This is a genomic window from Deltaproteobacteria bacterium HGW-Deltaproteobacteria-18 (genome assembly GCA_002841885.1).
In the GTDB taxonomy this organism is placed as follows: Bacteria; Desulfobacterota; Desulfovibrionia; order Desulfovibrionales; family Desulfomicrobiaceae; genus Desulfomicrobium.
On the sequence record PHBE01000012.1, the window covers coordinates 56,376 to 114,046 of the forward strand.

Below are 57,671 nucleotides of genomic sequence, written 5' to 3' on the forward strand. Positions count from 1 at the left end.
TGATGGACAGTGCGCCAAGGTCCATGCTGCCCAGGTTCATCTGCGACGCAAGCTGGATATGGCGGACGGCTTCGGGCTCGAACCCGAAGAGCTTCGCGGCGGCGGCATCGGCCGCGACCGGATCCGCGGATACGACGAGCGCCTGCATCTGCACGACATCTGCGGCGGACACGCCGCGCGGCCCGTTCTGTTTCATGACGTTGTAGGCGTCCACCACGGTGAGGGTAGGCCTGCGGTACGAAACGAAGTCCGCGATGCACTGGTGCAGGTCGTTGCGGTGCCAGTACCCGCGATCCCAAACCACGCCCATGAGGTTCTTCATGCCGACCGTGAGCATCGTCGAACTGTGATGCTTGAGCACCGGGACGTTGATGAGCACGTCCGATTCAAGCAGCAGCCCGTGCACCTTGACCTCGGTGAGCCGTTTTCCGCCCGGCACCGCAACCCGCTCGTAATAGCCCTCGCTGTTTCCGGGGACCATCTTTCCGCCGGCGTCCCGGACCGCCCTCTCGATGCCGCTCGACCTGTAACTCTGCGCCCACGGGTCACAGGTGTGGTCGAAAACGGACACCTCCCGGGCCCCGGCCTGCAGGCAGTGCTCCACAATGCGCCTGACGAGCGCCGGATTGGTGTTGGCACCGCGTTCCGGGGTCACGTCCCAACCGATGTTCGGCTTGACCACGACCCTGCTGCCCTTGGGAACGAAGGCCTGCATGCCGCCAAGGGAGGCCATGGCCTGGTCGAACATCGCCCCCGGTTCCCCGCCGCGCACGGCCACGAGGTCGTATGCCGGGGCGGTCGAGGCATCGGCGGCCAGCAACTGCGAGTAGCCACCCAAGGCCACCGTGGACCCGACGACAATGCCTCCCCCGATCACGTTTTTAAGAAAACGACGACGATCCATAATCCTCCCTGTCCGCTTCATGACAAAAAACTCCACCTGCAGACATCGGATACGACAAAAACCAGCACCTTGCCAAACGCTTCGGCCACGTATCGGGAGCACATGCCGCACTCACGCGGCCAGATGAATGACAGTCCGTTTCACGGACGAACCTGCCCGCCACCGGATAATGCAGCCCTGTCGCGGCCGCGAGTTGTACCGTACAGAGAACAAACTAAAGCAGCCGTCGAAGATGTCCACGTCACGAAAAAGCACATCTCTCTGCGCCAGCTGGATTCACGCTTCCGACCCGGCATTTTGCTTGTGCCCGCCACTCCTCCCGGGTTATTGGATGCAGCGATTCAAACTCAAGGAGAGACCATGAATATTGACTGCATGAACTGCAAGGCCCGCATTGATTCCTTCGAACTTCTCATGACCCGCAGCGCAGACCTCGCAGACATCCGCCTGGCCACGGACAAGTGGACCCTGAAGGAGATGGTCGCGCATCTGATCGACTCCGCGTCCAACAACCACCAGCGATTTGTCCGCCTGCAGCTCGAACCGGTGCTCGCTTTCCCGAAATATGACGCCGAAGAATGGAAAAACGCGACCAAAATCACATCATTCGACTATGCGATCCTGGTCACCCTCTGGAAGACTTACAACGCCCTGCTCATGCACCTGATCGAAAACATGAACCCGGCAACTCTGAGCCACGTCTGGAGACGCGAAGACAAGGACATCTCCCTGGAGGCGCTGATCCACGACTATTTCGGGCACATGGATCTGCACCGGAAAATGTTCGAGGAACGGGTGGAAGAGATCAGACGATTAGGGAAATGAAGTCGGGACGAATATTCACGTGTTGAAGCTGGCCGCTGAAGATGGAAAACGGCGACGGAGCAACGTAGTCAAAGTCAAACGCTCTATGCATCTGCTGCAATCCGTTTTCCACACGTCACGGCAGCACGACAAGAAAGAGCTGCAGCATGGCCAGCCCTGTGGCGATGGTCAGCAGCATGTTCCTCGTCTTCCAGGCCACGAGCATGGCGCACAGCCAGGCCAAGAGCTTCGGGTGCAACACGTTTGCGGCCCCGATAGCCGGTCCGATGACCTGCGGCGCGATAATGGCGGACAGGGCTGCGGCCGGGATGAAAGGCAGAATGGCACGCAGCAGGGCCGGGACCTGCCTCTTGCCGAAGATCAGGGAGAAGGCGTGACGCAGCAGAAAAGTTGCCGCTCCCGCAGCCAATACAAGAATCCATATGTTTTCAGGCATCGAGCACCTTTCCCGTGGTGACGCGCTGGTACGCGAAACCGGCCGCGATGCCGGCCAAGGCCCCCGCGAAGAAGCCGAGGTTGTGCGGCCAACCGCTTCCGAGCACAGCCACCACCGCGGCGGTCAGGGCCGCCGCACGGAACTGCGGCCTGTCCAGCAGCGGCACCACCAGCACCGAGAAAGTCAGGGGCAGGGCGAAGCCGAGTTCAAACCGGGCCGGGATGGTCTCGCCCAGCACCGCGCCCAGGCACGCCCCCAGCTGGTACACGCCCCACATGGTCGCGGCGGCCCCGAAGTAGAAGTACACGCTCGTGCCGCCCTCTCGCGTGCGCTGGTCCACCATGGTGAGACCATAGGCTTGGTCCGAGAGTATGTACGAACCGAACAGACGGCGAAAGAGGCTCAGACCCTGCAGGTGAGGCGCCATACCCGCGCTGTAGAGCAGAAACCGGAGATTGATGACGACGCCAGCGGTCAGGACCAGCAGCATGCCGCTGCCGTCGCCCAGCATGTCGTACATGACGAGCTGCGCGGCGGCCGCATAGATGATGAACGACGCGGCCACAGCCTGGAGCGTGCTCATGCCGCAGGCGACGGCGGCCACGCCGGTGACCATGGCGATGGGGATGACGCCCAGCAGCACGGGCAGGATGGCCCTGGCACCTCGCAGAAACTCCTTCCGGCCGTCCTGCCCTTCGGGACGCGTCCCGCCGTTTCTGAAATCCGTCAAAATTTTCTCCTTCAGTACATTCCCTGCCTCACCGACACGACTACAACGCACAAGTCGTTCTTGGTGGATTTGTCAACGGAAATAGCGAGCAGCGGACTACATCGGATAAGACTTGAGCGGCATCCCTGACAGCCCTGTTTCCGGACGATCGCTCCTTCAAATCAATGCATCCATGTTTGACCGCATTCGTGACTTGGGCCTATAGGACCAATACGGTTTGCGGCGGGTCGTGACCTGCCGGTCCGGGTACACGACGAACAGGGAGGCCACATGATATCCTTGAAAGTGAACGACACGGTCCATGAAATTGACGTGGACCCGGATACGCCCCTGCTGTGGGTGCTGCGCGACAGCCTGGGGCTGACCAGCGTCAAATACGGCTGCGGCGAGGGTGCCTGCGGCATCTGCACCGTGCTGGTGGACGGACACGCCGAGCGGTCCTGCGTCATGCCCGTGGAGAGTGTCCAGGGGAGCGAGATCCTGACCATCGAAGGCCTGCCCGCCGAGCACCCCGTGAAAGTGGCCTGGACCGAGGCGCAGGTGCCCCAGTGCGGTTACTGCCAGACAGGCATGATGCTCAGGGCCGTGGATGTGCTGACGGGCAATCCCGAACTCTCGGAACTGGAGATGGCCGAGGCCATGGACGACATGGCCTGCCGGTGCGGGTCGCACCCGCGCATCATCCCCGCCATGCGCCGGGCCGCGCAGAAGATGAAATAGGAGGACGCCATGAGTGAAGACATGTCCAGACGATATTTCATCCGGAGCGGACTTCTTGTCCTGGCGGCCGCCATCACGCCTGGGGCCATCGTGCTTCTGAACGTTTCTCCAGGGACCGCCGGGCCCTTGCCGTCCTTTCGCCCCCACGCCTTCGTAGAAATCGACGCCGACGGCTCCGTGACCGTCTGGGTCGGACAGACGGATCTGGGTCAGGGCACGCACACCGGCATCGCCATGATCGCCGCAGACGAACTCGACGCCGACTGGGAACGCGTGCGCACCAGGATGGCCCTGGCCGCCGAGCCCTTCAAAGATCCCGAATGGGGCATTCAGGCCACGGGCGGCAGCACCAGCATCCGTCATCGCTGGGACATGCTCCGCAAGGCCGGGGCCGCGGCGCGACTGATGCTCCTGCGGGCCGCAGCCGAACAATGGGGGCTGGACCCGGCCACATGCACGACCAGGGCAGGCAAGGTTTTTCATCCCGACGGCCGCAGCGTCGGGTACGGTGACGTGGCCGCAAAGGCGGCCAAACTTCAGGTCCCTTTGGACCCTCTGCTCAAAAATCCGGACGACTACGTCTTCATCGGTACTCTCAAGCGGCGACTGGACATGGAGGACAAGGTCCAGGGCCGCACCGCCTTCGGCATCGACACGCGGCTGCCGGGCATGTGCGTGGCAGTACTGGCGCATCCTCCCCGCTTCGGTGCCAAGCCGCTGGCCTTTGACGCCGACGGCGCCAGGAAGATACGGGGCGTGCTGGACATCGTCCCTCTGGACAATGCCGTGGCGGTCTGCGCCGAAACGACCTGGGCGGCCATGCAGGGGCGCGATGCCCTGAAGGTGACCTGGAGCGAGGGCGACCGTCCGGACCTGAACGACGAGGCCATCACCGCAGAGCTGCAGGCCAAGCTCGACGGTTCCGCCGCCGTGGCCGAAAACACGGGCGACGCGGCCAAAACCCTCTCCGAAGCCGCCACGATTGTCGAATCGGTCTACTCCGTACCTTACGTGGCCCATGCCCAGCTCGAACCGACCAACTGCACGGCCCACGTGGAAAAGGACCGCTGCCGCGTCTGGGCCCCAACCCAGGGGCAGACCTCGGCCCAGTCCGAGGCTGCCAGAATCTGCGGTCTGCCGCCCGAAAAGGTCGAGGTCATGACCACGCCCTGCGGCGGCGGCTTCGGGCGTCGCGGCGAAACCGAGGTCGTCACCGAGGCGGTCAGCCTGTCCAGGGCCATGAACCGCCCGGTCAAGGTCGTCTGGACGCGCGACGACGAGTTCGCCCACGACTTCTTCAGGCCAGCCAGCATCTGCAGGATCAGCGGCGGGCTGGACGAAGGCGGCAACCTTGTGGCCTGGTCGCACCGGCTGGTCGCGGCGTCCATCATGTCCCGCCTGTGGCCCACGGCCGTCCGGAACGGCGTCGATCCGACCTCCGTCGAAGGCGTTCAGGGCATGCCCTACGCCATCCCCAACCGTCGCATCGAATACGCCATCCCCGACCTGCCCATACCCGTGGGCTGGCTGCGCTCCGTGGGGCATTCCTACAACTGCTTCACCGTGGAGTCCTTCATGGACGAACTCGCCCACGTGGCGGGCAAGGATCCCGTGGCGTTCCGTCTGGGTCTCATGGACAAGGGCTCCCGCCCTCACCGCACCCTGTCCCTGCTGGCCGACAAGGCCGAATGGGGCGGCCCCGTGCCCGAAGGCCGGGCCCGGGGCGTGGCCCTGACCGAGTGTTTCGGCTCGTCCGTGGCCCAGATGGCCGAGGTCTCCGTGGACCGCAAGACCGGTGCCATCACCGTGCACAGAGTCGTCTGCGCCGTGGACTGCGGGACGGCCGTGTACCCCGACGCCATAACCGCCCAGATGGAGGGCGCTGTGGTCATGGGCCTGAGCATCGCCCTGAACGAACGCGTCCGCTTCAAGGACGGCGGCGTGGCCACCCTGGGCTATGGCCGCTACCGCCTGCTCGGCACGCGGGAGGCCCCGGTCGTGGAGGTGCACATCGCGGAGAGCCGCCACCCCGTCGGCGGCATCGGCGAACCGGGCCTGCCCCCTGTGGCACCGGCCGTGGCCAACGCGGTCTTCGTCGCCACGGGCGTCAGGCTCAAGGAAATGCCCTTCAGCCGCGAGGCGCTGAAATCGGACTTGGCGTAGGCTTTGCCTTTGCCCGGGACAGGCTCATCCCCCCGGCCGAAATGTAAGTGTTTGTAAAATCCGACAGAATGCCTGCATCGGATATCATGACCTTTTCCGCACCAATCGTCGTATTGCAGACATCGTCCTTCGATGCCTGCAATACGACGGGATCATTCTTTATAAGACGTGTCTTAATATCCTGAAACAGAACCCCATACTGGAACTTTCCGAGCAAACCGGAAGCGACAGAGTCCTCCGTTCAACCAGAAAATGGAGTTTATCTCTGCTGCTCGATACGTATTCTCACGTATTCTTCGCTCTCTTCAACTCATCACTGCTCCCAATTCAACGCCACGCGGCATTCGTCTAAATTCGAATGCTTCTATGTTTTCAAGCTCAAATTGAATAAAATTTGATGGCACGGCCCATTTTTGCATCAGCCCGAAGACATTGCAGAACATTCGTTGCATCGGTCTATCAAAAAACAGCCGTCGACAGGAGCGTGCATGCGTGATTTCGAGAAATCCAGGGCCCAGTTTCTCGCCGAACTGCACGGAACGCGGCAGAAGCTGGCGGAACATGAGACCGGCACGACGAGCCTTGAAGAGACCGAACGAAAGTATCGCGCCTTGCTGAACTCCTTCCGCGTAGGAGTGGCCGTCTTTGACCGCGACGGGAGCATCATCGAGTCAAGCGGGTTCGCGAGCACCTTGCTGGGAATGCCCGGCTCGGAGCTGCCCCCCCGCAACAGTGATGGGGAGCAAAGGGTGATCATTCGTCCCGACGGCTCACCCATGCCGCCCGCAGAGCATGCCTGCATGCGGGCCCTGCAAGAGAACCGCCTGATCGAGAACGTCGAAATGGGCGTCACGATACCGACCGGCGGGGTTACCTGGGTCAACACCTCTGCCCTTCCGCTGCGCCTGGGAGATGCCGACCTTGTCGTCGTCACGTTCTGCGACATCACCGAACGCATGCAGGCGGAGCGCATGCTGCGGGAGAGCGAGATAAAGTTCCGCACGCTGTTCAATTCCCTTCCCATGGCCACCATCATCAGTTCCCTTGAAGACGGAAAACTTCTGGAAGTGAACGATGTGTTCGCGCGGAGCATGGGCTATTCCAGGGAGGAAGCCCTGCAGAAAACCACGGTCGATCTGGGAATATGGACCAGCCCGGAGCACAGGGCGCGTTACGCAGCTCTATTGAAGCAGTACGATGCCGTACGGAATTTCGAGACGGTGCTTCGCAGGCGGGACGGAAGCCTCGCCACGGTTCTGATCAGCGGCGAACTGGTCGAGATCGCCGATACGAAGCGGATCATCACGGCCGGTCTGGACATTACGGAGCGTAAACGCCTGGAGGAGGACCTCACCGCCACCACCGCCCGTCTCCAGGACATGAACGTGGCGCTGCGCGTAGTCTTTGAACAGCGCGAGCAGGACCGCCTGGAAATGGAACGCCGCGTGCTCGACAACATGCGCATGCTCGTGACGCCGTATCTGGTTGCCGTACGCGGCGAGAACCTTTCGTCACAGGCTGCGCACAATCTGGACTTCGCCGTCAAGGCTCTTGAAGACATCACTTCCGGTTTCGCCCGCATCCTCAATGATGAATACAGGACGCTCACCGGAAACGAAATCCGGGTCGCGGACATGATCCGCTCCGGCATGACCAGCAAGGAGATCGCCGCCGCGCTCGGTTTGTCCGTGACCACGGCGAACTTCTATCGTGCGTCGATCCGGAAAAAGCTGGGTCTTGTGGGCAAGAAGGTTACTCTTGGCGCATATCTGATGACCCTGATGGATGAAAAGACAAAAATGCGATGACAGTATTTCCCCATGATGCAACCTTTATTCAATTCGTATTGCCCTCACCTTCGTTCTCAGTATTTTCTTGTTCATGAAAAGTCCCGACCGGGAGTTTCCGCCAAGCGGACCTGCGTCAGTATTCCTTATCAAGGGGGCGAACATGAACAAGTCAACCAGAACACAAACACAGACAACACTTGAGCCGCCCGTCCGGCATGACGTCCAAAATCCCCGGAACAGAAACGCCCGGTCGACCCGGATAGGGATCGAAGAGGCGGACCGCATCACAAAGCACAATCTCCTGACCCCCTTAAGTTCCGTCATCAGCCTGTCGCAACTGTTGCTCCTTGACTCGGACCTGACCCAGAGACAGCTGGAAACAGTCAGGCTGATAACGGTTTCGGCTCAGAGGATGCAGGACATGATCCTCCTTTCCCAGCGCCTGTTCCTGATGGAGGAAGGACGCTACGAACTCAGTCCTGTCGCCGTCGATCTGGCCCGGATTCTGTGGGACATCTGGACCGAAATGGAAAGCCTGCTGAGTCGGCGAAACGTGTGCCTGGAGCTGGAACGGGAAGGTTGGCCGCTGATATGGGACGACCCGTTCATGGTCCAAGGAGAGACACTTCTGTGTTATTCGGTACTGGCCAATCTGATTCGGAACGCCATCGAGGCTTCGCCCTGCGGAGACGGGGTGACCGTATCCCTTGAACGGTTCAGCGGGTGCTATGTCATCATCAGCAACTCAGGCGAAGTGCCGGTCGAATTGCGGGACGTATTTTTCGAGAAGTACGCCACATCCGGCAAGAAGGGGGGCCTGGGGCTTGGGACCTATTCGGCCCGGCTGATGGCCAGGGCCATGGGCGGCGACGTCGAACTGGACTGCTCGAGACCCGGCAGCACCACTGTCCGCGTCTGCTTGCCCTGCAATGGGTCAGCCCTTTGAAGCATGCCCAAACGGCCTTGAGCCGACAAACCAAAGGAGGATAATATGCCCATCACCAAGAGTTACCACAAATCCAAACCGGTCTGCAGGGTTGATTTCACGTTCGATGGCGAAGAGGCGCAGTCGGCCTCAAGCGTCTCCCTGGCAGGCGACTTCAACGATTGGAACGTCACTGCCACCCCCATGACGAAAAACGAGAACGGCTTCGAATGCAGCATGGATCTGTCCGCCGGGCGGCAATACAGGTTCCGCTACGTCGTCGATGGGCAGGATTGGCACAATGATGTCCAAGCAGACAGTTACGAATACAGCGGGATCGGTGACAGCATGAATTCGGTGATCTCGGTCTGAAATATATGACGGTGCGATGCGATGCCGGAAAAGGGGCCTTGCAGCGTGGTGGCTGCAAGGCCCCTTTCTTCTTTCATCCAGGCCTGACGTGCCTGAATATGAGAGCTCAATCGAAAATAGAGAGTTGGCTCTCAAAACAGTTTACTCTCCGCCTTTCCAGCGCAGCTCGTAGAGGTCGGTCCTCCGGCTTGCGACGTTGCGCACACTGCCCTGAGTGCGCAGTTCCTTGAGCAGATCGAGATCGAGGTCTGTGATGAGCGTGGTCTCGATGCCCGGAGTCACCTCCGAGGCGATGGCGTCATGGGGGAAGGGGAAGTCCGACGGGGTGAATATGGCGGACTGAGAGTACTGAATGCCCATGGTTTCAACCTTGGGGATGTTGCCCACGCTGCCGGAGATGGCCACGAAGCATTCGTTCTCGATGGCCCGGGCCTGTGCGCAGCGGCGAACGCGCAGATACCCGTTCTTGGTGTCGGTCCAGAACGGGACCAGCAGCATCTTCATTCCCTTCATGGTCTGCAGCCTGGCCAGTTCCGGAAATTCCACGTCATAGCAGATGAGGATGCCGATCTTGCCCACGTCGGTTTCAAAGACCTTGAGGCTCTGCCCGCCCGTAAAACCCCAGTGCGCATCCTCTTCCGGGGTTATGTGCAGTTTGGCCTGGCTGTCCCAGGTGCCGTCGCGCCTGCACAGGAAGCTGACGTTGTGCAGGGTGCCGTCCTCCTGGACCTGAGGCACGCTGCCGGTGACGATGTTGACGTTGTAACTCAGAGCCATCTCGGTCATGGCCTGGCGCATGGGCTCGGTGTATTCCGAGAGCTGACGCATGGCATCGATGGGATGCATGCCTTCGTACATGCGGATGAGCGGCGCGTTGAGCAGTTCGGGAAAGAGGATGATGTCCGCCTTGTAGGCGCTGACCGTATCCACGAAAAATTCCACCTGCTGCATGAAGTCGTCAAATGACTCGAAGCGACGCATTTCCCACTGGACCACGCCGAGACGGGCGATGGACTTGGTGCGCCCCACCAGTCGCGTCTTTTTTTGATAATAGATGTTGATCCATTCCAGGAGCACCGCATTGCCCCGGGATTCGTGATCGCCCGGCCAGTAGTCGTCGAGGAGGTTGCGGACATGGAAATCGTTGGACATCTGGAAGGTGAGCACCGGGTCGTACAGTTCGCGGCTCTTGACCTTGAGGATGTACTCCTGGGGGGTCATCTCCTTTGAAACCTTGTGATATCCGGGAATGCGCCCGCCCAGCAGGATACCCTTGAGATTGAGATTCTCGGCGATCTCCTTGCGTGCGTCATAGAGGCGCCGTCCCAGCCGCATGCCCCGGTATTCCGGGTCCACGAAGACCTCGATGCCGTAGAGATAGTCCCCCTCCGGGTCGTGGGATTTGAAGGTGCCTTTGCCGACGATCTGGTCATAGGTGTGCTGGTCGCCGAAGAGGCTGAAGTCGATGATGACGGACAGGGCGACAGCCACGATTTCCCCATTGTCCTCGATGCAAACTTGTCCTTCTGGAAAAATGGTAGTCAGCAGGGCAATCTGCTTGTGCGTCCACGGAGTATCGAGACTTTTGTAGACCCGCTTGTGGAGTTCTCGCAAAGCTTCATAGTCATCTATGGAAAGATGCCTTGTCTGTAATTTATGTTCAATTTCTTTTGTCATGCATTTAGTCCTTGTGCATTATTTGGATATTGAAAATATATAAATTTTTCTATAAGATTATTATCAATATCATATAAGAAAAGAAAAAAATTGCAAGTTTAATATATGCTGCGATTGCGGAGTTTGCCAACATCCCAGGAGATGTATTGGAAAATCAAGATGAGTTATCCGACACAGATCATGGGATTACTGGATGCATCTACCTAAAACATTTTGATTTGAAATTGCACAAAAAAGGGGACGAGTTCGTCGTTGAATTATGTGTGGATCATGCAAAAATGACTATAACCAGAAATTAAAACCAGGCTACAAACCGTATTTCTCTGAGCCCATACAAACACCCTGCTCACCGCATATTCAAAAATTACTTTCTGGAGAGAAAGCGCGGACAAGGAAGATATTGCATGCAAAACCGAAGTGTTACAACATTCATCAGCATAAATCACCCCTGAATCCGTTTTTCGGATCTTTCCTGCGTTCTTGATGCCAGTAAAGTCAAAAGCAGCCTCATTTTCCGCACCCTTTTCTTCCGGGAAAAAATTTGAGAGGCATGGGAAGAATGATCGCTGACTGCTGGAAAAATCAAAACTTGCAGGCCGCTGAAAAAATGGCGGCCCGCCATGCCCATCATCCGTCAACATACCGGAGTTCAAGATGAAATTAAAAGACCAAAAAGTCCTGATGTTTGTGGAGCACATCTTTGAAGACATGGAACTTCTCTATCCATACTACCGCCTGATCGAAGAAGGCGCCGAAGTGGTCGTTGCCGGGCCTCAGGCGGGAGTCGTCTACACAGGCAAAAACGGGTATCCCTTCAAATCCACTGCCGCCATTGCGGACCAGCAGGCAAGGGACTTCGACCTGCTTGTCGTTGCCGGAGGGTTCGCCCCCGACAAGCTCAGACGTGACCCCAAGGTCCTGGAACTTACCCGCGAAATACACGAAGCAGGGAAAATAGTCGCCCACATCTGCCACGGCGGATGGATTCCGATCTCGGCCGAGATCATGAAAGGCTTCACCTGCACATCCACCCCCGGCATCAAGGATGACCTGGTGAACGCCGGCGCTACGTGGGTCGACAGGGAAGTCGTCGTGGACCGGAATCAGATATCCTCACGCAAGCCTGACGATCTGCCTGCATTTTGCCGCGCCATCATAGCGCAGGCCGCAAAATAGGCCTGCCAAGGCTCATGGGGCAGATAAACTGGAATATGATGGGGGTATCAGAAAACTTCAATTGAAAACGGTTTGAGAAACTGGCTTCGCCACATCTTGGTGGCAGAAAGGTCAAAAGCAGGCTTGAGCGATTTTGCTCTGTTATCTTGAAATGTTCTGCTTGGTTTCAGACATCCCCCCTTCCTTTGAAAGGTGAAACGATCATTACGCTGCGGCCGGGTGTGCTTGCATGCAAAACAAGGCAATATGCCTGTTTGACATCGCATCAGACTCGTAAATCCCTCAAGCCAGGAGAAAACATGCTCGCAAAGGAGATCGCATGACGAATTTGAACTCTTTGGTGCTTGAGTTCGCCAGGCTTGAAGGGGCCGCAGCGGTCGGTATCACCACCAAGGCGACCCTGGCAGGCGGGCCGCCTTCGGTCGATCTTGATTACGTGCTTGGTGGCGCTCGCTCGGCAATCACTTTTGCCGTGGCGATGGATGCACGCTGCATCCCTCCCTATCTGACGAAAGAGGACCGCCTCTGGTTCGAGCAGGAGGTAATGCAGGCCAATGTCGCAGCCAGCGGCATTGCCCTGCACCTTTCGAACTACTTGCGAGGCAAGAAGCATCGGGCTGAGCCTGTTGCGGCAAATCTCGTTTTTCGACCTTCCGGGAAACCCGGCGCCACGTATGATCCGACGGCGCCGGTCTATCCTGATCTGTCACATCGATATCTGGCCGTTCAGGCGGGGCTCGGCCATCTGGGGCGTTCCGGCAATTTGATCATGCCGGTGCATGGAGCCGCGGTCATACTCGGGTCCGTGGTCACTGATGCAAACCTCCTCCCTACTCCGCCTCTGCCTCCAGAGGACAACTACTGCGACGACTGCGGCCTGTGCCGGGCCGCGTGCGTGTCCGGATTTATGGATTTCGGCAGCGATGAACGAGTCACCATGGGCGGCGAGGAGTACACGTACTCAAAACGGCGCAACCTCGCCCTCTGTGATTTGGTCTGCGGTGGCTATACCGGCCTCGCCAAGAACGGAAAGTGGTCCACATGGTCGCCGGGACGGTTTTCAATTCCCGAAAAGCTGGAAGACATTCCGGCTGCCTATGAGCGTATCACCAAGGCTCATGCGCAGTGGCCGCTTCCTCCGGGCGGGCGGCTTTTCTACTATTCCGATGTTATCCACCGCATCGCCTGCGCCCATTGCCAGGCAATCTGCGCCCCGACCCTTGAAACGCGCAAAGCCCGATTCCGCATGTTGCGGGAATCCGGAGTGATCGTACAGAACGAGGACGGCAGCCTTGAAAGGGTAAGCCCGGAAGAAGCGAAAAAGCGCCTTGAATCAATGGCGCCAGAGAGAAGAAGGCTCTACGAAGACGACGCCCCCGTTTCAATGGAAAGTCAGTCGGATTAGGATACTGTGGCGCAACCTCTTGCCACAGTCCGGATTTCGTGTCTGAACCCCGACTTCGCGAGAAGTGAGCGGTCCGAAGTTTCCCAGCAGGTCAACCCCATGCAGGACAGTGACCGACTATATGCGAGAAGCTTTGAGCACCTGAATCCGTGCTGGAGGGATGTTGCTCCAGACATATTCATGCGCGTGTTCGTAAAAACCATACTTGAGAAACGCATCGGCACCATTCAACGCATACGTGAACTGAACCACAATCCCTTGGGGAGCGAGGACAGAATGCCACTGCTGTGTGATTGAGAAAATCTTCCTTTCGGAAAATGAACGGAACGGCAGACATGACACAATGATATCGACCGGAAGCGCCGGAATAAGACAGGATAATTCTGATGCGTCTCCGCAAACGATGTTCGCTTCGGGGAATTTCCTGTTCAGATGACTGACAAAATTTGTCGAACGCTCGACAACCCATAACTGTTCCACTTTATTCATCCGTGCCCACAAAGCTTGCGTGACTACTCCGGTACCCGCACCCAATTCAACGACCAGTCCTTCCCCCTGAGGCAACCACGCTGACATCCGTCGTGCGAGTCTGTGCGCACTCGGCAAGATTGCTCCCACCGCATGCGGGTTTTTGAATAACTCCCGGAAAAACAAGAAAAACGGCTCAATTTGCTTTGACATGCGGCCCCTACCTTATGAGAAATCTCCGCTGTTCTCAAACAGGAAGCAAGAGCGTGGGATACCCTTATCCGATCAGGGCGTGCGCAGGTCAATACATGCACCCTGCAGGACAAGCAAAAGGCCAGGACGAGGCATTTTGTACAGCATTCTCACGGACGACAATTGATTATTTGAACCAGAGGAATTAAGGCTCAAAACAGTGTGGAAGTCTGGTGTTATTCGCCAATATAATTGGACAGATGTAAAAAACAGGAGATTTGACCATGGATTACAATGCCATTTTGACGCCTTATGCGGATGGACAGATCATCAACGTCGTCATCGAGATTCCCAAGGGTTCTTCGCACAAGGTCGAGTTCGACCGGAAAAGAAAAATCATGGTTCTGGACCGGGTTGAGCCTGCAATCTTCGCAAAGCCGGTCAATTACGGCTTTATCCCGGCAACCCTGGATGACGACGGGGATGAATTGGATGTTCTCTTTGTCACCGACGAGCCCATGCCTACCGGAGTTGTTTCTGAAGCCAAGGTTCTTGGTGTATTGGAATTCGAAGATGACAGCGAAATGGATCACAAGGTGATCTGCGTCCCTGCCGACGATCGGAACACCGGAAACCGGATCGCAACACTGGACGATCTGGGCGAACAGTGGAAAAAACAAATTACCCACCATTTCTCTCATTACAAAGATCTCAAGAAACCTGGCACGACCAAAGTGATTGGGTTTGGCAATGTCGCCAAGGCCCATGAAGTTATCAAGGAGTGCATTGAACGTTGGGATAAGCAAAAATAGAGTTTAACAGTCGTTGACTGTTACGACATTTGTATTCGAAAGCGCCTGCTCCGCGCGTCAAACAATTCGTTGTCACGCAAAGAGGAGACGCTTTTTTTAATACTGTCTGCGAGATGACTCCTGCCGCTTGAGTAAAATGATGCCTTGAAAAATTTCCTGGCCGGGATAAGCCTCAAAAAAATCTTCTGTATGGAATCATCCAGCAAAGACAGGACACAATCCAGACAACACTGCCCGAAACAGTCAAAAAATCACCATTCTGCACTCCGGATACGATAAACAAGACGCCGGACAGGCAAAAGCCGGACAAAGCGAGCAACTCCAGCTTCCAGTCTTTAGCGTATTTCTCGTTTGCTGCTTCCTTCTCGCTCTTGAAGGCACTTTTCTTGAAATCAACTTTTCGATTATCTGATGTGTAATTCATGAAAGCACCTTACAATAGACAATGCCAAAAGTCATTCCTGGGCGCTGCTTCGTATTGAAGCAACGATCTTCCGACTCTGTGGCATGTACAACCACGATCTGATCGCTCTCGGGATCAACCTATGGAACAGCCAAAAGCTGACTTGGTCCCTTTTCTGTCTTTGAGAAGGTATTTCTGACCATTTTGGTATATGTTCAAGTCTTTGGTAACTGGTGTTGCCGAATTTCGGAGGGGGTGTTACCAGCTCGCATTGGTCTGTTCCCAGCGGGAACACATGGAATCACTCAGCAAACGGACGTGACAATGCCCAGTTTTGACGACATCGTGAATGAACTTCAGGGAAAAATTTTTGACGAAGCGGTTCAGGCCTACGGGCAGGCCGGGTTTGAACGCTGGCGCAACAAGCCGTACCACGGCCGGCCAGCCAAGGCCGAGTACATGGGCGTATCCATCGGCACGTGCGGCGACACCATCCGCATCTTTCTGCACATCGAAAACGACCGGGTCTGTGACGCGGGTTTCGGCACCGACGGGTGCGGTTCCAGCCAGATCAGCGGGTCCATGGCCGCGGAATTGGCTGTGAACAAGACCTGCGAAGAGGTGGCTGCCATCACGGGCGAGACCGTACTGGAAGCCCTGGGCGGAACGGACTGCATGCCCGAAGAAGACCACCATTGCACCCGGCTGGCCGCCAACGCGCTGCACGAGGCTCTGGGAGATTACTACTCGAAGACGCTGGGCACGCGAGAACGCTGAAGACTCTACGTCCTGTCTGGCGGGTTCTTTGGAAAATGGCTTGAGACTGTTGAATCTCAAGCCATTGCTTTCAGATGGTGGGGCCTGATTCTGTGTTGCTTGTGCCTCAAATTCTTTGGACACGTACTTGGACTTAATCATCAGCCTGTGCAGGCCTGTGACTGACGTGGCGTTTCAACAGTATTTCAGGATCGACCAGATAGGTCGAAATTATTCAATATTCGGGATCTGAGCTCATTTCAGTGCGTTATGATTTCCACATCAAAATTCGAAAAACCACTATTTTATGCTCGGATTAATATTATGCGGACAGGATGTTTGCTTGAAGAATTCTGACAAAAATGTACAGTCAAGTTTTGGAGTTCTCTCAATCACAAACATTACATAGACAAGGACAATGGTTGACACCAGCATGAACAGTGGGCCGAAAAGCCAGAACACAAGGGGAACGAGATAATAATACGCGCGCATGCCGATGTAGAAATACGTTCCAGCCTTGCTAAGCTGCATGGCGACAAACGTTATCGATGTGCCGTAGTTCCCGTCTGTTATCGGTGTATTGATGATGAATCCCACATGACTGAACAACCGGATCGAAAACGAAAAACTGAAAAAAGCGATGAAGAGATCCCCCAATATCACGATCATCTTCAGCGTCATTGTATTTTGCGTCGTTGATCCGTACAGGTTCAACATATGCCAGGCATCTCCCAACTTATCCGCCTGCCCGGACGGGTAAGCACTCCCACGGCAAGCAGTATCGCCGTTGAAGCAAGAAACGTGGCTGCCATTGTAGAATTACGCAGCGTCTGTACGGCTAGTATATCCCTCTTTTCTTCCATGATGTTTACAACCCATCCTGTTCTTGCCAGCTTCGTTGCTCCATAGAGCGAATAAATAGGATTTATTTTTAGCTTCCACGATAAAAACAAATGGTAGAATGAAAAAAGGCCTATGGATATGGCAAGACAAATGATATCGAGATAATATGGCTCTATCAAAACATTCATGCTATGCAACCTCACGGGACGGAATACCGAAAATGACGGTATCTGAATTTTTACTTAAAAAATTTTCATTGAATTTATCGTCATGCCTTCAAATTCTATGCCTTAACTGTTCAAAACAGTCTTTCAGTTCGTATTTTTCCTGGCAAAGCGTCTGCTCTCATCAAGATTTTGCGTCCTCATGCTCAAACAGTGCATGTGACGAAACGGGTGATCCAGTATCCGCCAACCATAAGCCAAACCGCAAGGATACCTGCCAGCACGAAAGGCTTGAGGCCGACGACTTTGACCTTCTCGATACTTGTCTCCATCCCAAGCGCACACATAGCCATGGTCAGGAGGTAGATGTCGAGAGAGTTGATAAACCGAACAACAAAGCTGGGGATGACGCCAGTGGAATTGATGCCGATGCACAGCACGAACAAAAGAGCGAACCAGGGAAATGACCTTTTGCCTGCTTCCGCGTTGCAGTCGTCCCTTGCGTGATCCCGGTCAGGGAAATACGTGATGAAGAGACCAACAAGAATCAAGAGCGGGGCAAGCAACACGACCCGGAGCATCTTCACAATGACGGCAATATTGCCTGATTCGTGAGAGATTGCGTTTCCAGCCGCCACAGCGTGAGCGACTTCATGCATGGTGGAACCAACCCAGATGCCGTACCCGGAGTCCGTCAGGTGCAGCAGCCCGTTGCGATAAAGCAAGGGATACGTCAACATGGCGACTGTGCCAAAGACCACTACGGTTCCCACAGCGATGCTGCTTTCATGCGACTTGGCGCGGACCACGGGCTCTGTTCCCAAGATGGCGGCAGCCCCGCATACTGAACTGCCTGCAGCAGTCAGCATGGCCAGGCGTCTCGACATGCCGAGCACCTTTGTTCCCACCAGCGTACCTCCCACAAAAGTCAGGCTGATAATGACAACATCCGCGATGACACCAGGCATGCCCACTGACGCAAGGTCCTGGATCGTAAGCCTGAACCCGTAAAGCACAATGGCGGCACGCAGCAGATTGCCGGACGAAAACAGAATGCCCGGAACCCAATTGTCCGGCAGGTGGGACCGCAACGTGCTCCCGTATACCAAGCCCATGGCGATGCCGATGATCAGCGGACTGATTCCGACAGCCTGCACGACGGGGAGTGAAGAAATTTGCGATGCGGCGGAAGCAAAAAGAGCAACAAACAGGACGCCATTGATAATTTTAAGTGAAGAAGAGAAATCTGCATTATCGACATTCATAAATTCTATCCCGCCTTATTATTGAATTAATCGCCAGATAGTCCCGTCTTGACTTTTTCGCAAACGGGAACAGCTTGTGGCAATGACAATAATAAATTATCAATCACCTATGAATCTCAGAAGCTTTGAAATTTTTTTGGCGTTGGCACGCACGCCGAATATGCGCGAAGTGGCGTCCCGCCTGTATCTCACACAGGCGGGAGTCTCGAGCGCGTTACGCGGAATGGAATCGGAGTTGGGAGTGGCGCTGTTCGATCGCGTAGGCCGCAGCATCCGTCTCAACGAAAAAGGACGCCTGCTGGCCTCTCGTCTCGCGCCCCTGTACCGACAACTCGACGAAAGTATTCATCTTGTGGTGGCGGACACCATGGTGGGTGATGTCCGCATCGGCGCATCAACGACGCTTGCCGACTATGTCCTCCCGCAAACACTCTACAACTTCAAAATTCAACACGAATTGGTGAACATCTCCGTTGTGTCCGCCAATACCCGAGAGGTAGTGAGACGAGTCGCAAACGGCGAGCTGGACATGGGATTCGTCGAAGGCGAGGTGCACGATATAAAAGTCCGGACAGCGGTACTGCACGAAGAAGCCCTAGTCGTGGTCACATCCGACAGAAACCTGGCAGCAGCAGGCCCCTATCCGCTCAAGGAGCTCATGGACAAGAAATGGCTGATTCGACAAGAAGGATCGGGCACAAGGGAAACTTTTCTGCAGCAAGTCATGCGCCACGGGCTCACTCCTCATATTTTCCTGGAGTTTAGCAACAACGAGGCCATCAAAACTGTGCTGCACAATCCCGAAACGCTGGTCTGCATTTCCCCGCTGGTGGTGGACACCGAACTGCGGCACAAGGAATTCTTCATTGTTCCGATCGAAGAGACAACCTTCACTCGTTTGTTCATGCGGGTAATGCACCGAGAGAGACCCCCCTCTCCCTTGATGCAGAGCGTGACGGAAGCCTTGAGCGACAATCTTCACCAGATCATCCCAAATCCACAGTAGACCCGGGAGTGATACCGGAAAATTTGCAGGAGCCTTTTTTGCGGGAACTCCGCTCGAAGAAATTGGGGTCAAGTCTGCCTTTGACTTATGTGTGGATCATTCAAATGCGACTATCACAAGAAGCTGCTCTCAGGCCTCAATCCGTATTGCTTGATTCCACCCAGGCACCCTGCGCTCCGAATACTCAAAAATTACTTTCCGGGGACAAAGCGCGGATTAAGACGATATTGCAAGTCAAATCTTTATCTTACAATTTCCGACGGCAGAAATTACCTGCGATGTATCGGTTTGCGGATTTTCCCCGCAGTCTTGATGGCAGAAAAGTCAAAAGCAGACTCGCCCCCCCTTTCTATTCAGACATGCCTGCCGCACCATCTCTCAATGGCCTCGCGCATGCCCTGCGGCTGCTCAGTGGGAATCCAGTGTACGGAGTCGAGATGCTCGACCCGGCAGTCCGGAAGCTCTGCCAGGCACCTGACGGTGATCCCCGGGTCGCCAAACATTCCGCCACTGGACAGCAGGGACAATGCCGGCGTGGCGATTTCCGACAGATCGGGCAGCGGATCCGTCACGGCCAGAAGGTCCTGTATGTAGGCCACGGTGGGAAGGATGCGCAACTCGTGATGGGGCGAGGCGTAGCGATCCGTTGGGAAGGAGCCGCCGGCCATGGAGGCGTAGGCGGCCTGGTCGAGGATTTCGAGGTCCAGGGATGGCAGGGTTTTCCGGTGGATGCCGGCGGCCGCCAGGGCCCTGAGGGATGGCGTCACGGCGGCCAGCAGAGGACGCAGGTGCAGGACGTGTTTCATGCGGCCGGTGATGGCGGCGCGGAACATGGGCTCAATGAGCACCAGCCCCGAGACGAGACCTGGTTCAAGCCGCGCGAACCACAGAGCCAGGTTGGCGCCCAGGCAATGCCCTACGACCTCGGCCGGCCCGGTCGCCTCCGAACGCAGGATTCCGGCCAGGTCCGAGGCCCACACACCCATGCCGATCCTCCCCCTCCACACGGAGCCGCCATGTCCGCGCAGGTCCATGCGCAGAATGTCCCAGCTGTCGACCAGGCGCGTCTCGTCCAGAAACCTCCACCATCTGGTCATGTTGCTGGCCACGCCGTGCAACAAGACCAGAGTTCGCCGCGGCTTCCCGGCCCCGGTCAGACCGTAGGCGATGCGCGCCCCGTCCGGTGCTGCGTATACCTTGCGTACCTCCATGGCATCTCCTCCAAGGATCGACGAATCATCTCTCGGTTTGGGCTCATACCGGTGCACCGTCCGGCTAAGGCCCAGTGCCGCGCATGCCTGACGTTCACTGAAGCCATGCTCACTGTGCATGTAATCCGCTAACTCGCGCTTCTCGGCTGGCCTCAGAGCTTTTTTGTGATGACGTCCTTCAAGGCCTCGTTTTCGAGACTGAGATTGGCGAACATGCGCTTGAGCTTGCTGTTCTCTTCTTCAAGCTCCTTGATCCTGCGGATATCCGAGGCCTCCATGCCGCCAAACTTGGCCTTCCACTGGTAGTAGGTGGCCTGGCTCACGCCGTGTTCGCGGCAAATATCGGCAACCTTGCGACCGCCATCGGCTTCTTTCAAAATCCGAATGATCTGACTCTCCGAAAATCGAGACTTCTTCATCTTGCCCTCCGTGAGGCAATCTTTACCAGAAATCTCTATTTTTCAATGCCCCTGTTTTACGGGAAGGCTACAAGGATGAGGCAGCCCATAAATGACGAACGTACGTTGCCTCATTCCGCCGCATGCGGTATCGAAACCTTAAAAACACGAAAATATTGTGGGCGCGGAAGACGGCATCCGTAGCTCGAAGCATTGTGCCCGCCCGTTGCCCGAGAAGGAGGCTGTGCCATGATGACGAAAAAGAGCGTATCCCGCATCGCGGCGGACGGGGAACGGCATTCCGGGCGGGTGATGCCGCCCTGGCATGCCGCCATGGCGGACTATCGGGAGAGCAGCAGCCTGAAGGCCGGCTGGCAGGTCATGAATACCCTGCTGCCGTACGGAGGGCTGTGGCTGCTGATGATCTGGAGCGTGCGGAACGGATACCCGTATGGATTGACCTTGGCGTTGGGTGTCGTGGCCGCAGCGTTTCTTGTCCGGATCTTCATTTTATTCCATGATTGCGTGCACGGCTCGCTGTTCCGAAGCAAGGGCCTGAACACGTTCTTCGGCTATCTCTTCGGGGTACTGGTCTTCACCCCCTTCGAGGACTGGAAATTCAGCCATCTCAAGCACCACGGCAACTACGCGAACCTCGACGTGCGTGGGTTCGGCGACATCTGGACTCTGACCCGGGCCGAATACGAAGGGGCCTCGCCCACCAAGCAACTGAGCTACCGGCTGTACCGAAATCCGCTGTTTCTCCTGGGATTTGGCGCACTGTTCAGCTTCCTGCTCCGCTTCCGCCTGCCGGGGCAGCAGACCAGGCGCAAGGAGCGGATGAGCGTCCTGCTGACCAACCTCCTGATCGTCGGCGTGGCGCTGCTGGTAGGCTGGACCGTGGGCTGGAGAACGTATCTCCTGATCCAGATGCCGGTGCTCTGGCTGGCCGGCGCGTTGGGGATCTGGCTCTTCTATGTCCAGCACCAGTTCGAAGGCGTCTACTGGGCGCGCAGACAGGACTGGGACCCCGTGCGGGCCGCCATGGACGGCAGTTCCTTTTATGACCTGCCGCCGGTGCTGCGCTGGTTTTCCGGGTACATCGGCTACCACCACATCCACCATCTGGGCCCCCGGATCCCGAACTACCGCCTGAAGGAATGCTTCGACGCCCTTCCCGCCCTGCAGGCCAAGCGTCCCCTGACCATCAGGGAAAGCCTGGGCTGCGTCCGCCTCAAGCTCTGGGACGAGGAGCATCAGGTGCTGACCGGATTCTGACGGTGCGCTCTGCACGAGCACTGCCTTGACCTCGGTCCTTTTGGGAGACCCTTTTACCGCCGCAACGTTGATAATCCGACAAAGGCAGAAGGCAAAGAAATCTGAGGTGTTATCCTGGGATTGTTACCCGAGGCGAGAAAACCTGATTTTCTGTCCCGCTGGAGCGCTTTCTCTTGACCTCGGTTTTTTTGATGGGTTCCCCCCTTTTCATCCTCTACGAAAATCTCTGCTTCTGGACGGCACGAGCGTGAGGAGGCTGCACTCCCGGTCAGCCCATGCGGAAGAAGTCTTTTGTCCCGTGGGGCCGACAGCGCAGGTACTGCGGCGGCACGTCTATTCCGGGGCCCAGTTTCTCAGCCGCATGCCAGGGCCAGCGCGGGTTGTAGAGCATGGCCCTGCCCAGAGCCGTCATGTCGGCCTTTCCCGATGCGACGATCTCCTCGGCCTGTCCGGGCTCGGTAATCAGCCCTACCGTGATGGTGGTCATGCCGGTTTCGCGTTTAATGCGTTCGGCAAAGGGAACCTGATAGCCCGGCGCGACAGGAATCTGCTGTGTGGGAGCCAGTCCGCCGCTGGACACGTGGATGTAACTGCACCCCTGCTCCGCAAGGCGTTTGGCGAAAGTTACGCTCTGCTCCAGGTCCCATCCACCCTCGATCCAGTCCGTGGCCGAGATGCGAACTCCGAGCGGAAAGCCCTGTGGAAGCGCGTCGCAGACTTGCCGGAAAATCTCCAGAGGCAGACGCATCCTGTTTTCCAGGCTGCCTCCATACTGGTCCGTACGGGTGTTGGACAGCGGAGACAGGAACTGATGCAGCAGATACCCGTGGGCGCAGTGCAGCTCCACGCAGTCGAAGCCGCAGGCCAGGGCGCGTTCAGCTGCCTGGCGGAAGGCCTGGGTGACCCGGGCGAGGCCGTTGTCGTTCAGTTCCACGGGCGGGGCATCCCCGGGGTTGAAGGCGATGGCCGAAGCCGAGGACGTCGTCCAGCCGCCCTGTGGGAAGCTGATGGGCTTGCCCCCTTCCCAGGGACGGTTCGTCGACGCCTTGCGTCCGGCGTGGGCCAGTTGGATCGCCACGGGCATCGATGAGTACTCCCGCAGATCCTTCCGCAGCTTGGCCAGGGCGGCTTCGGTCTCGTCGGACCACAGCCCGAGATCCTGGGACGTGATGCGCCCGGCAGGCTCCACGGATGTGGCTTCAATGATGAGCAGTCCAGCCCCGGAGAGCGCGAGCTGCCCGAGATGGATCAGATGCCAGTTGCTGGGCATCCCGTCCCGAGCCGAATACTGGCACATCGGGGCGACGACGATGCGGTTTTTCAGATGCAGGTTGTCAAGAACGATGGGTGAGAAAAGTGCGCTCATGGTAACTCCTTATGGCCTCCCGTGCTACATCTGTGATGGCGGGAAGACAAGGTCGTGAAAGTTTCCATAGGTGCTCAAGAGTGCGAAAAGCCACAGTTTTCATCTTCGCTGAAGGACTGGTAGCCGGACGAGCCGTCGATCTGGAGTACCACTTTTCCCGCGACCGCTGCGTATACAATTTCGCTGTCGGATGAAAACAAATTCTCCCCCGCGCATTGCAACTGCGTCTGAAACTCCGTATGTTAAAAAAAGGATTCTCTACATGCCCTGGTCGTTCCGATGGCGCGCCACGCCCGGAAAATTCGATGAAACGTGTGTCAGAGTATATCCGCAAGATGCACCGTCCAACCGGAAGCTATCCCGCCTCTGCAGAGGTAGATGGACACCGCGGAGGAGCGAGCGTCTGCGCTGGACGATGCGTTTCATGAAATCGCCAAGATATCCTCGACTCGGGCGATGAGGAAAATGTTGTTCCATCACTAAACCCCAACGGAGATGACATCATGAAGAACTCTTCCAACATCATGAAAATCGTACTGTGCGCCCTGCTTCTGTCCTTCGTCATTGGCTGCGCCGGGACCTCTACCCGCGAAAGCACCGGACAGTACATCGACGATTCCGCGATCACCGCCAAGGTCAAGGCGGCCATATTGGCCGAAGAATCACTGAAAACCCTGCAGATCACGGTCGAAACCTTCAAGGGTACTGTGCAGTTGAGCGGCTTCGTCGATACCCCGGAACACGTCGTCAAGGCTGGACGGGTTGCCCGCAATGTTGAAGGCGTGAGGGCTGTTCGAAACAGCCTCTTGGTCAAATGACGCCAGCGGCGAGGATCTTTCAGTCCCTGTGAAACGGACAGCCTGACGCGTCCGTACATTAGTAAAACGAACAATGTCCCTCCCAGGCGTAACCGGGAGGGACATTGTTTTTGCGAAAGAAATGGGGTCAAGTCTCGCGTTGACTTTTCATCAAGCACTTCTTGCGCCATGCCATCGCTTTTTTTGAATTTCGCACTTTCCAGCGGAAGGCAAAGAATGACTTGATTCAGCGCTGGCTTTGACCATTCTCCGATCCTGCGAATTTTTAAAGAACCTGCACTACAAGAAAAGCTTCACCAACGGCAAGTTCTTCCTCTGTCACATATAGTTATGAGGTCACAGCCAGCATATACGTACATAAAACAAAATCCACCCGTTGCCGGATGGCCTCATATTGAATGGTCGAGTTCAGACCGACGAACCCACGCGGAACCCGCAAAGAAGTAAGGGATTTCAGTCTTTTGACTGAAATCCCTTACTTTCTAATGGCGGGGCCGATGGAATTCACACTCTCGGTACAAAGAAGATTCAAAAGCAGACTGGACCCCTTTTCTAGGTCGCTGAAAACGTACCGATCGCTTTTTCCAAAGCGGAATTGAATTCCTCTACACGATTCAGCATGAGAAAATGATCCGCGCCCTTCAGGACAATGGCATCGAAGGAAAACATATGGCGCCGGTTTGCTTCGTAATTGATGGGCCCCATATCGCCGTTCACGGTCATGACGGGAATGCGGATGTCCTCGAATATCTTGGCGGCTTCACCAGTGATGTACTGTGACATCATGTCTTTCATTGCACTCAATGCGACATCCGGCGGTGCGGCAGACATGTCAGCGAGAATCCATTCGCGAAGCTCTGCATCGGTGCGCGGCGAAATCATCGTCGCTACGAATTGCCGACAGCCGTTCTGAAAATCCATTTCGAGCGGCGCGATCATGCCTTCGAAGTCTTCTTGAGTCATCGGGTATTCGATGTTCTCAAGCGTATCGATACCGACGAGACCGATCACACGGTCCGCCATGAGCCGCGCAGCCTCGGCGATGACGGAACCGCCCATGGAATGTCCGACCAGGATGACGCTGCGGCTGCCGGTTGCCTCGGCAACGGCTTTCACATCCTCTCCGAATGATCTCATGGTATATTGAGTACGCCCCATGCCCGAATGGCCATGACCTGCGAGATCAAGCACAATCACGCGGTGATTTTTCGAAAAGTGTGAGATTTGTTCACGCCAGTAGCGGGCATCACAGCTCCAGCCATGGACAAACACGAGCGTCGGTTCTCCAGAACCATACGATTCAAAGGAAATCGGGGTCCCATCTGCAGAAATGGCGAGACGTGGCCATTCGGCTTTGGCGTGCGTTGGTGCCAAGAAGAAAAAGATAAAAGCAAAAGAGGTAATCAGGCTTATTGAATATCTTGTCATGTACTTGTAGAAAATATCCTGATGCATAAAGATTTCCTTTATGGGTAATAAAATAGAGATTATGGATACTAAACGTCTTGCTGAAATATCAGATATCATGGGAATTCGTTCCAAAAGAACTACAAGAAAGGATGCGTCAACGGCAAGTGTTTCTTGAGTACACTTGTTCCAGAAGAGGCGGTCGATTAGAGACAAGTGAATCAAACAGCAAAGCCATCCGTCACCGGATGGCTTCATCTTGAATCGTCATCGCTCCAAAAGAGCTTAAGGTTTAAACAGCCTCAAGCTCCTTTTTCTTGTGTGGGTTTGGCGCCGCATAATCGCCCCTTGATTAGCCAAATGCGGGAATATCTTACTTATCTGGAAAAAGAATGAATGCAGATTGTTTGTATCTTCCCTTAGGATATGTCAAATTCGCCCACCAATTGTCCTTAAAATACTGATATTTTTTTCTGTAAATAAATGACTTACTCGGATCTCTTATATACAAATCATCTTTATCGTATCCTATTACTACCACAGCGTGAGATGTGTTGCCAAAGAAATCTCGGATGTTAACTACGACTGGGACACCGTGAGCGATGTATCTGCGAATTTCGTCTGTACTTATATTGTTACGAAACTCAAACTCAGTAAATCCATAAGCTTTCGCTGCCTTTTTTAGCCCGAACATATCGTTTCCAAAGCGAAGTACATCATTGCTGCTCGAACCTGAGGCCTTCCATACTTCTTTCGGATCGTAGATCTTCTTGTCGTAGAAAGACATTACCATCGCAAGTGATGTTGTGGCGCATGAATAATTATCACGCTGTTGAACCAGAGGAACATCCAGATGTGCTTTTTCTGGAATGTTGTCATTGTCCGGTATTCTGGCAGTTTTTGAAGTGCATCCGGAAGCGAAAAGAAAAAATGTGATGATGAGCAACCCGTTCACAACGCGCGCAATATTGCCTTTTGACATCATTTGCATGCTCCTGTCGCAAGTTTTTTTGAAAGGTCTGCATGTCAAAAATATGCGTATTTTTCAAGACAATATTTCCTGCCTGTGTACTCTATATTCCTGAAACTCTTTCTTTTTCCGCTCTCGGTGACACAGGGCGTTTGGAATAGAGACGTGCTTCGAGCCCCTTCGACCCCGCCATATGAAAGCAAAGGATCTCAGTCGAAAGGCTGTGATCCCTTGTTTCGTTGTGGATTTGCGCTCCGCGGTTGACGCATCAAGGAGAGCCATCCAGCAGCGGGTGGTTTTTTTCGCTCACGCCCGCTTGTCTGACAATCATTCCAAAAACCGTGAAATCCCCCGCCTCTGCCAGCTGATGTGCGCGTAGTGTACGAAACGCAATCCGCGAAAAACATCCCTCATACTCCGGTCCGCGTGCAAAAAACACTTCCAACCTCTAGAAATATAATAATTTTAAAAAACTTTGCCGCAGACTCAATTTCTGCTTTGACGAGAAAAATTTCTAGGGGTATTGTTTAATCAAACAACCAGTTTTTGTTCCGTGCTTTTTTTCACATGGGCTCCGGGTCATCCGGCAGGAAACGCATCTGGTTGAGACAGTCCGATGGAGGGCTCCCATGCACACGCTCGCGAACGCATCACGCAGGCAGGCCTTCAGGGCAAATCGAAACGGGAAAATCTTCCCCGGGTGCCGGGGTTCATATTCGCCATCCTTGTGAACGGGCGTTCATCAGGATCAACCTTTTCCGGATAGGAGACATTCATGCAACTGACCATCACGCTCGTTACGCTCGTTGGCGCCGTGATCGCTCTCGGATGCGAATGGCTGGCGATCAGATCGCTTCATGACCTCAAAAAGGTCCTGACATATTCAACCCTTGCCCAGCTCGGATATGTACTGATCGGTGTGAACCCGGCCGCGGCCGACGGTTTCGCCGGTGCCGGGCTGCACCTGTTTTTCCAGGCTTCGTCCAGGCTTCTGTGGTACATCTGCCTGCGCAGGCTGGCGGGACCGCGGAATGATTTCACCTTCAAGGCGGTCTGCGCGGCCGGAGCCCGTCTTCCACTCACGGCGATGCTCATGGGCTTTGCCATGTTCACGGCCATAGGCCTTACGCCGTTCACCGCTCCTCCCGGCAAGGCCATGCTGCTTCTGGCGGCCATGGAGGGCGGCCACCTTCTCGCGGGGCTTCTGCTGGCCGCAGCCGGGACCATCGCCGTCGTGTACACGGTGCGCATCATCCACGGCGCATGTCAGCCCCATACCCGAAACGCCGAAGAGGAAGGCGCGACGGAATCAGGCCGGACAAGCGGCATCGTCCTGGCCGGGGCGCTGGCTCTGGCCTGTCTGCTCGCCGGGCCGCTTTTCAACATGACGGGGAGCCTGCTCCCGGGCATGTCGACCGGCACGGCCGCGCAGCACGGTTGGTCATACTCGGTCATGCTCCCCTATCTGGGAGCATTCGCCATGGTGGCGGTCGTCCGCCTTCTGCCCGCCCTGACCGGCCCGAGCGCCATGGTTCTGGCTGCCGCGACCGTCGCCGCCGCGATTGCGGAGCCGACCGCAGACCCGGTGCTCCGGCTGTTCGTCCTGCTCTTTGCCCTGGGCGGCGGCGTCATCGTCGTCTATTCCACCGGCTATATCGGCACGGAAAAGGGCGCGGACAAATACTACTTCTTCCTGTTCATCATGCTCGCCTCGCTGATCGGACTGGCCAGGGCGCAGAACTCCGAGGTCTTCCACGGCTGTTTCGAGCTCATGACCTTTTCGTCCTACATGCTCGTGATCCACAAGCGCACCCGCGAATCCCTCGATGCGGGCGCGAAATATCTGATCATGTGCGTCGGAGGCGCCAATTTCATGCAGATCGGTCTGCTGGCCCTGGACTCGGCGGGCATGCACGGCGGCCTGAACCAGATGGCCGGCGCTCTTGCGGCCTACAGCCCGCTTACCGCGGCCTGCGTGACCCTCGCCCTGCTGGCCGGTTTTGCCGTGAAGGCCGGCTTCTTCCCCGCGCATTCCTGGCTTCCCGCCGCGCACCCCGTCGCCCCGTCCTCCATTTCCGCGCCCCTGTCGGGCCTGCTGACCAAGGCCGGCATCATGGGGGTGGTCTTCGTCGTGGCGGCCGTGGCGGCCAATCCGGCAGGAAACGGGCACTGGATTCTGGGCCTTCTGACCATCATGTCCGTGGTCACCTTTCTCCTTGGCGAGCTGATGGCCCTGATGCAGCAGGACATCAAGCGCATGCTCGCCTACTCCACCCTGGCCCAGATCGGTGAAATCGGCCTGATCCTGAGCCTGGGCACCTATGCCGCCACCACCGGCGCCCTGGCCCATGTGGTCAACCACGCCATCATGAAGGACCTCCTCTTCCTGGCGGCAGGCGGCTTCATCATGCGTGCGGGCAGCCAGCAACTTCAGGACCTGGCCGGACTGGGCAAGGCCATGCCCTTTGCCGGCGCGTGCATGGCCGTCGGGCTTGTCTCCATCATGGGCCTGCCGCCCATGGGCGGATTCTTCAGCAAGTTCCTGATGCTCAAGGCGGCCATGGATGCCGGACAGGTCTGGATGGCCGTGCTCATCTTCGCCGGCAGCGTGGCCGGCTGCGTGTACTACGGGCGCATCATCAAGACCCTGTTCTTCACCGGCTACGAAGAAAAGCCCCTCGAGGGGCTGCCCCTGGGCATGAACCTGGGCATCGGCGTCCTGGCCGCCCTGACCCTGGCTTCGGGCCTTTTCCCGACCCAGTGGGTATCCCTCGTCCTGCCCGCGGCGACAGCGCTTTTCCCCGCGGGGGGGACGCTGCCCGACGTCGCCATCGGCTGGTCCCCGGTCGCGATCCTGCCGCTGCTGGGCGCCGTGTACGCCCTGGTCATGCGCGGCGATCTGAAGAAGAGCGCCTTGGTCGCCACGGGCAGCGTGCTGCTGGCCCTGGTCGCCGCGCTGCTCCCCGGGGGCTTCGAAACCAGCCTGCAGCGCTATTTCGCAATCCTCGTCCTGGCGCTGGGAGCCCTGAACCTCTTCTACTGCGCCGGGTACATGTCCCACAGCCGCACGACCTGGCGCTTCCTGGCCGTCTTCCTGACCATGCTGAGCGGCCTGGTGGGCATGACCACAGCCAGCTCCCTCCTGACCTTCTTTTTCTTCTGGGAAGTCATGAGCAGCTGGCCGCTCTTCTTCGTCATCATCCATGAGGAGACGCCCGCAGCCCTGGCCGAGGGCACCAAGTACTTCCTGTTCAACATCATCGGCGCATCCGTGCTCTTCCTCGGCATGCTCCACCTCGGACACGCCAGCGGCGGCTTCGGCTTCGGCGACATCATCGCCACGGTCGGCTCCACGCCCGCCGGGGTCTGGCTGCCCGGCATGGTCCTGATGGCCGTCGGGATGCTCATGAAGGCGGCCATGCTGCCGGTGCGCATCGACTGGCAGATGCACCCGCCCACCGCGCCCACGCCCGTCAGCGGCTACATCTCGGCCATGCTGCTCAAGAGCGGCCCCTTCGGAATACTGCTGCTGCGCTTCGTCTTCGCCCAGCACGTCAGCGCCGACGCCGCCCCCGCACTGGATGCCGTCATGTACGTCGGCGCCTGGATCGGCGGCATCACCATCCTCTACGCCGCCGTGCAGGCACTGCTGCAGACGGGGATCAAGGAGATGCTCATCTATTCCACGGTCAGCCAGCTCGGCTACATCGTGCTCGGCATCTGCCTGGGCACGTCGCTGGGCGTCAGCGGCGGCCTGCTGCATCTCTTCAACCACATGCTCTTCAAGGACCTGGCCTTCCTCTGCGCCGGGGCGCTGATGTTCGCCAGCCACGCCCACAACCTCGAAGAACTCGGCGGCATGGGCCGCAGGATGCCCGTCACCTTCCTGTGCTTCAGCGTGGCCCTGTTCTCGGCCGCGGGCATGCCGCCCTTCAACGGGTTCAGCTCGAAACTCATCCTCTACCACGCCCTCATCGAACGCGGCGAGATCATCCTGGCCATCATCTCCATCCTCGCCAGCGTGATCACCCTGGCCTACTTCCTGAAATTCATGCACGGCGCGTTCTTCGGACAGCTCTCGCCGGCCGCGGCCCACGCCGAGGAAGTCGGCCCAATGATGCGCATCCCGCTGGTCATCCTGGCGGGCCTGTGCCTGCTGACCGGCATCTTCCCGGGCATCGCCCTGATGCCCATCGCCGCGCTGGAGACCACGCTGGGGCTGACGCCGCCCCCGGTCACCCTGGCGGGCATCGCCAGCGGACCCGGATCCTGCGACATGACCCTGCTGAGCTTCATGTTCTTCCTCACCGGGTTCGGCATATGGAGCGTTGTTTCACGACTCGTCGCCGGACGGGTGCGGCGAACGGCCATTCATACCTGCGGCGAGACAAGCGTGAACCAAACCTTCACCCATGTCGGCGCCGGCAACCTGTATGCGGCTCCGCTGCAGATGCTGACGTCGATGTCCAAAGGTTACCTGACCCTCAAGCGTTTTGGAGGACAGCATGACTAATATTCTGGAAGCGACCTTCGCCATCCTGATCTTCCCGGGCGGCCTGTTCGCCCTGGCCCTGGGCCTGATGCTCAAGGGCGTAGACAGAAAGTTCTATGCCCGCCTGCAGCGCCGGGTCGGCCCGCCCGTCATCCAGCCGGCTCTCGACATCATCAAGCTGTGCACCAAGGAGACCATGATCCCCGACAGCGCAAGCGCCGCAGCCTTTCAGCTGGCGCCGATGCTCGGACTGACGGGCGTGCTGGTCACCGCCGCCGTGATGCCCATCGGCGGCGTCTGGAGCGGCGTGACCGGCCTGGGCGACCTGCTGATCCTGCTGTACCTGCTGCCCATCCCGGCCATGGCCATGATGCTGGCCGGCGGCGCATCGAGCTCCCCCTACGGCGCGCTGGGCTTCTCGCGCGAGATGTGCCTGATGTTCGCCTACGAGATGCCGCTCATCGCCTCGTTCCTGGCGGTCGCCGTGCGCGTGGGCGGGGCGGACGGGGCGGCACTGTCCCTCGATGCCATCATGTCCTACCAATACCTGCACGGCCCGCTGCTGCTGGACCCGGTCATGATTCCCGCGGTCCTGGCCCTGCTGGTTTTCATTCCGGGCACCATGGCCAGCGGCCTGTTCGACATCCCCGAGGCGGAACCGGAAGTCATCGAGGGGCCGCTGCTCGAATACTCCGGCCCGCTGCTGGCCGTCTTCAACCTCATGAGCGCCGTGAAGCTCACGGTGGTGCTCCAGCTGGCCGTGGCCCTCATCTGCCCCAATCCCATCGGCGGGAGCGTGGTGGTCAACCTCGCCTGGCATGTCTTCAAGTGCCTGGCGCTCCTGCTCGTGTCGGTCACCTGTTTCCGGGCCGCGACCGGACGGCTGCGCCTGGACCAGGGATTCTCGTTTTTCGTCAAGTACACATCACCACTGGCACTCGTCAGCCTCGGGCTGGCGGTCATGCTGCGATAGGAAGGGTTCACCATGCTCAAATTCATGTCCAAACTCGCTCCGCGCTCACCGTGGATTTACCGGATCAATGCCGGTTCCTGTAACGGCTGCGACGTGGAAATGGCCACGGCGGCGCTTATCCCGCGCTACGATGTGGAACGCCTGGGCTGCAAATACTGCGGAAGCCCGCGCCATGCGGACGTGGTCCTCATTTCGGGCCCGTTGACCATGCGCGTGCGCGACCGCGTCCTGCGCGTCTACGACGAGATTCCCCACCCCAAGGTCACCGTGGGCATCGGGGTGTGCCCTGTTTCAGGAGGATGCTTCCGGGAAAGCTATTCCGTGGAGGCCGATATCAGCCGGTACATCCCCCTGGATGTCATCGTTCCCGGCTGTCCGCCGCGGCCCCAGGCCATTATCGACGGCATTGTCAAGGCAGTGGATGTTCTGCGTAACCGCATTGAGGAGGGCGTATGTTCCCGTTCTTGAAAATCATGGTCCGCAATCTGATTCAGGGCCCCGCGACCGATCCGTACCCCTTCGCCCCGGCGCAAACGCCCGCAAAATTCCGTGGCTGCGCCGAACACGATCCGGAAAAATGCATTCTGTGCGGCATCTGCCGCCATGTCTGCGCACCCGGCGCCATACAGCTGCGCCCCAGCGAAGACGGTTCCGGCATGCAGTTCGCGCTGTGGCACAATTCCTGTGTCTTTTGCGGCATGTGCGCCCATTACTGCCCCACCGGCGCGTTGAAGATGTCCACCAACTGGAAGCTCGCGCATCTTGGCGAAGAACGCTTCGACAACGCCATCGCCAATTTCATCCCGTTCGGCCAGTGCGCGGAATGCGGCAAGAGAATCCAGCCGCGCCCCAAGGCCATCACCGACAGGCTCGGCGCCAACAACCCCGACCGCTTCCTGCTTTGCCCCGAATGCAAACGTACCAGCGTGGCCCGGCTGGCGTCCGAAGAACGCCGCAGCCACGCACAGGAAACCATATGAAAAAAAATATAATCCACTCCGTAAATCAGGCCCTGTCCCAGCTCTGCGACCAGGACAACGTGCGCTGGTCATACGACGTGAACGGCAACGCCTTCGCCTGGATCACGCCCGGCTCCCCCGATACGCTGCGCACCATCGCCCCGGCCCTGGCCGGGCTGCAGGCCCGCCTGCTGACCATCACCGCCTACCGCAGGGACAAGTTCGGACGGGCGGAAGGCCGCGAGATCGCCTACCACTTCGACATCGACGGCGTGGTCGCCACGGTGACGGTCCTCCTGGATGACGAGTTCCCGCGGGTGCCGTCCATCGCCCACTGGTTCAAAAACGCCGGCTGGAATGAACGTGAATTCGCGGAACTCTACGGGATCGGGATCATCGACCATCCCAGCCCCGGCCGCCTGTTCGTCGACAAGGACCTTGACGCGGACATCCTTGACCGGTTGATTCCGCTTTCGACCCTCATGAACGGCGCCTCGACCACAACCCTGTGGGAAAAGGTGTTCGCAGGAAAACAAATGCCTGACTGGGCCAAGGGAGAGCTGAACTGATGTCCACGACACCATCGACATACACCCTGCCGGTAGGACCGATGCATGTGGCCCTGGAAGAGCCCATGTACTTCAACATCCAGGTTGAGGGCGAAACCGTACGCAGCGTGGACCTGGCCGCAGGCCATGTGCATCGCGGCATGGAAGCGCTGGCCATGAACCGCAACTATTTCCAGAACGTCACCCTGACCGAGCGCGTCTGCTCGCTGTGTTCCAACAGCCACCCCGCGACCTACTGCATGGCCGTGGAAAACCTGAGCGGCCTGTTTGTACCCGAACGGGCCAGGTACCTGCGCGTCATCGCCGACGAGGTCAAACGCGTGGCCTCGCACCTGTTCAACGTGGGCATCATGGCCCACCTCGTGGGTTTCGATTCCCTGTTCATGCATGTCATGGAAGTGCGCGAGATCATGCAGGACGCCAAAGAGGGCGTCTACGGCAACCGCATGAATCTCGGCCAGTGCGTCATCGGAGGCTGCCGTACGGACATCGACGCCGACACGGCCGCCTTTCTGCGCGGCCAGCTGGAGCAGCTCAAGCCCCAGCTCGACGAAATCCACGGCGTGTACGAGCGCGATCCGCTCATCCGCGCCCGGACCCAGGGCATCGGAGTGCTGTCGCAGGAGGAGGCCATCCGTCACGGCGTGGTCGGGCCGGTGGCCCGCGCCTCGGGCGTGGTTTACGATATCCGCGCCAAGGCCCCGTACGCGGTCTACCCCGACCTCGATTTCGAGGTCCAGTCGGACACCAGGGGCGACGTGCACTCCCGTGCCCTCCTGCGCCTGCGCGAGGCCGCGGAGTCCGTCAGGATCATCGAGCAGTGCCTGGACATGATCCCGGACGGCCCCATCGCCGTGAGCGGCATGGTGACAGTTCCTCCGGGCGAATCCGTGGCCCGCACCGAAGCGCCGCGGGGCGAGGTGGTCTACTACCTCCGCTCCGACGGCTCCGATACGCCGCAGCGGCTCAAATGGCGCGTCCCGACCTACATGAACTGGGAGGCCCTGCAAGTGATGATGGCCGGCTGCCAGGTCGCCGACATCCCGCTCATCGTCAACAGCATCGACCCGTGCATTTCCTGCACGGAACGCTGAGTATTCGGGACGCCCATGCACGAATCCACCCTGGCCATGAACATTCTCGAGATCGTCGTCGACCAGGCCGCAAGGGCCCAGGCGCCGGCGGTGCACCGGGTGGATCTGTGCGTGGGCGAATTCGCGGGAGTGGAGGCCACGACCCTCGTCTCCTGCTTTGCCATGCTGGCTGAAGGAACCCTTGCGGAAAAGGCCGGACTGGAGATCGAACGCATCCCGGCCACCGGAATCTGCAACCTGTGCGGCGCAGCCGCGTCGCGCCAGGGCAGGATCTTCCGGTGTCCGGTCTGCGAAACGTCAACGGTCAGGCTTGTCACCGGACGTGAAATGTACGTGAAGAGCATCGAAGTGGAAAACCCATCGCAGTGAGGGAAAATATGTCAAACCCGTCGGAGAAGCCCACAATCCAGGCCAATGCCGAAAAATGCATCGGATGCAAGAAATGCGAGATGGCCTGCGTCAGCGCGCATATCAACCTGTCGTTCAAGGAAGCGAAAAAACGCGGCCTGCCGGTCTTCCCGCGCATCAAGGTCGTGAAGGTCGACAACCTCAAATTCCCCACGCGCTGCCACCACTGTGACGACGCCCCCTGCGTCAACGCCTGTCCCTTCGGCGTGATCCGGCAGGAAAAGGGCATCGTCACCGTCAATGAAGCCATGTGCGTCGGGTGCAAGATGTGCGTCATGGCCTGCCCTTACGGAGCCATCGAAGTCGGCGAGGAAGGGGAAACGGGCTTTACGGGCCGCAAGAACAAGGGCGCGGCCAAGAAGTGCGACCTGTGCCAGACCTGGCGTGCCGACAACGGCAAGGACGTCTGCGCCTGCGTCGAGGCCTGCCCCAAACAGGTCCTGGAACTCGTGACGGTGCCGACGGCCGGGTTACAGCAATAGACGATACCTCGGACAGGGGAACGGGCAACGCCTGAGGCCGAAACTCAGGCAGGCCGCCCCCCCTCCTTGCAGCCATCCGCGCCCCTGTCCCCGGATTCGTATGATATATACTGCGGCAATCCTTCTGCCGCAGACCACGTTCCGCACCTCCGGATGCGGAACACTTTTTTCAGCGCCCCGGCATCCCGCCGCCGGACCACCCGCTCTCCGCCAGGCCGGAAACGTGATGCCAGTGTGGCACGGGCACGAGGACCTCACGCCGAGCGTACACGGCGCGCCCTTCGTCCGTGCGCCCCGTCACGGCATGCCGCAGGTCACAAAGCACCGTATCCTGTTTCTGACTTCGGAAAACCGCGTGTTCCCTGCCCCTTTCCCGCCTTCGCCGCCTCATTTCTCCGTGTCGAAGACTTTTCCTGAGCCTGCAGGCAGCAAGGTTTCATGGACAAGATGAATGGCATGGGCGAAATGAGCGGTATGGACCCGCCCGGAAATACGGGAGAATCGTTCATTTTGTCCATACTGCCGGGCATTGATTTCAGTCCGGAACAATTCTTCAATGGTGACCACAATATCAAGTGCATGCGTGATTGAATGCTGCTGTATGACATTTCTTTCATGAACAGTGCGCACGCAGAAAAATGGTCACACGCGGAAAAAGCGCGGAAAAAGGGTCAGATCTTTAATCATGAATTATATCGGAAAAAGAATAATCAGAATTTTCAATTTGGTTGCAGAATCAGCGCGCATAACAATGCTAGTTCTGCGTAAAATTTGTATGACAAAAGAAGGGCTTGCCGGTGATGCTACTTTTCTTGTAGCGAAAATGCGAAAAGGACTTGCTCGCTAGAAAAAGCCAAAACGAGGTTTGGTCCTTTTCCCCGTCCAGGCTTGTACTATTCAACAGTGAGTCAAATCATCCGTAAAATGGGATGATTCAAGATTCAAGCTCTGACCCCAGATTTTGCATTCGGCATACATTAGCCCAAGGAACGTTTGCGCTTCAGCATTGTTATTGTCGGCAGCTTTTCGAAGCCATTTCGCAGCCTCTTTATAGTTTTGACTAGCGCCTTCAGATTTAGCGTAAGCGATGCCAAGTGCGGTCTGAACTTCGGCATTCCCATCTTCTGCCGAATTTCGTAATAGATTAATTAATAATGTTTGGTCTTTTAAATTTGATAAAGTCATGATTAAAGCGGTTAAAGCATTTGAATCTCCATTTTCCGCTGCCATTAATATCCATTTTACAGCTTATTCTGTATCCTTAGGAATAATTTCTCCGTCTGAATATATTGAAGCGAGAGCAGACTGGGCTTTGACATTGCCCCGCATGGCTGCTTCCTTATAATATTTGATAGCAATATCGTGGTCAACTTCTACACCAAGACCTTGTAAATACATTGAAGCTAATTCTTCTTGTGCCTTCGCGTCACCTTTGTCGGCAGCTTTTTGAAACCAATTCACAGCCTGAGTGTAATTCCTAGAAACACCTACTCCATGCGCATACATCGCGCCAATAATAGTCTGCGCACCTGTCTCTCCATTTTTTGCAGCTTTAAGAAACCATTTTGCAGCCTCTGCGTAATCTACAGGAACACCCCGTCCATAAAAATAAATCCCACCAAGTTGAAACTGCGCATCCATATCTCCGCTTTTTGCTGCGCTTAATGTACTATCAAAAGACAAATTACTATCAGCAAAAGCATAATTTACGCACAATAATAGCACAAAAGCCAATGACACTATTTTAATTACTTTCATAAACCACCTTATGAATATTAATATACATATAAATCAAAAAAAATATAAATAAATTATTTAAAACTTATATATAATAGCAAAACGATTAGAGTATTGCAAGCGATGTGAAGAATAACAAAGTGAGACTCACTCAGCGGATTGAATTGTCTTATGTTTTGCGTATTTCGCGCTAAATAGGCCGTCTTAGCTTCTCCGCTTAAAGATACATATAACGCGCGTTCGTCTCCTCGCCATATTCGCAGCGCAAATCGAGGTTCAGATTTTGAATCTTGAATTATTCCATTTTCCGAATAATTTTACTTATCATTGAGCAATACAAAGCTTTCGCAGTAGCAACATGCGCCTGGGCATAGCCGAACTCAAGGCAGACCTTATGGATGGCTGCGTTTCGGTGTAAATGACCCTCTACCCCTGCTGAAACCTCCTCCAAGGCAGAGCGATCGATTTCGTGGACGCAATAGCCTCCATCAATCTGTGAGCGCAAGTTCCGCCCCAAGGCCGACAAATGCTGAGGCAAATCCACGCCGTAGCCAGGTTTGCACTCGTGGAGACTCGATAACGGTATTGCGGAATACATGTGCAAGAAAGCCATAGATTACGAATACGATAAACGTCATAGCCATGAAGGTAGCGCTGAGGAGTAGAAGCTGGAAAAGAGGCTGAGCTGTGCCTGGTTGAATGAATTGCGGAAGGAAAGCCAAGAAGAAGATGGTCAGTTTGGGGTTCAGAATGTTGAGCAGGAACGCTTTTACGACCAAGCCAGCGGCCGTTTTTGTAGAGGGGTTTGCGTCAATGGCGAAAGCCGTCTTGTCACGCCATGTCGCATAGGCGACGTAGAACAAGTAAACCACACCAGCGTATTTCAGAGTCTGGAAAGCAAGCGCGCTTGTGTGCATGATGGTGGCAAGACCCAAAACCGTAGCCATGAGATGCGGGAGTATCCCTGCCGTGCATCCTAGTGCGGCGAACACACTCGCCTTTCGGCCTTGAATAAGTCCAGTAGAGACGGTGTATATTACCCCTGTTCCAGGAATAAGCACCACAATTAACGATGTGATGAAAAATTCAATGCTGATCATTTGATACATCTCCCTTGTCCTCTCATGCCCCTGTTTTGAACGCCTGGGATGGAGAGCAAATCTTGAATCTTGAATTTAACCACCATCCGGCTTTTTCTCCGAAATGGAACGTATCGCGAAAACGTCGATACAAGCAAAGTACCGGTAACGGCAAGCGATTGCTTTGTCATACATATTTTGTGTTCATGACTTCCGCCCCTCCCCTCCCTGATACGACAAAAGCCACCCGTCACCGGATGGTTTTTCGTCTTCCAAGTCAAAAAAGAGGTAGCTGGGGTCACATAAAACCACAGCGGAATCCGAAAAGAAAAAAGGGATTTCATTCTTCCGTCTGAAATCCCTTGTTCTCTAATGGCGGGGCCGATGGGACTCTGGAGTAGACTCCAATTCGACCGGGCACCCTCAAATCAGGTAGCACTCAAATTTTTAGAGCTTGTCAGTGCATCCTCGGCCAGTCGTACCAGGCTCTCCGCGAGGGCTTCGAGATCAGTGCGGGCTATCAGCCCCAAACGGATACCAAGGAGATTCCCTTCAGCCAACGCGGCGAAAACCACCCCGGTTCTGCGGATGGCGGAAAACGACGCGGGGAACAGCCCCATGCCTTCACCAGCAGCGATGCGTGCCAGCAGCACGTCATGCTCGGCCGGTTCCTCCTTGAGCATCGGCGCGAAACCGGCGTGGGCAAAGACCCGTTTCGTGTGATCGAAAAACGCGGGGTGCTCTTCTCGCCGAAACCAGAAGAGAGGCTTCCCGCTCAGATCGCGCAAGTGATGGCGGCCCTGCGCGGCCTCGGGCCAGCCTTCCGGCAGGACGGCGAGCAGCGGCTCAGCGTAGGACAACGGCACGACATGCAGCCCAGGCGCGTCGAGAGGCAGCGCCACGAAGGCCGCATCGACTCTGCCCCTGCGCACATCGCGAACCAGGCGGGGCGATGTCGCGCGCTCCAGACGCAGCCCCGGCCCATGGACGCCGAAAAGCCGCGACTCCAGGGCCGCGAAGACCCCCTGCTCGAAAGCCGTGGTCAGGCCGACGACAGGAGCACGCGCTCCGGCGACGCGCAAGGCGTGCAGCCGCTCACGGGTGGCCGTCTCCAGTTCCAGTACGGGACGGACGATTTCGAGTACCCTTTCCCCTTCCGTCGTCAGGGTCAGGCCCCGGGAATGGCGGACAAACAGCGCCACGCCCAAGAACTCCTCCAGCCGCTTCATGTGGCGGCTCAGGGGCGGCTGGGCCATGAACAGGCGCTCCGCCGCCCGGCGCAGGTTCAATTCTTCGGCCACCACCGCGAAATAGCGCAGCTGCCGCAGGTCCAGGGATTCGAGCATCCGTTCCGTCATACCGAAAAGGTATCGCAAAAAAAGTACGATGCAAAGCCTCTCCGGGCTCCTACTTCAATCGAAAGAGGACAAACACCCAACAAGGAGAGGAGACTATGACACGCTACGAGACGGGACTCGCCATGCTCGCAAAGGTCGATGGCAGCGTCGGGGAAAAGGTGATCGAGAGCCTGAAGGACATCGCGCCGGACTTCGGGCGCTACCTCGTTGAATGCTTCGGCGACATCTACTCCAGGCCGGGCCTGGACCTCAAAAGCCGGGAAATCGCCGTGGTCGCGGCCCTGACCGCGCTGGGGACGGCAGGACCGCAGCTCCGGGTCCACCTGCACGCCGCCCTCAATGTCGGCTGCACGCGGGAGGAGATTGTCGAGGTCATCATGCAGATGTCGGCCTACGCCGGTTTTCCCGCAGCCCTGAACGGGCTCTTCGCGGCCAAGGAGGTGTTCGTTGAGCGGCGGGCCGACGGCAGGGGATGAAGGCTCGCCCCATCCTCAGGCAGCCACGACACTCAAGGAAGTCGCTTGAAAACGACAGGAACACGGCCTATGCCGGTGCATGGGGCTCGCACGGGTTCCATGCGTCCGGCTTTAGGCACGTCCGGACGATGCCCCATCAACATGAGATACCAACGGCTTCCCGATTTATGACGCACCAATCCTTCACCATCCGGGTGATCGAAGCCATCCACAGCATCCCCTCGGGTAGGGTCGCCACCTACGGGCAGATCGCGGGCATGGCCGGAAACCTGCGAGCCGCCCGGCAGGTCGCGCGGATTCTTCACACGTGCTCGCACTCAGAAGGGTTGCCCTGGCACCGCGTGGTCAACCGGGAAGGACGCATCGCATTGCGGGTCTTCCAGGGTTACGAAGATCAGAAGCGGTTGCTCGAAAACGAGGGCGTCGAGTTCGACGGAACGGGCCGCATTGATCTGGAGCGCTTTCTGTTGGGGTCGGGTTCTGATATTGGGGCTGGTCGGGTTGGGTCTCTGAGACCAAGAGTACTTGTTCTCTAACGGCGGGACCGATGGGCTTGAACTCACGGCACGAAGAAAAGTCAAAAGCAGTCCTGACCCCTTTTCTTCTCGGCCCAGATAGTTTCAAATCTCATGGAGTCACCCTCACTTGAATCGTTTGCCCTAGCAAAAGACTGCGAAACGGATACATTGTGTGCATTACAGATCCTGGCAGTATATTCGGAGGGACTCTTTTGTTTGGTTATCACGTCTCGATTTGACTTTCTTTAATGCCGCTCGCTGCTTCTCCAATCAATTATTAAATACTTTGAGACTGACAATACTATCGGTACGCATCAGCCGAATCACCGCCCCCATAGAGTAGACAGCGGCGCGGCCAGGAGGTCTGGCCCCAGTGAGAATGTTTCCGCACCGTCGTAAAGGATCACTCCAAGGCGCATTTTGTCGCCCGCCGCTTCCGCGAAGCGTCGCATCCCCTGCAGATCGCGCTCGTTGACCGAAGCCGCAGCTTTCACCTCCACCCCGACAAGTTGCCCCTGAGCATTCTCGATGACCAGATCCACTTCATACTTGGCACGGTCCCTGTAATGAAACATCCGATATTCGTTATCGGCCGTGGAGGCATGTTTGAGCAATTCCGAATGGACAAAGGATTCAAGAACATGTCCAAAACGGTTTCGCCCGGGCAGGCCCGTCGAGGGCGTCAGCCCAAGCAGGGTCGAGAGCAGGCCGGAATCCAGAAAGTGCAATTTGGGCGTCTTGACCAGCCCGCCGATTCGGTTGCGACTCCAGGCTTCGACACGGGTCAGCAGAAACATCTGTTCTAGAATGCCCACGTAACGGGCCGTGGTCTTGTGGTCGAGACCAAACTGTCCTCCCAATTGCGAAGAGTTGCACATCTGCCCGGACATTTCCGCCAGCACGCGCACAAGACGCGGAAAAGAGTCAGATAACGCATCTCCTGCCCTGCGATCCGACGTGCCAGCCTGCCTCGGACCGCTGATTAGAACTGTCAGCGTATCCTTCGCGTCATCAATTCGTTTAGTTAGCAAATGATGACAACCGACTGTATTCATGTTTAAATTTGTATTCAAATTGGGATTTATCATCGGACAAATTGGGATTTCAAGCTATTACAATTGGGATTTGACAGGCACCACCCCAAGTGCCTCGCATCGCTTCGATGCGTTCATGGCGCCGGGCGCCAATCACGTCCACGCATGCAACCGCCAACAAACCCAAACCGATCCCCACCTCAAGAAACAACTCAAGGCCACCCGTTACCGGATAGCCTTGTCGTTTGTTTTCCACCTTGAAGAGCACGTCAAAGCACCCAACCCACAGCGGGACCAGAAAAGAAAAAAGGGATTTCAGCGTTTGAACTGAAATCCCTTGTTCTCTAATGGCGGGGCCGATGGGACTCGAACCCACGGCCTCCGGCGTGACAGGCCGGATTTAACACTCAATCAAGGCGTCTAACCATCTGCTTTTATGGAAATATCGAGTGCAATAATGTTCATAGAGTTCACATTTTTCATCCTTTGGGACACGTGGGAGACACTTCGGTCCGGGTGCGCGTGTACCGACATGACGGATGTTCAATAAATCCGAAATTATCCTGCTCCTTAATGCGTTACAACCTTTTGAATGGCATTCAAGAGGTCGTCAGTTCGATCCTGATCAGCTCCACCACTTATAACCGCTTCAAATGATTCTTGAATGCCGCTTGAAAGCCGTCTATTAGGGCAGTTTTTTTGTTTTCCTGAGCCAAACAAAAAAGTTGGCACCCCCTGTTGCAGCCAGCCTGCGAGCTATTCCTCCCCACCAGAAGAAGCAAAAGAAACAGATCCACTTGAGAATGATCAAGGGGTGTTTTCTGCTGCCCTACTTTCGAATTTGGTTCAGAAATTTCTGAAAACTGGACGGGGAGTAATGACAGATGTGACCCAAAGCTGCTTGTGATTTGGAGATTGATGATTCTCTGATGGCCTGGATGATTTTCGGAGCTGGTTATTCCTAAGGGACCTGAGAATTATTCAAAATTGCTGGAACGGCTATTTGGCCGTTCTCTCAATGACATCCCGATCCATTTTGACCAGTTCAAGGCAAGGGAGCTCGAAAGACGATAGGGGTGAGACGGAGATCAGCTCAGAATTTCCAGGGCTCTGTGAATTCTGAACGCTTGTCAGACATGTTCAAATAATTTTAAAGATTAAATTGTTGCGTCATACGGTTCTGAAGAGTTATTATTCCACACTCTAAATTAATAATACAACCAACACTCCAACCAGCAAGACTCAACAGGCAATCCGAGCTTACCATTTCCTTGCTTGAGTCACATACATCTAAGTATCAGCAACTTGGCGGCGAAATCTGCAACTATTGACTACAATTCTAATCACAGGATTAATATGATGAGAGTATTTTTAGCTATAGTGACTTGCATAATTTCATTGAGTTGCTCAAAATTACAAACTAATAATACAACAATCGACAGTGAACTAACTAAAAGGAAAGGTTCAGAAACAAATATTCATGCAAAAGTTTCAGATCCTGCCGCAATAGAAAGTGCTAATAAAATAATTAAAGAGTTCGAAGAAAAATCTTTGCGGCAATTGTACCTAATGATGACGATAACATCAAATGAGGCATTAAAATCGAACCAGCACACGAACTTTCATGTTAGTGACAGTCTATACAAACTAATTGAGTCTCTTCAAGAATCTAAAATTTCAATAAACGACATTAGTAAATCTTCATTTTTTTTCGATGATCCTGTCGGGCAAGATTTGCCAGGGCGTGCAGGCGATAAATATTTTGAGTGTGTTGAAGTATCACCTTTATATGAAGATGAATCGCACATTAAAATTGCCGCCTACAAGGCACTTTACGTAAATCTTGATTTTAATATTCCAGTTGAAGTGACTTGGTTTGGAATTCAACCACTCATTGGTCAAAAGCTGAACTCTGATTTTCTAATTTGTACGGGTGCAAAGACTTATATGACTATTGAGAACCAAGAGCGGACAAAAATTAATTTCATTTGGCCCATATGGGCTATCAAAAATGGATATTATCCAGACGAACTTGCTCAAGAATATCGCAATCGTCTTAATAATAAACAGGAGTAAAAACTACTCAAGAAGTGTTTAAAATGGATTATAAATTATGATCTTTGTTAATGTTTAATTTTATATCAATATTGCAAACAGTGTTATCCGTGAATACTTGATACAAATATGATTTTTAGCGAAATAAATGCTATTGCGTCACTCATTGAAAAAGTATTTAAAATATTTAAAAAATCAAAAAATAAAAATATTTTAAATAACGATACAATTTCGTTACGCTTTATCAATTTATTTGAATCTCATGGCATTCACAGGAACCAAATTCCTAGAGCATTTGGTCACGGTATTACAATATCTTCTGTTCAGTCTGATAAAGATCTTTTAATTGAGCTTACTGAACAAGCTCTTGTTGATGCTTGTATTCTTTTTAATATAAACAGAGAGTGGCTTGACGGGACTGATAACCAAATTTATCCCACATATGACTTCTATAAAAATCCAAAAGAATTTCAAATATTTGTCGACACTTTACTTTCTAAATCTCAATACAAAATTGACGGCGTATTACTTGTACCGTGTGAAAAAAAATCCGGACAGGAGTCGTTGCTTCTTCTTCAAGAAATAGTTGGATATATAGAAGAAAATCCTTACTATAGATACTATTTGATTAACAATTGGTTTTATTCTTACTGGAAATCTAGAGCGTATTTGACATCTTGCATAGCTACTTGTTGTGCAAAAAAAATTCTTGTGAAAGGATTATATTTACCTTCTTCTACTATAAAAATAATTTCTAGTGGCAATACTCTCATGCCTATGGGAAAATGTGGGATTTATCATTTTTGCGGAAAAAAATGGCATCCAGAAGACATGATATTATTACCTGATGAATTTTTAAAAGGAATTAATCCAGAAATTAACAAATTTGGATTGAAGGCTGGGTTAAAACTGTGGCTTGAGTTAGAGTCAAATGGCCATATGACATCTGGTTTAGAAGATAAAAACACAAAAATTAAATTTAAGACTAAATTAGAAAAAATGACAGGACGAGGCACTTGATTTTGGTGCCCGATTGTTGGTGTCTAGCGATACCTTCCGCTATATCATTCAAACTTCCGGCCATGATCTCTCCCGCCTTAAGCTATGCTAGACAGAACCAACTACCGTGAATTCTGTCTCGATATGATATGAAGCTGATGCTCCGGACATATGCGGCTGGAAGTCTTCTTCCAGCCTACAGCATTCCTCATAATCAAGCATGTTGATCCGAACATGATTGCCATCATTCCTGTCTCGTCTTTGATCCAACCCCTGACCGCAATCGACACCAGCGATGTCCGTTAGAATGTGTCTATCATGGGCGTCCACTCCATGCTGTTTTTCAAAATAAACCGTGAAATTAACTTTAAAATTTAAAGGAACAAGTCTTGGAATCTGCTCCTCACACAATCCCCTAAATTCTCTGCAAAGCTCAAGTCTTATCTCAGATCCAGGAGCTTTACCCCTGCGTTTGTCTCCCTTCAAAGCTGTGCAGACCTGAATTTCCATAATTGGATGTACGCAATCTGGTGAAGTCAACACAGAGATTATCTCAGTAAGCACATTGCAGAATCGGTCTTCCATGAAAAAATAAGGCTCAATAAGGACGACTCTTTTCGACCTCTTCAGCATGGGAGCCACAGCGGCTACAATATCCTTTGCGTTTCTGGTTGCCCTGCAACTCCGTGTACAATTCCATAGGTGATGGTCGCCGGTAACGATGTCGTCGAAAGGTATGACCCTTCCATGTTTTCGAGGATTGGCGTCTGCCAGAATACCATGAAATGGAAGCCGCGCATCCTCAACCTCTGCCTCGATCAGCCAATCGCCACCATTGAAGACCGAATGCTCTCGTATGACCGAATGAGGTAGCAGCCATTTATCTAAGAGGACTTCAAGTCGCATTCGGTCCATCTCAGACGCGCCTCCGAGCATCCGCATAACCTTCTGACGCCATTTACGCGGATATTGGGAAAGAACCCGACCCGTGTCGTTAAACGCATCTCTCAGAAAACCGTACTGTCGGGAGTACTCCGCGACAAGGACGCTTGGATCAAGAGCGTACTCTTGGATCATGAGAACAGCTCCTCTGATCTTTCAGCGAAGAAACCTCCTGGCCAGCGGGTCAAAAAGTCTCCGTCCTTATCAATGAGAATTTCCTTGAAAATTGTGCCATCCTCAGTTGCGCGGATGTGATAAATCGCCACCTGTTCCGGGTCTAATTTTGGGGCGTGTGGGGGTAGTTCATTACTAGACGTCTGACGAATTCGCCGCATGATCCTGAGCATTAGATGCTCACTATGAGTCTCAATGATGAAGCAGTTCCCCTTGGTCGTGCTTTCATGGATGAACAGATCCCCAAGTCCGACCTGAAGCTTTGGATGAATATGCAGTTCGGGCTGCTCGATAGACAATATGGAATTACGCGTTACCAGCGAAGCAACGACCACTGGCAGCACTTGGGAAATGCCGACACCTATGTCCTGAGGCATAACTTTTATGTTCTTTGCCTCTTCGACCAAATACAAACGTTTTTCTGGCCTTTGGGCCAAAATGTCATTCAGTTCTTGTTGATAATCATCAAGGCTTCTCCCAGAACGAAGGGCTGCCATGAGACGCCCGTTTTCATTAATCCGACGGAAGATTTCCATCTCAAGACGGTAGCCGCTATCAAGCCTTTCATCACTTGCCAGCCATTTATTCGCATCTTTAATCAATGCCTCGCCTTGGTTGCAAAGAGCATCCCAGGCTGCGAGACCATTTGACCAGCGGGACGGGTCAGGAGATTTTACCTCGACGTAGTTCCGTTCTGGCACTTCCCTGATCGGCCCAAGATAGCACATTTTTTCGAGATCATTGCGCACCATTTCACCGGGGCCGGTAATAAGCGACGTCAGGCAACTGGAAATGATGTGGGTGGCCTCTATGACGGCAGAGTAGTCCTCTAGCGGGATGTCGGATTCGAAAGATTTTGAAACAGGAAGGATACGTTCCCACTGTGGAAGAGGTGACGTCATGCCACGCAAAATTTTTCTATGTGAAAAATAATCTACAATTTCATTGTCGAGATCATCGGGTGTTCCTGCCCACCAGTTAATTAATTTATTGAGGGCTCCTGCATCGACGCCATCATAGTCTCCACCGTCCAAGGCAGCTTCAATCTCCCGCTTAAAAGCTGCGCTACCATCATTATTATCCCAGTAGACCGAATTGAATGGATTGAGGGAAAGGTAAACCAGTTCTTTTCCAGGAAGGAAATTCAGGGTCGCCAGAGACTCCTCGTTCACCATAACACTATATTCCGTAACAGCCGGTTTCCCCGCCATGGGGTTAAGGCTGTCGTCTTCGATAACTTGAACTGCGATGCCAACAGAGGCCGAGTTAACTCGACCGACAGCTTCTTTCAGTTCAATTTGCTCTTGATCCCAGAGCTTGGAATCATCTGTATCGTAATAATCCGGGAGAGGGTCAGCAGAAAGATCGAGATCAAAAGTGATCTTAATTGGGAGGCTTTGATCATGTTTGTAGACAAGATTACTGAACCCGCCCAGATCCATGCTACCACCGAGCAGGGTTTTGTCAGGATCTGTATTCTGCCGTAAAAAAATTTCACGGGCATAGTGCAGCGCTTGGACAACTGTACTTTTGCCAGCACTGTTCGCGCCGAAGAGCATGGTCAGGGGCTTCAGCTTGATGCGGCACGGCCCCTTGATGCCTTTGAAATTTTCCAGCGTGATGGCGGTAATAACCATGAGTCTCTCCTGAATACTAAGCAGCAAGCCACAATGTGGCGATCTCTGTACATGCAGCCTGTACGTGCTGCATGTTGCGTTTATAGGCTTTGGGAGCATGTACGACCTTTCCCGCGAACACATCCACAACAAAGCAGTTGTGCGGCTTCACGGAGGCCTCTGACGACAATATTTCGGCCAGGTATCGATAGAGCACTGTGCCAACAATGGGCATGGCTTCATCGGAAAGCGGGTGCGTTTTACCGAGGTAGAGTTTGATGCCGCCCACGATAGCCCCAGATTCGGAATCGGTGAGCAACACTTCTGGCCGGACACTTACATCCATACCCGCCAAGCTCATCTTGGGAACCGAATTCTCACCTTCAACCGGAGTATAGCCGTTGGTAGGAACCTGTTCCGCGATATTGAGAAAAGAAATGAGCGCTTGAGTACAGAGGTCTGCGGTTTGTCCTTCCCAACTTTCCTGATTCGCCATGGCGGAAAGAGATGCTATTGCTCGTTGTAACTGGTCCGTGTTGGGTCTGTGTATGGTGAAATATGCCTTGATGGCCTGTTCGGCCTTGGCATATCGCGCCACAATGAAATCCTTGGGTTCACGTTGTTCCTTAATGATGGTACTCCGACGCCCCGGCAAGGGGGCGGAAAGATACTCCCCGAGTTTGTTCAAAGACATGCGAGGATTCGTACGTTCACGCTGCGTATACATATCGAGAAACTCCCTGCTGGCGACCGGAGTCGCCAGCATGCAAATTGTTCTACTCTGTGGATTAATCGCGACGATCGTCCACTTCTTTGGCAACGCCTTTAAACGGCTTGCCGTCTTCTTTAACGTCCATGAACCTGCCGGTCTCCGTATCTCGTTTTACCCATTGACCAGTATTAGGATTTTGCACCTGCGTGCGATCATTGACGCTACCCTGTCGGTATCCTTTGCCTGTGTTTTTGGCCATTTGTGGCCTCCAAGAGAGTTAAAGAGTTACAGTCATAAGACAAAGCTTTGCTATAAATCCCCCCGGAACGCGCGTTGTTGGAGGGAGGAGAAAATATTATTTGAGACATCTGCAAGCTGTTCAAGTTTCTTCCATGTTACTTTTGCTCTGAGAACCGTATCCGAAAATTGTTGCTGCAATTTCATATCAGGAACGAGCATCTTGAAATTCGACAGTTGTGTTTTGTTGATCGTGGCAATGCCAGTGGTTTGCTTCGCTGCGCATAGAAAATATCTTTTTCCTCGAATACTTCCGATCAAAAAACTGGCGTATTCAGGAAGGACAAACGATGTGTCAAAACGGACTTTGAAAATATGATTTTGGTGTATGCAAGGAGAAATGGATCCATCCCAAACAGCACCCCTGCCCAATTTGTCGGGATCCCCTCCTTCAGTAAGAAGAAGATCACCTTTTTTTATTGAAAACCTTGCTACATCAGTTGGGGAGACGGAAATGGATTTCATGTCAGAAGTATCAATCCAACCATCTTGGACATTCGCAACACGCATGTACGGCACTTCAACAAGCTTTAGTTCCTTGTACTTTTTGCCCTTCGTCACACCAGAACCGATAGATGCAACATTTTTAAGAAGCACTTCATCCCACCCCATAGAATTCGTCACCGGATCACCGAACATTTTTAGAAAAACAGAGCGCAAGAAGGTGTCGGCCAGTGCAATGGCATCCTGACGCTTGCGGCGAATGGTGTCGACCTGGTCCAGAATGGCGGCAATGCGTTTTTGTTCGGGCAGGGGTGGAAGAGGGATTTTTATTTCAGCAACACTCTGAGGTCTTGCTCGAAGTAATGACCCACCAATCCCAGCAACCGTTTGCATAAAAGAATGATGAAAAACATCAGAAAGCAGAACATGTCTGAGGTATTGAGGAAAAAAATCTTTTCCTCTAAATATAATCCACTCACTAGATGCGATTTGTCTGGTCGAGTTAGCTGGCCCGACAATCCACACTCTTCTGATATGGGGCACTATTCGAGATAAAAGTACATCATTTTCTTGGACAACCTTCTTCGACGAACCAATTTCACTACCGAAAAGGATCTCCGGAGAATACTGATCATAGGCTGGAATGCTAAACAATTCAAAAGCTTCATCTGAGAATTTCTTTGGATCTACAGATCCTCCCCGCGAAACCATGTAGTCACCCAATGAAACGTTATTCATTGATCATCCCTTTCAGTACTTTCAAATCGCTCAGAATATCTGTCTCAAGCGCTTCCATCTTTTCAATGATAACTTTAGGCTCGTCGTACCCCTGCTCTTCATACTTATCTTCCTTGTAACGAGTAATGGAGAGGTCGTACTTGCTGTTCACGATATCATTTTTGGGAATGAAGAACGCCTTGCTGCTTCTATCTGTATCCTTTATAGAATCACGATTTTCCCAACGTTCCAGAAGTTGTGGCAAGTCGTTAGCCGTGATCTTGGTGCGTTTGTCATCCAGAGAATAACCGTCGTTTTGCACGTCGTAGAAGAAGACGTCCCGCGTATCGCCGCCCTTGGAGAAAATAAGAATTCCGGTGGAAACTCCCGCGTAGGGCTTGAACACACCAGCAGGCAAGGAGATGACGGCTTCCAACTGATTTTCTTCTACCAGAGCCATACGCAGTGCCAAATGTGCCTGTGAGGAACCAAAAAGTACGCCATCCGGCACGATGACCGCGGCTCTGCCGCCCATCTTCAACATTCGCAGAATAAGCAGAACAAAAAGCAACTCAGTCTTCTTGGTCTTAACCTTTTTCACTAGGGAAGGGTGTACCCGGTCGAAGTCAATAGCACCTTTGAAAGGCGGGTTGGCCAGGATGACGTTAAAGGCGTTTACCGACTTCTCCGGGAAATTGTCAGAGAAGCTGCTGGCCAGGGTATCCTGGTAGTGAATGTGGGGCACTTTCACCCCATGAAGGATCATATTCATTGCCGAGACACGCAGCATGGTGGCGTCAAAATCAAAACCGGTAAGGAAACCGTTGTTGATGTGGTCCTTTTGTTCAGTTCTGAGCTTGTCCAGACTGTAAATTTTTCCCGTTTCCTCTGACTCAAAAATTCCTTCATCGGAAGTGTACGTTTCCATCATATGATGAAGAGTTTCGACCAGAAAGCCGGCTGTGCCGCATGCCGGATCGCATACCTTCTCATCGGGCTTGGGGTCGATCAGTTTGACGATGGTATGAATGATATGTCGCGGTGTTCGGAACTGTCCGGCGATACCCGCCTGATTCAATTTGCTGAGAAGATGTTCGTATAGATTGCCTTTCGTGTCACCACCACCAACCAAGGGCATCTTGTTTACCGCATTGACGGCGAGTTCGACCAGTTCTGGTTTCTGGATCATAAGCTGAGCGCCTTTCATAAAGGAGCCATATCCATCAACCTGTTCAAAATGTTTGAAAATCTCATCGCGTAGTAAAGGGAGAAGTTGAGCGCCGGTTTTGTCATTGAAGTCGCTCCAACGCAGATGCTGCTGGTCCTTCTTGAAAATTCGCTCCTCTTCCTTCAACGCTTTCCCCGTGCGTTTGGCGATCACCTCATGCCTAGTCTCCGTGATGTCCAGAAGTCGGGCAAAGATCAGATACGAGATCTGTTCAATGACCGTGATAGGGTTGGTGATGCCGCCGGAATGAAAATCCAGCCAGAGATTGTCCAATTTGCTCATAATATCTTTCTCAGGAGAGGTCATTTACAGCTCAGTTCGTTTGTAGGTTTCAGGGTCAAAGGTTGTTACTATATCGATGATCGCGTCGATCTGTTCATCATTGTCATGAAATACACCGTCCAGGCCATTGGCGTGCAGGTCGGTGAAAGGGGCGTCGTAAAGCTGGGCAACCTTAATTGCGCCGTTTTTGCTAATGATACGCTGCAAGGTTGTCAGAAAATGACTTTGCATTGGATCCAGCCAGTATTTGGACTGAAAGTGGGCGAATTTCTCCTTTACGACCTCGATTTCCATGCCCACGATGGACCGAAGGATCACGTCCAATGGGGCCGCTTCAGGATAAAATTCGAGTAGGTCGTCGTACTCGACATTGGGTACCTGAGCCACAGCCATGGAAAGGACGGACTTCATTTCCCCTTCACTCACAGACTCCCCTGTCCGGATTTTCTTGAGTGTGACGTTCTCAGTAAACAGAGGTTCAAGTACCGCATGCAACCGACGGCGATAGGCCTCCATGTCCATAGCGGTCAGGGTGGTCTTCCGGCGCTGGAACTGAATATCACCATCTTTGACGTCGATCACGGGGATGAGCGGAGGCTGGGTTCCACCTCGCTCTTTGTACTTCATAATGCCCCGTAATTCACTTCGAACTTCTTCTAAGCCATCAAAAGAAACCGAATCCCAAAAATCTTGTTTCAAAATGTTTTTGATAGTCTCGGCCTTTTGGCGAACCTGATTCAGATGCATGGGCAGAAGGGACACCTGATCCTGAATCTCGTTTTTTAAATCCTCAAGCCGACTGCCCTGCACAAGAAGCTCATTCTGGGTGAGGGCAATACGCATATCAAAGGCCTTGGCCTCGGCCCGGCCACGAATATTGACCCATTGCATGAGGGGCGCGATTTCTGCCTTCAGGAGCTGCGCCGTGTCTGGCGAAAATCTTTCAAGCACCTCTATGGGCTCGACAGATCGTTTCTGACGCCACTTGTCGCGCACATTGATACTTGTTTCAGGCAAATCAATAATGTCTTTCTGGATGAGCCTAACGACCTTGCCGAAGATTTCCAGCTCACCTTTTTGGAGAGCGGTTTCCGCCAGTTTGATACGGGCCTCGAAAAGAAGTTGCATCAGTGACTTTTTGGTACCCGGTTCGGCTTCTGTGGCGTTTTCTTCGAAGTAGTCGAAATTTCCCCAATGATCGAAGATACGGAAGATACTCTTGTCCTTGCCGGGACCGTACAAGTCTTTGCACAACCGGGTGCCACGGCCAATCATCTGCCAAAATTTTACATAAGACTTCAATGGCTTGGCAAAGACGAGGTTGACCACCTCCGGCACATCGATTCCAGTGTCAAGCATGTCCACTGACACTGCAATGGTCAGATCATGGTCAGGATCTTTGAAATCATCTATGAGCTGCTCGGCACGAGGATCATAGTTGTCGATGACTTGGCAAAATTTACCTCCAAGTTGAGGATACATCTCGTCAAATAGTTCGACTATGAGCATAGCATGCCGATGGTTTCTGGCAAATATGATGCTTTTGCCTGGAAGCTGCTCCGTGGCGTCGCGAAGACCGTACTCCATGAGATTCTTTATAATTTTACGGTTTGTATCCTTATTGTAGATCTGCTTATCGATTTGCTGCTGCTCGAAGTCGAAAAATTCGGAATCATATCCGCTTTCTTCAAGCTCCTTGCGCTGCTCCTCGGTCATGTCCCTGTACTTGATGCCATCACGCAAGAATTTGGTTGTATGCGTGAATAGCTCAAAGGGGCACAGGAAATCGTCTTCCACACCTTCATCATAAGAATAGTAAAAGGTCGGGTCCTGATCTTGGCACTGGAACATCTCGAAGGTGTTGTGGCTGATGCTGCTGCGCGGTGTCGCGGTCAGTCCAATCTGCAAGCTATCAAAATATTTGAAAATGTCTCCATATACATTATAGATACTTCGATGAGATTCATCCGCAATGATCAGGTCGAAAAAGCCTACGTCAAAAGTCTGATAGACCTTGAGCATTGCCGGATAGGTCGCCAGGTACACACGAAACTCTCGCTTTCTGTAGGTCGAACTCGTCACTTCAATAAGCGGGAAATCCGTCAGTTCCTGAAAGGCATTCTTGGCCTGTTTGCGTAGCTCCAAGCGATCGCAAAGAAACAGGATGCGCCTTGCCCAGCGGGCACTCGAAAGCGCCTCAGTCAAGGAAACTGCGATACGGGTTTTTCCTGTGCCAGTGCCAAGAACAAAAAGGCCTTTGCGCCTTTTATCTGTGAAAATACCCAGAGCATTGCGGATAGCGTCGAGCTGATACTTGCGACCGGCAATATCCCGATTCAATTCAACCGTGGAAAGGTCGGCCTTCACGTCCCTCTGTTTGACGAGATACTGCAAGCTATCCTTGGAATAGAAGCCGTATATTTTCCTTTCGGGATACCCCTGATTCTTGTGGTCGTCCCAAATGAAAATGTCGAAGCCATTGGTATAGAAGATGACCGGGCGTTGGCCGTATTCTTTTTCAAGCCCATCAGCGTAACACTCAGCTTGCTTCTTTCCAACCTTTGCGTCCCCGGATGTCTTTTTCGCTTCGATGACAGCCAAGGGCATGTCGTCATCGCCCCACAGGACATAGTCGGCGTACCCCTTGCCGGTCTTGGTTGGCTGGTCGGATATTTCCCACTCCAGAGAAACAGCATTAGAATCGTCCACGTTCCAGCCGACTTCAGCTAGCTGAAGGTCTATTAGTCGCTTCCGTGTCTCTTCTTCGCTAAACTTGAGTTCGGAGGAAGCAATTTGGGCTGATTTCTTGAGAGCCTCGACGGCCATCTTGGCTTCTTTGGCCTTCTTGCGCTCTTCCTCAAGCAGTTCCGAAATCCGCTGAAGTTCACTTTCCTTCGCCGCAAGGACAGTAGCCTGGTCTCTGCTAATTTTTGGTGGAAACGCGAACTGAGTGCAATCCGACACGTTACCCTGCCCGGCGGTCACATAAAGCCAACAACCAAGGTCGTAGGCTTCACGCAGGACGTGCTTAGCCTCTTCCACAGTGGCAGGCCTACCGTGGGCAGCGGCATTCCCAATCTTGCGGATAATATGAAATTTGTTCTGAACAGCCGAATCGACAAGCCGGGTAAAGACATCTGCTTTGAGAAGATCATACAAATTTTGCGACTCAGGCATTTCAAGGGCGACGACTTCGTAAATCCAGAGCACCATCTGTTCTGCATAGTTGCGAAGCTTCACCAGCGCACTTGGCGGATCATCATAGAGATATTGTTCAGCGAAGGCCCCAAGATCAGCAAGATGAGACCATTTTGCTCTTAGCATCTCAAAATTTTGTGATTCCATGTTCAAGCTCATACGCTCACTAAGGCAAGAGGCGTGCCATCACTACTCCACACCATATTTTTTGAGCCAATTCGTTAAGGTTTGATAATTGGATATGCCTAAAATTTTAGCAGCTTGCGTCTTATTTCCATGAGCATCATCAAGGGCACGGTTCAGATAATGCTGTGCAACAATGCCCATGAGTTCCTGTAAGTCGAAATCGTCTTCCATGGGCCTGTTAAGAATATCCGGGGCCTTGGTCGAAAGCGCAGGAATCAAGGCTTCCCGCACATCTTCGCTTCGTATTGTGTCCTCATCAGTCCAGATCGTAGCACGTCGAAGCGTGTTCAACAGTTCCCGAACATTTCCAGGCCAGGAGTGTTGGAGCAGAAGATTTTTTGCGGAGACAGTAATTTTTTTATGCCGAAACCCAGGCTCATCCATGCTCTCCTCGTTAACCTGCTCAATAAGCCTTTCGATGAGGAGACTGAGATCGCCCGGTCGTTCTTTGAGAGAGGGCAGCCTGAAAACAGCAACAGCCAAGCGGTAGAACAAGTCGGAGCGAAAAGCACCGGTGACAGTTTCATCAATAAGATTCCGGTTTGTAGCGGCGATAATACGAACATCAATGTTTTTTGGCGTTGTCGTACCAAGCTTTGTGATTTCTCCCTCCTGAAGAGTTCTCAATAGCTTCACCTGTGCGGGCATTGGAAGCTCGCCGACTTCATCAAGAAACAAGGTCCCCCCCTCGGCGGCCTCGAAATAGCCGACTTTTGCTCTGTCGGCTCCCGTGAATGCACCTTTGGCGTGGCCAAATAATTCCGACTCAACAAGTTCAGACGGGATTGCGCCACAGTTCACCGCAACAAACGGCTTCTCCTTCCTCAGGCTGGCCTTGTGTATAGCCCGCGCCAATAACTCTTTTCCGGTGCCGGATTCTCCTTCAATAAGAACCGGAACTGATCGAGCAGCCACCTTCTTCGCCTTATGAATGACACGTTGCATGACTCGGCTTCGATGAATTATAGCATCAAATTCAGGGGCTTTTGGTGGAAGTGACGCTGTTTGCTCTTCTAATTTTTTGTCCGAAGCTTTGAGGAATTCCGGGATAAACTCCGCCGACAAGTCGAAAGGAATGGAGACGGTTTGGACTCCATGCCGATAGGAGGACTCAATAAGTTCCGCAGGGAATCGGGTTTTGGCGAGAATTATCCAGACTGCGGCCATGGCAGGGGTACCAGGACTCAGATGAAAGGTGAGTTCGGGAACAATCCTGTTTTTCTTGAGGACTGTTTCAAGTGTCTCGACTACAGCCTGATGAATTTCGCCGTAATTCGTTGGCGACGAGAGATGTTTGAAATGAATTGAGAGCGGGCTTTTGGTATGCCCGCCAAGCCAGTTTATGAAGAGCTTGGTTTCTTCATCCTGATAATCGCTTATAAGATGAATCTGGTCGAAAAGACGAGTTGACACAGCCTGTGCAATGGGGCCAAGGCCGATCGCGTCTGACTCGTTGACAGCTCTTAAATCCGTCTGGCCAACCCATGTAAAAAGTATTTTGCCCATGACGATCGCTACAATTTTTTTTATGACTCAACAATTATTTTTATCACCTACATAATAATTCTGCCAAACAACTCGGATAAATGGAATGATGTACTTTCAGACTTTTCAAACTGTACTCGAGAATCTGTCCGATTCACAAGCATCAACCTTAAAGCAATGCACATGTAAGATCGATTTCAGGCCGGCTGGTCTTGATGTGACGCACTCGTCTTGAAATCTTCAACTTTCTTATTTGAAGACTCTTTTACTCTGGATCCTCTTTCCGTTTAAGCTCTTTGTCCTAGCCTTAGTTCCTCACAAATTTCCTTTTCTTTTTCCAATACCTTATTGGCAGCGTCCAGTTTTGCTTCAAGAACGGCTTTCGTAGTCTCAAGTTCGGCCCGTTCCTTTTTTTCATTCTCAAGTGCTTTCCGTAACTTCTCTAATTCATCTACCATCTTCGCCTTGTCACGTTCCAACATCTCTCGTCTCTGTTCCTCGTTGCCGATATTAAGCCTTGCTGATTCCAAGCGTGCTTGAAAAACAGCTCTGTCTCTTTCAGCCTCTACGTGATCTTGCCGCGCTTTTTCATACTCTTGCCTAAGCTTTGCAACATCAATCGATAATTATGAATGTTCGTTAAGAGATAAATCAACTTTAAGTTGCATTTTCCCAAGATCTACTCGAACCGATTCTGCGTCCTTTTGCTCTCGCTTAACAATTCCTGTAAGATTGATAATTTCTTTGTGTCGTTCAGCAGCAATAGCAGACATAGCGTCTCGTTCGGTAGCGATAGCCGCGATGGACACTTTTAACGTTTCAATCTCAACCTCAAGCGCCTCGCCAGCGGTTGCCAACTCCAATGCCTCATTTTTTGCCTGGGATAGTTGGTCTTCGATCTCCGCTTTCGCTTGTACAGCAACTCGATCAAGTTCACGAGCTATCACTGTCGTCACAGCTTCTGGCAGCGCTGCACACGCAACAGTCCTATTTTGTTGTAAATCTCTCCACTCCACCATATGCTTGTGAATCGTGTTTGGGCTTCCGGTCCCAAGTACTTGCCGTATTCCATTTATTGTCGCCTGCTTTCCAGATCCGACGAGTTCTTCTATCGCAGATACTACCTGTCCATAACTTATACCTTCTCTTGCCACATCCTCCTCCATTTCGTATTGTATTCGTATCATATTTATTTATGATATTATCATATGATACATATTAAATATGCATGATATCTTATATGTTGGGATTCAAAAATTAATTTTAACTTACAAAATTTTTTGATACATTTTTTAATTAAATTATTATTAGCAGCTAAAATTTGAGAGTCCCCCCACATTTTCAAGAAAATTGTGGGGGGACTCTCAAATTTAACTTAAAGCTTTTTTTTAAATGCCAAGCCTAATAAAATTTTCCTTGTCAATTTCTGACGAAACGGTCTCTTCACCCGCATCAGATAGCCGTACGTCTCGAATATTGACAAGATTTATCACATATCCATGCTGTGTTAAGAGTTCTGGTTTTCTATTTCCGCTAATCATATCGTTAATTTGATCCTCATAGTCAGCAACAATTGCCTTAATATCATCTTCAACATCATCGGTAAATTCATCATCATTTACTTCGATATCAATAGTAAATTTACTGACAACTTCAAATTCAACACTGCATTTTCCC

51 protein-coding genes and 2 pseudogenes (2 of these 53 cut by a window edge) are annotated in these 57,671 nt (G+C 53.8%); 24 read left to right on the forward strand and 29 right to left on the reverse strand.

Annotation, left to right across the window (positions count from 1 at the left end):
* Positions 1-904: the 5' portion of a tat (twin-arginine translocation) pathway signal sequence gene (locus CVU60_12150; GenBank protein ID PKN41190.1), read on the reverse strand. 17 nt of this gene lie to the left of the window's left edge; only the first 904 of its 921 coding nucleotides appear in the window; it begins with the start codon at positions 902-904; the stop codon falls past the left edge of the window.
* A 360-nt stretch (positions 905-1,264) separates the two neighbouring features.
* Here CVU60_12150 and CVU60_12155 point away from each other — a divergent pair, with 360 nt between their 5' ends.
* Positions 1,265-1,729: a hypothetical protein gene (locus tag CVU60_12155; protein ID PKN41191.1), complete on the forward strand. Its 465-nt coding sequence runs from the start codon at positions 1,265-1,267 to the stop codon at positions 1,727-1,729.
* Positions 1,730-1,844: 115 nt separating this feature from the next.
* Here CVU60_12155 and CVU60_12160 read toward each other — a convergent pair whose 3' ends face one another.
* Both CVU60_12160 and CVU60_12165 read right to left on the reverse strand, forming a co-directional pair.
* Entirely contained in the window at positions 1,845-2,165 is a 321-nt protein-coding gene (locus CVU60_12160; GenBank protein ID PKN41192.1) for a branched-chain amino acid ABC transporter permease, read from the reverse strand.
* A complete protein-coding gene (locus CVU60_12165; protein ID PKN41193.1) occupies positions 2,158-2,895 on the reverse strand; it encodes a branched-chain amino acid ABC transporter permease in 738 nt (245 codons plus the stop codon). Before CVU60_12165 ends, CVU60_12160 begins: the two co-directional genes overlap by 8 nt.
* Positions 2,896-3,165: 270 nt before the next feature.
* Here CVU60_12165 and CVU60_12170 point away from each other — a divergent pair, with 270 nt between their 5' ends.
* The 5 genes from CVU60_12170 to CVU60_12190 all read left to right on the forward strand — a co-directional run bounded on the left by CVU60_12170 (position 3,166) and on the right by CVU60_12190 (position 8,865).
* A complete protein-coding gene (locus tag CVU60_12170; GenBank protein PKN41194.1) occupies positions 3,166-3,615 on the forward strand; it encodes a (2Fe-2S)-binding protein in 450 nt (149 codons plus the stop codon).
* A gap of 9 nt (positions 3,616-3,624) precedes the next feature.
* Positions 3,625-5,778 (forward strand): hypothetical protein, encoded by a 2,154-nt coding sequence (locus tag CVU60_12175; protein ID PKN41195.1) that lies wholly within the window; start codon positions 3,625-3,627, stop codon positions 5,776-5,778.
* Positions 5,779-6,266: 488 nt separating this feature from the next.
* Positions 6,267-7,586, forward strand: a complete 1,320-nt coding sequence (locus tag CVU60_12180; GenBank protein ID PKN41196.1) for a hypothetical protein — start codon at positions 6,267-6,269, stop codon at positions 7,584-7,586.
* Between the two features lie 67 nt (positions 7,587-7,653).
* Entirely contained in the window at positions 7,654-8,514 is an 861-nt protein-coding gene (locus CVU60_12185; protein PKN41197.1) for a hypothetical protein, read from the forward strand.
* Between the two features lie 45 nt (positions 8,515-8,559).
* Positions 8,560-8,865, forward strand: coding sequence for a glycoside hydrolase (locus tag CVU60_12190; protein PKN41198.1), 306 nt, complete (start codon positions 8,560-8,562; stop codon positions 8,863-8,865).
* A gap of 141 nt (positions 8,866-9,006) precedes the next feature.
* Here the strand turns inward: CVU60_12190 and CVU60_12195 are convergent, their stop codons facing one another.
* Together CVU60_12195 and CVU60_12200 are read right to left on the reverse strand one after the other, a co-directional pair.
* Positions 9,007-10,542, reverse strand: coding sequence for a hydrolase (locus CVU60_12195; protein PKN41199.1), 1,536 nt, complete (start codon positions 10,540-10,542; stop codon positions 9,007-9,009).
* Between the two features lie 442 nt (positions 10,543-10,984).
* Positions 10,985-11,164 (reverse strand): hypothetical protein, encoded by a 180-nt coding sequence (locus CVU60_12200; GenBank protein PKN41200.1) that lies wholly within the window; start codon positions 11,162-11,164, stop codon positions 10,985-10,987.
* 32 nt (positions 11,165-11,196) lie between these two features.
* Here CVU60_12200 and CVU60_12205 point away from each other — a divergent pair, with 32 nt between their 5' ends.
* Both CVU60_12205 and CVU60_12210 read left to right on the forward strand, forming a co-directional pair.
* Positions 11,197-11,718, forward strand: a complete 522-nt coding sequence (locus CVU60_12205) for a protease (protein PKN41201.1) — start codon at positions 11,197-11,199, stop codon at positions 11,716-11,718.
* 319 nt (positions 11,719-12,037) lie between these two features.
* Complete coding sequence (locus CVU60_12210; GenBank protein ID PKN41202.1) at positions 12,038-13,123, forward strand: epoxyqueuosine reductase; 1,086 nt, start codon at positions 12,038-12,040, stop codon at positions 13,121-13,123.
* Positions 13,124-13,240: 117 nt separating this feature from the next.
* On the opposite strand, the gene CVU60_12215 is transcribed toward CVU60_12210, so the two are convergent.
* On the reverse strand, positions 13,241-13,804 hold the full coding sequence (locus tag CVU60_12215; protein PKN41203.1) for a methyltransferase: 564 nt from the start codon (positions 13,802-13,804) through the stop codon (positions 13,241-13,243).
* Between the two features lie 263 nt (positions 13,805-14,067).
* Here CVU60_12215 and CVU60_12220 point away from each other — a divergent pair, with 263 nt between their 5' ends.
* The gene (locus tag CVU60_12220) at positions 14,068-14,595 is read left to right on the forward strand and encodes an inorganic pyrophosphatase (protein PKN41204.1); all 528 of its coding nucleotides are present in this window, start codon (positions 14,068-14,070) and stop codon (positions 14,593-14,595) included.
* Positions 14,596-14,767: 172 nt separating this feature from the next.
* Here CVU60_12220 and CVU60_12225 read toward each other — a convergent pair whose 3' ends face one another.
* The gene (locus tag CVU60_12225) at positions 14,768-15,019 is read right to left on the reverse strand and encodes a hypothetical protein (protein ID PKN41205.1); all 252 of its coding nucleotides are present in this window, start codon (positions 15,017-15,019) and stop codon (positions 14,768-14,770) included.
* Positions 15,020-15,322: 303 nt separating this feature from the next.
* On the opposite strand from CVU60_12225, the gene CVU60_12230 reads away from it, so the two are divergent.
* Complete coding sequence (locus CVU60_12230) at positions 15,323-15,775, forward strand: iron-sulfur cluster assembly scaffold protein (GenBank protein PKN41206.1); 453 nt, start codon at positions 15,323-15,325, stop codon at positions 15,773-15,775.
* Positions 15,776-16,054: 279 nt separating this feature from the next.
* Here the strand turns inward: CVU60_12230 and CVU60_12235 are convergent.
* Together CVU60_12235 and CVU60_12240 are read right to left on the reverse strand one after the other, a co-directional pair.
* Positions 16,055-16,785, reverse strand: a pseudogene (locus CVU60_12235) (DUF599 domain-containing protein).
* A 182-nt stretch (positions 16,786-16,967) separates the two neighbouring features.
* Complete coding sequence (locus CVU60_12240) at positions 16,968-18,026, reverse strand: YeiH family putative sulfate export transporter (protein PKN41207.1); 1,059 nt, start codon at positions 18,024-18,026, stop codon at positions 16,968-16,970.
* An 82-nt stretch (positions 18,027-18,108) separates the two neighbouring features.
* Between CVU60_12240 and CVU60_12245 the strand changes: the two genes are divergently transcribed.
* Entirely contained in the window at positions 18,109-19,032 is a 924-nt protein-coding gene (locus CVU60_12245; protein ID PKN41208.1) for a LysR family transcriptional regulator, read from the forward strand.
* A gap of 1,223 nt (positions 19,033-20,255) precedes the next feature.
* Here CVU60_12245 and CVU60_12250 read toward each other — a convergent pair.
* A pseudogene (locus tag CVU60_12250) lies at positions 20,256-20,662 on the reverse strand (IS3 family transposase).
* A gap of 291 nt (positions 20,663-20,953) precedes the next feature.
* Here CVU60_12250 and CVU60_12255 point away from each other — a divergent pair.
* On the forward strand, positions 20,954-21,919 hold the full coding sequence (locus tag CVU60_12255; GenBank protein PKN41267.1) for a fatty acid desaturase: 966 nt from the start codon (positions 20,954-20,956) through the stop codon (positions 21,917-21,919).
* A gap of 268 nt (positions 21,920-22,187) precedes the next feature.
* On the opposite strand, the gene CVU60_12260 is transcribed toward CVU60_12255, so the two are convergent.
* Positions 22,188-23,285 carry an oxidoreductase gene (locus tag CVU60_12260; GenBank protein PKN41209.1) on the reverse strand — a complete coding sequence of 366 codons (1,098 nt, stop codon included), beginning with the start codon at positions 23,283-23,285 and terminating at the stop codon, positions 22,188-22,190.
* A gap of 503 nt (positions 23,286-23,788) precedes the next feature.
* Here CVU60_12260 and CVU60_12265 point away from each other — a divergent pair.
* Complete coding sequence (locus CVU60_12265) at positions 23,789-24,103, forward strand: transporter (GenBank protein ID PKN41210.1); 315 nt, start codon at positions 23,789-23,791, stop codon at positions 24,101-24,103.
* A gap of 552 nt (positions 24,104-24,655) precedes the next feature.
* Here CVU60_12265 and CVU60_12270 read toward each other — a convergent pair.
* Together CVU60_12270 and CVU60_12275 are read right to left on the reverse strand one after the other, a co-directional pair.
* The gene (locus tag CVU60_12270) at positions 24,656-25,558 is read right to left on the reverse strand and encodes an alpha/beta hydrolase (GenBank protein ID PKN41211.1); all 903 of its coding nucleotides are present in this window, start codon (positions 25,556-25,558) and stop codon (positions 24,656-24,658) included.
* Positions 25,559-25,883: 325 nt separating this feature from the next.
* Positions 25,884-26,501 carry a hypothetical protein gene (locus CVU60_12275; protein PKN41212.1) on the reverse strand — a complete coding sequence of 206 codons (618 nt, stop codon included), beginning with the start codon at positions 26,499-26,501 and terminating at the stop codon, positions 25,884-25,886.
* A 754-nt stretch (positions 26,502-27,255) separates the two neighbouring features.
* On the opposite strand from CVU60_12275, the gene CVU60_12280 reads away from it, so the two are divergent.
* From CVU60_12280 to CVU60_12315, 8 genes are read left to right on the forward strand one after another with little or no spacing between them, the layout of a single operon-like run.
* Positions 27,256-30,993: an oxidoreductase gene (locus CVU60_12280; GenBank protein PKN41213.1), complete on the forward strand. Its 3,738-nt coding sequence runs from the start codon at positions 27,256-27,258 to the stop codon at positions 30,991-30,993.
* The gene (locus CVU60_12285; protein ID PKN41214.1) at positions 30,986-31,945 is read left to right on the forward strand and encodes a hydrogenase; all 960 of its coding nucleotides are present in this window, start codon (positions 30,986-30,988) and stop codon (positions 31,943-31,945) included. Before CVU60_12280 ends, CVU60_12285 begins: the two co-directional genes overlap by 8 nt.
* A gap of 12 nt (positions 31,946-31,957) precedes the next feature.
* Positions 31,958-32,413: an NADH-quinone oxidoreductase subunit B gene (locus CVU60_12290; GenBank protein ID PKN41215.1), complete on the forward strand. Its 456-nt coding sequence runs from the start codon at positions 31,958-31,960 to the stop codon at positions 32,411-32,413.
* Entirely contained in the window at positions 32,398-32,925 is a 528-nt protein-coding gene (locus tag CVU60_12295; GenBank protein ID PKN41216.1) for a 4Fe-4S ferredoxin, read from the forward strand. The genes CVU60_12290 and CVU60_12295 overlap by 16 nt, the downstream gene beginning before the upstream one ends.
* Entirely contained in the window at positions 32,769-33,473 is a 705-nt protein-coding gene (locus CVU60_12300) for a hypothetical protein (protein PKN41217.1), read from the forward strand. The genes CVU60_12295 and CVU60_12300 overlap by 157 nt, the downstream gene beginning before the upstream one ends.
* On the forward strand, positions 33,473-34,567 hold the full coding sequence (locus CVU60_12305) for a carbon monoxide-induced hydrogenase (protein ID PKN41218.1): 1,095 nt from the start codon (positions 33,473-33,475) through the stop codon (positions 34,565-34,567). Before CVU60_12300 ends, CVU60_12305 begins: the two co-directional genes overlap by 1 nt.
* 15 nt (positions 34,568-34,582) lie before the next feature.
* A complete protein-coding gene (gene hypA / locus CVU60_12310; protein ID PKN41219.1) occupies positions 34,583-34,936 on the forward strand; it encodes a hydrogenase maturation nickel metallochaperone HypA in 354 nt (117 codons plus the stop codon).
* A gap of 8 nt (positions 34,937-34,944) precedes the next feature.
* The gene (locus CVU60_12315; GenBank protein PKN41220.1) at positions 34,945-35,457 is read left to right on the forward strand and encodes an iron-sulfur protein; all 513 of its coding nucleotides are present in this window, start codon (positions 34,945-34,947) and stop codon (positions 35,455-35,457) included.
* Between the two features lie 1,248 nt (positions 35,458-36,705).
* On the opposite strand, the gene CVU60_12320 is transcribed toward CVU60_12315, so the two are convergent.
* From CVU60_12320 to CVU60_12330, 3 genes are all read right to left on the reverse strand, one after another.
* Positions 36,706-37,215, reverse strand: a complete 510-nt coding sequence (locus tag CVU60_12320) for a hypothetical protein (GenBank protein PKN41221.1) — start codon at positions 37,213-37,215, stop codon at positions 36,706-36,708.
* A gap of 467 nt (positions 37,216-37,682) precedes the next feature.
* Positions 37,683-38,294 (reverse strand): lysine transporter LysE, encoded by a 612-nt coding sequence (locus CVU60_12325; GenBank protein PKN41268.1) that lies wholly within the window; start codon positions 38,292-38,294, stop codon positions 37,683-37,685.
* A 407-nt stretch (positions 38,295-38,701) separates the two neighbouring features.
* On the reverse strand, positions 38,702-39,601 hold the full coding sequence (locus CVU60_12330) for a LysR family transcriptional regulator (GenBank protein PKN41269.1): 900 nt from the start codon (positions 39,599-39,601) through the stop codon (positions 38,702-38,704).
* Positions 39,602-39,726: 125 nt separating this feature from the next.
* Here CVU60_12330 and CVU60_12335 point away from each other — a divergent pair, with 125 nt between their 5' ends.
* Together CVU60_12335 and CVU60_12340 are read left to right on the forward strand one after the other, a co-directional pair.
* Positions 39,727-40,107, forward strand: coding sequence for a 4-carboxymuconolactone decarboxylase (locus CVU60_12335; GenBank protein PKN41222.1), 381 nt, complete (start codon positions 39,727-39,729; stop codon positions 40,105-40,107).
* A gap of 167 nt (positions 40,108-40,274) precedes the next feature.
* The gene (locus CVU60_12340) at positions 40,275-40,643 is read left to right on the forward strand and encodes a DNA methyltransferase (GenBank protein ID PKN41270.1); all 369 of its coding nucleotides are present in this window, start codon (positions 40,275-40,277) and stop codon (positions 40,641-40,643) included.
* Between the two features lie 305 nt (positions 40,644-40,948).
* On the opposite strand, the gene CVU60_12345 is transcribed toward CVU60_12340, so the two are convergent.
* The gene (locus CVU60_12345; GenBank protein ID PKN41223.1) at positions 40,949-41,713 is read right to left on the reverse strand and encodes a hypothetical protein; all 765 of its coding nucleotides are present in this window, start codon (positions 41,711-41,713) and stop codon (positions 40,949-40,951) included.
* A 16-nt stretch (positions 41,714-41,729) separates the two neighbouring features.
* A complete protein-coding gene (locus tag CVU60_12350; GenBank protein ID PKN41224.1) occupies positions 41,730-42,035 on the reverse strand; it encodes a hypothetical protein in 306 nt (101 codons plus the stop codon).
* A gap of 1,193 nt (positions 42,036-43,228) precedes the next feature.
* Here CVU60_12350 and CVU60_12355 point away from each other — a divergent pair.
* The gene (locus CVU60_12355; GenBank protein ID PKN41225.1) at positions 43,229-43,735 is read left to right on the forward strand and encodes a hypothetical protein; all 507 of its coding nucleotides are present in this window, start codon (positions 43,229-43,231) and stop codon (positions 43,733-43,735) included.
* Between the two features lie 1,086 nt (positions 43,736-44,821).
* Here CVU60_12355 and CVU60_12360 read toward each other — a convergent pair.
* The 11 genes from CVU60_12360 to CVU60_12410 form a co-directional block, all read right to left on the reverse strand.
* Positions 44,822-45,790, reverse strand: a complete 969-nt coding sequence (locus tag CVU60_12360; GenBank protein ID PKN41226.1) for a hypothetical protein — start codon at positions 45,788-45,790, stop codon at positions 44,822-44,824.
* The gene (locus CVU60_12365) at positions 45,787-47,589 is read right to left on the reverse strand and encodes a hypothetical protein (protein PKN41227.1); all 1,803 of its coding nucleotides are present in this window, start codon (positions 47,587-47,589) and stop codon (positions 45,787-45,789) included. The genes CVU60_12360 and CVU60_12365 overlap by 4 nt, the downstream gene beginning before the upstream one ends.
* Positions 47,483-48,211, reverse strand: coding sequence for a hypothetical protein (locus CVU60_12370; GenBank protein ID PKN41228.1), 729 nt, complete (start codon positions 48,209-48,211; stop codon positions 47,483-47,485). Before CVU60_12370 ends, CVU60_12365 begins: the two co-directional genes overlap by 107 nt.
* A gap of 22 nt (positions 48,212-48,233) precedes the next feature.
* On the reverse strand, positions 48,234-48,416 hold the full coding sequence (locus tag CVU60_12375) for a hypothetical protein (GenBank protein ID PKN41229.1): 183 nt from the start codon (positions 48,414-48,416) through the stop codon (positions 48,234-48,236).
* A gap of 50 nt (positions 48,417-48,466) precedes the next feature.
* Positions 48,467-49,636: a restriction endonuclease gene (locus CVU60_12380; GenBank protein ID PKN41230.1), complete on the reverse strand. Its 1,170-nt coding sequence runs from the start codon at positions 49,634-49,636 to the stop codon at positions 48,467-48,469.
* Positions 49,629-51,149 (reverse strand): N-6 DNA methylase, encoded by a 1,521-nt coding sequence (locus tag CVU60_12385; protein PKN41231.1) that lies wholly within the window; start codon positions 51,147-51,149, stop codon positions 49,629-49,631. Before CVU60_12385 ends, CVU60_12380 begins: the two co-directional genes overlap by 8 nt.
* Positions 51,150-54,470 carry a restriction endonuclease subunit R gene (locus CVU60_12390; protein ID PKN41271.1) on the reverse strand — a complete coding sequence of 1,107 codons (3,321 nt, stop codon included), beginning with the start codon at positions 54,468-54,470 and terminating at the stop codon, positions 51,150-51,152.
* A gap of 42 nt (positions 54,471-54,512) precedes the next feature.
* The gene (locus CVU60_12395) at positions 54,513-56,015 is read right to left on the reverse strand and encodes an AAA family ATPase (GenBank protein ID PKN41232.1); all 1,503 of its coding nucleotides are present in this window, start codon (positions 56,013-56,015) and stop codon (positions 54,513-54,515) included.
* A 266-nt stretch (positions 56,016-56,281) separates the two neighbouring features.
* Positions 56,282-56,476: a hypothetical protein gene (locus CVU60_12400; protein ID PKN41233.1), complete on the reverse strand. Its 195-nt coding sequence runs from the start codon at positions 56,474-56,476 to the stop codon at positions 56,282-56,284.
* Positions 56,477-56,620: 144 nt separating this feature from the next.
* Complete coding sequence (locus CVU60_12405) at positions 56,621-57,181, reverse strand: hypothetical protein (protein PKN41234.1); 561 nt, start codon at positions 57,179-57,181, stop codon at positions 56,621-56,623.
* Positions 57,182-57,382: 201 nt separating this feature from the next.
* On the reverse strand, positions 57,383-57,671 hold the 3' portion of the coding sequence (locus tag CVU60_12410) for a hypothetical protein (GenBank protein ID PKN41235.1). 2 nt of this gene lie beyond the right edge of the window; the window shows 289 of its 291 coding nt (coding positions 3-291); its start codon straddles the right edge of the window (only 1 of its three bases is visible, at position 57,671); the stop codon is at positions 57,383-57,385.

Bases quoted from the DNA above. Each gene is read 5' to 3' on its own strand.
- CVU60_12230 (PKN41206.1), top strand. From the start codon at position 15,323: ATGCCCAGTTTTGACGACATCGTGAATGAACTTCAGGGAAAAATTTTT.
- CVU60_12295 (PKN41216.1), top strand. From the start codon at position 32,398: ATGTTCCCGTTCTTGAAAATCATGGTCCGCAATCTGATTCAGGGCCCC.
- CVU60_12395 (PKN41232.1), bottom strand. From the start codon at position 56,015: ATGGGCAAAATACTTTTTACATGGGTTGGCCAGACGGATTTAAGAGCT.
- CVU60_12405 (PKN41234.1), bottom strand. From the start codon at position 57,181: ATGATACGAATACAATACGAAATGGAGGAGGATGTGGCAAGAGAAGGT.
- CVU60_12285 (PKN41214.1), top strand. From the start codon at position 30,986: ATGACTAATATTCTGGAAGCGACCTTCGCCATCCTGATCTTCCCGGGC.
- CVU60_12345 (PKN41223.1), bottom strand. From the start codon at position 41,713: ATGATAAATCCCAATTTGAATACAAATTTAAACATGAATACAGTCGGT.
- CVU60_12315 (PKN41220.1), top strand. From the start codon at position 34,945: ATGTCAAACCCGTCGGAGAAGCCCACAATCCAGGCCAATGCCGAAAAA.
- CVU60_12360 (PKN41226.1), bottom strand. From the start codon at position 45,790: ATGATCCAAGAGTACGCTCTTGATCCAAGCGTCCTTGTCGCGGAGTAC.
- CVU60_12180 (PKN41196.1), top strand. From the start codon at position 6,267: ATGCGTGATTTCGAGAAATCCAGGGCCCAGTTTCTCGCCGAACTGCAC.
- CVU60_12215 (PKN41203.1), bottom strand. From the start codon at position 13,804: ATGTCAAAGCAAATTGAGCCGTTTTTCTTGTTTTTCCGGGAGTTATTC.
- CVU60_12160 (PKN41192.1), bottom strand. From the start codon at position 2,165: ATGCCTGAAAACATATGGATTCTTGTATTGGCTGCGGGAGCGGCAACT.
- CVU60_12400 (PKN41233.1), bottom strand. From the start codon at position 56,476: ATGTTGGAACGTGACAAGGCGAAGATGGTAGATGAATTAGAGAAGTTA.
- CVU60_12385 (PKN41231.1), bottom strand. From the start codon at position 51,149: ATGACCTCTCCTGAGAAAGATATTATGAGCAAATTGGACAATCTCTGG.
- hypA (PKN41219.1), top strand. From the start codon at position 34,583: ATGCACGAATCCACCCTGGCCATGAACATTCTCGAGATCGTCGTCGAC.
- CVU60_12245 (PKN41208.1), top strand. From the start codon at position 18,109: ATGACAATAATAAATTATCAATCACCTATGAATCTCAGAAGCTTTGAA.
- CVU60_12265 (PKN41210.1), top strand. From the start codon at position 23,789: ATGAAGAACTCTTCCAACATCATGAAAATCGTACTGTGCGCCCTGCTT.
- CVU60_12220 (PKN41204.1), top strand. From the start codon at position 14,068: ATGGATTACAATGCCATTTTGACGCCTTATGCGGATGGACAGATCATC.
- CVU60_12205 (PKN41201.1), top strand. From the start codon at position 11,197: ATGAAATTAAAAGACCAAAAAGTCCTGATGTTTGTGGAGCACATCTTT.
- CVU60_12260 (PKN41209.1), bottom strand. From the start codon at position 23,285: ATGAGCGCACTTTTCTCACCCATCGTTCTTGACAACCTGCATCTGAAA.
- CVU60_12280 (PKN41213.1), top strand. From the start codon at position 27,256: ATGCAACTGACCATCACGCTCGTTACGCTCGTTGGCGCCGTGATCGCT.
- CVU60_12390 (PKN41271.1), bottom strand. From the start codon at position 54,470: ATGGAATCACAAAATTTTGAGATGCTAAGAGCAAAATGGTCTCATCTT.
- CVU60_12380 (PKN41230.1), bottom strand. From the start codon at position 49,636: ATGAATAACGTTTCATTGGGTGACTACATGGTTTCGCGGGGAGGATCT.
- CVU60_12325 (PKN41268.1), bottom strand. From the start codon at position 38,294: ATGATCAGCATTGAATTTTTCATCACATCGTTAATTGTGGTGCTTATT.
- CVU60_12240 (PKN41207.1), bottom strand. From the start codon at position 18,026: ATGAATGTCGATAATGCAGATTTCTCTTCTTCACTTAAAATTATCAAT.
- CVU60_12270 (PKN41211.1), bottom strand. From the start codon at position 25,558: ATGCATCAGGATATTTTCTACAAGTACATGACAAGATATTCAATAAGC.
- CVU60_12210 (PKN41202.1), top strand. From the start codon at position 12,038: ATGACGAATTTGAACTCTTTGGTGCTTGAGTTCGCCAGGCTTGAAGGG.
- CVU60_12300 (PKN41217.1), top strand. From the start codon at position 32,769: ATGCGGCAAGAGAATCCAGCCGCGCCCCAAGGCCATCACCGACAGGCT.
- CVU60_12275 (PKN41212.1), bottom strand. From the start codon at position 26,501: ATGCAAATGATGTCAAAAGGCAATATTGCGCGCGTTGTGAACGGGTTG.
- CVU60_12340 (PKN41270.1), top strand. From the start codon at position 40,275: ATGACGCACCAATCCTTCACCATCCGGGTGATCGAAGCCATCCACAGC.
- CVU60_12305 (PKN41218.1), top strand. From the start codon at position 33,473: ATGTCCACGACACCATCGACATACACCCTGCCGGTAGGACCGATGCAT.
- CVU60_12290 (PKN41215.1), top strand. From the start codon at position 31,958: ATGCTCAAATTCATGTCCAAACTCGCTCCGCGCTCACCGTGGATTTAC.
- CVU60_12225 (PKN41205.1), bottom strand. From the start codon at position 15,019: ATGAATTACACATCAGATAATCGAAAAGTTGATTTCAAGAAAAGTGCC.
- CVU60_12170 (PKN41194.1), top strand. From the start codon at position 3,166: ATGATATCCTTGAAAGTGAACGACACGGTCCATGAAATTGACGTGGAC.
- CVU60_12190 (PKN41198.1), top strand. From the start codon at position 8,560: ATGCCCATCACCAAGAGTTACCACAAATCCAAACCGGTCTGCAGGGTT.
- CVU60_12355 (PKN41225.1), top strand. From the start codon at position 43,229: ATGATGACGATAACATCAAATGAGGCATTAAAATCGAACCAGCACACG.
- CVU60_12320 (PKN41221.1), bottom strand. From the start codon at position 37,215: ATGAAAGTAATTAAAATAGTGTCATTGGCTTTTGTGCTATTATTGTGC.
- CVU60_12155 (PKN41191.1), top strand. From the start codon at position 1,265: ATGAATATTGACTGCATGAACTGCAAGGCCCGCATTGATTCCTTCGAA.
- CVU60_12200 (PKN41200.1), bottom strand. From the start codon at position 11,164: ATGGCGGGCCGCCATTTTTTCAGCGGCCTGCAAGTTTTGATTTTTCCA.
- CVU60_12365 (PKN41227.1), bottom strand. From the start codon at position 47,589: ATGTGTTCGCGGGAAAGGTCGTACATGCTCCCAAAGCCTATAAACGCA.
- CVU60_12255 (PKN41267.1), top strand. From the start codon at position 20,954: ATGCCGCCCTGGCATGCCGCCATGGCGGACTATCGGGAGAGCAGCAGC.
- CVU60_12370 (PKN41228.1), bottom strand. From the start codon at position 48,211: ATGCTGGCGACTCCGGTCGCCAGCAGGGAGTTTCTCGATATGTATACG.
- CVU60_12375 (PKN41229.1), bottom strand. From the start codon at position 48,416: ATGGCCAAAAACACAGGCAAAGGATACCGACAGGGTAGCGTCAATGAT.
- CVU60_12175 (PKN41195.1), top strand. From the start codon at position 3,625: ATGAGTGAAGACATGTCCAGACGATATTTCATCCGGAGCGGACTTCTT.
- CVU60_12195 (PKN41199.1), bottom strand. From the start codon at position 10,542: ATGACAAAAGAAATTGAACATAAATTACAGACAAGGCATCTTTCCATA.
- CVU60_12335 (PKN41222.1), top strand. From the start codon at position 39,727: ATGACACGCTACGAGACGGGACTCGCCATGCTCGCAAAGGTCGATGGC.